General features: G+C 62.0%; 54 protein-coding genes and 1 tRNA gene (1 of these 55 cut by a window edge). 21 read left to right on the top strand and 34 right to left on the bottom strand.

Annotation, left to right across the window (positions count from 1 at the left end; all coding sequences use genetic code 11):
* Positions 1–102: 102 nt before the first annotated feature.
* Together purB and purD are read right to left on the bottom strand one after the other, a co-directional pair.
* On the bottom strand, positions 103–1,542 hold the full coding sequence (gene purB / locus HMPREF2781_RS09460) for an adenylosuccinate lyase (RefSeq protein ID WP_070446043.1): 1,440 nt from the start codon (positions 1,540–1,542) through the stop codon (positions 103–105).
* A 39-nt stretch (positions 1,543–1,581) separates the two neighbouring features.
* Positions 1,582–2,856 carry a phosphoribosylamine--glycine ligase gene (gene purD / locus HMPREF2781_RS09455; RefSeq protein WP_070645604.1) on the bottom strand — a complete coding sequence of 425 codons (1,275 nt, stop codon included), beginning with the start codon at positions 2,854–2,856 and terminating at the stop codon, positions 1,582–1,584.
* 34 nt (positions 2,857–2,890) lie between these two features.
* Between purD and HMPREF2781_RS09450 the strand changes: the two genes are divergently transcribed.
* Positions 2,891–3,319, top strand: coding sequence for an HIT family protein (locus HMPREF2781_RS09450; protein WP_070645602.1), 429 nt, complete (start codon positions 2,891–2,893; stop codon positions 3,317–3,319).
* Positions 3,320–3,322: 3 nt separating this feature from the next.
* Here HMPREF2781_RS09450 and HMPREF2781_RS09445 read toward each other — a convergent pair whose 3' ends face one another.
* The 3 genes from HMPREF2781_RS09445 to HMPREF2781_RS09435 all read right to left on the bottom strand — a co-directional run bounded on the left by HMPREF2781_RS09445 (position 3,323) and on the right by HMPREF2781_RS09435 (position 6,389).
* Positions 3,323–4,768, bottom strand: a complete 1,446-nt coding sequence (locus tag HMPREF2781_RS09445; protein ID WP_070645600.1) for a sensor histidine kinase — start codon at positions 4,766–4,768, stop codon at positions 3,323–3,325.
* Between the two features lie 11 nt (positions 4,769–4,779).
* Positions 4,780–5,484, bottom strand: coding sequence for a response regulator transcription factor (locus HMPREF2781_RS09440; protein WP_070446030.1), 705 nt, complete (start codon positions 5,482–5,484; stop codon positions 4,780–4,782).
* A 131-nt stretch (positions 5,485–5,615) separates the two neighbouring features.
* Positions 5,616–6,389: a MerR family transcriptional regulator gene (locus tag HMPREF2781_RS09435; protein WP_070645598.1), complete on the bottom strand. Its 774-nt coding sequence runs from the start codon at positions 6,387–6,389 to the stop codon at positions 5,616–5,618.
* Between the two features lie 80 nt (positions 6,390–6,469).
* On the opposite strand from HMPREF2781_RS09435, the gene HMPREF2781_RS09430 reads away from it, so the two are divergent.
* The gene (locus HMPREF2781_RS09430) at positions 6,470–7,759 is read left to right on the top strand and encodes an MFS transporter (protein WP_070645596.1); all 1,290 of its coding nucleotides are present in this window, start codon (positions 6,470–6,472) and stop codon (positions 7,757–7,759) included.
* An 81-nt stretch (positions 7,760–7,840) separates the two neighbouring features.
* Here the strand turns inward: HMPREF2781_RS09430 and HMPREF2781_RS09425 are convergent, their stop codons facing one another.
* The gene (locus HMPREF2781_RS09425) at positions 7,841–9,586 is read right to left on the bottom strand and encodes a pyruvate dehydrogenase (protein WP_070645594.1); all 1,746 of its coding nucleotides are present in this window, start codon (positions 9,584–9,586) and stop codon (positions 7,841–7,843) included.
* Between the two features lie 168 nt (positions 9,587–9,754).
* Here HMPREF2781_RS09425 and HMPREF2781_RS09420 point away from each other — a divergent pair, with 168 nt between their 5' ends.
* Positions 9,755–11,254 (top strand): MFS transporter, encoded by a 1,500-nt coding sequence (locus HMPREF2781_RS09420; RefSeq protein ID WP_070645592.1) that lies wholly within the window; start codon positions 9,755–9,757, stop codon positions 11,252–11,254.
* The gene (locus HMPREF2781_RS09415; protein WP_070446013.1) at positions 11,241–11,768 is read left to right on the top strand and encodes a TetR/AcrR family transcriptional regulator; all 528 of its coding nucleotides are present in this window, start codon (positions 11,241–11,243) and stop codon (positions 11,766–11,768) included. The genes HMPREF2781_RS09420 and HMPREF2781_RS09415 overlap by 14 nt, the downstream gene beginning before the upstream one ends.
* 39 nt (positions 11,769–11,807) lie before the next feature.
* Here the strand turns inward: HMPREF2781_RS09415 and HMPREF2781_RS09410 are convergent.
* Positions 11,808–11,880: transfer RNA gene (locus HMPREF2781_RS09410), tRNA-Thr, on the bottom strand.
* A gap of 185 nt (positions 11,881–12,065) precedes the next feature.
* Here HMPREF2781_RS09410 and HMPREF2781_RS09405 point away from each other — a divergent pair.
* Genes HMPREF2781_RS09405 through otsB form a run of 5 tightly spaced genes read left to right on the top strand, consistent with a single transcriptional unit; the run spans position 12,066 to position 16,872 of the window.
* Positions 12,066–13,742 (top strand): threonine/serine exporter ThrE, encoded by a 1,677-nt coding sequence (locus HMPREF2781_RS09405; RefSeq protein WP_070446073.1) that lies wholly within the window; start codon positions 12,066–12,068, stop codon positions 13,740–13,742.
* Between the two features lie 50 nt (positions 13,743–13,792).
* The gene (locus tag HMPREF2781_RS09400) at positions 13,793–14,152 is read left to right on the top strand and encodes a hypothetical protein (protein ID WP_070446010.1); all 360 of its coding nucleotides are present in this window, start codon (positions 13,793–13,795) and stop codon (positions 14,150–14,152) included.
* A 2-nt stretch (positions 14,153–14,154) separates the two neighbouring features.
* Positions 14,155–15,576, top strand: coding sequence for an alpha,alpha-trehalose-phosphate synthase (UDP-forming) (locus HMPREF2781_RS09395; RefSeq protein ID WP_070446007.1), 1,422 nt, complete (start codon positions 14,155–14,157; stop codon positions 15,574–15,576).
* On the top strand, positions 15,573–16,097 hold the full coding sequence (locus HMPREF2781_RS09390; RefSeq protein ID WP_070446002.1) for a hypothetical protein: 525 nt from the start codon (positions 15,573–15,575) through the stop codon (positions 16,095–16,097). Before HMPREF2781_RS09395 ends, HMPREF2781_RS09390 begins: the two co-directional genes overlap by 4 nt.
* A gap of 31 nt (positions 16,098–16,128) precedes the next feature.
* The gene (gene otsB, locus HMPREF2781_RS09385; RefSeq protein ID WP_070645590.1) at positions 16,129–16,872 is read left to right on the top strand and encodes a trehalose-phosphatase; all 744 of its coding nucleotides are present in this window, start codon (positions 16,129–16,131) and stop codon (positions 16,870–16,872) included.
* Here otsB and HMPREF2781_RS09380 read toward each other — a convergent pair.
* A complete protein-coding gene (locus HMPREF2781_RS09380; RefSeq protein ID WP_070445994.1) occupies positions 16,869–17,954 on the bottom strand; it encodes a LacI family DNA-binding transcriptional regulator in 1,086 nt (361 codons plus the stop codon). The genes otsB and HMPREF2781_RS09380 overlap by 4 nt on opposite strands.
* Before the next feature lie 72 nt (positions 17,955–18,026).
* Here HMPREF2781_RS09380 and HMPREF2781_RS09375 point away from each other — a divergent pair, with 72 nt between their 5' ends.
* Genes HMPREF2781_RS09375 through HMPREF2781_RS09360 form a run of 4 tightly spaced genes read left to right on the top strand, consistent with a single transcriptional unit; the run spans position 18,027 to position 21,615 of the window.
* Complete coding sequence (locus HMPREF2781_RS09375; RefSeq protein WP_070645588.1) at positions 18,027–19,124, top strand: metal ABC transporter solute-binding protein, Zn/Mn family; 1,098 nt, start codon at positions 18,027–18,029, stop codon at positions 19,122–19,124.
* A complete protein-coding gene (locus HMPREF2781_RS09370) occupies positions 19,125–19,826 on the top strand; it encodes a metal ABC transporter ATP-binding protein (protein ID WP_070645586.1) in 702 nt (233 codons plus the stop codon).
* Positions 19,804–20,766, top strand: a complete 963-nt coding sequence (locus tag HMPREF2781_RS09365; protein WP_210386027.1) for a metal ABC transporter permease — start codon at positions 19,804–19,806, stop codon at positions 20,764–20,766. Before HMPREF2781_RS09370 ends, HMPREF2781_RS09365 begins: the two co-directional genes overlap by 23 nt.
* 9 nt (positions 20,767–20,775) lie before the next feature.
* A complete protein-coding gene (locus HMPREF2781_RS09360) occupies positions 20,776–21,615 on the top strand; it encodes a CE1 family esterase (RefSeq protein ID WP_070445983.1) in 840 nt (279 codons plus the stop codon).
* Positions 21,616–22,235: 620 nt separating this feature from the next.
* Here HMPREF2781_RS09360 and HMPREF2781_RS09355 read toward each other — a convergent pair.
* The 7 genes from HMPREF2781_RS09355 to HMPREF2781_RS09325 are packed head-to-tail and all read right to left on the bottom strand — an operon-like array spanning position 22,236 to position 27,891.
* Positions 22,236–22,886: an AAA family ATPase gene (locus tag HMPREF2781_RS09355; RefSeq protein ID WP_010188886.1), complete on the bottom strand. Its 651-nt coding sequence runs from the start codon at positions 22,884–22,886 to the stop codon at positions 22,236–22,238.
* Complete coding sequence (locus HMPREF2781_RS09350; RefSeq protein ID WP_010188884.1) at positions 22,883–23,617, bottom strand: AAA family ATPase; 735 nt, start codon at positions 23,615–23,617, stop codon at positions 22,883–22,885. Before HMPREF2781_RS09350 ends, HMPREF2781_RS09355 begins: the two co-directional genes overlap by 4 nt.
* Positions 23,618–23,635: 18 nt before the next feature.
* On the bottom strand, positions 23,636–24,586 hold the full coding sequence (gene rlmB / locus HMPREF2781_RS09345; protein ID WP_070445974.1) for a 23S rRNA (guanosine(2251)-2'-O)-methyltransferase RlmB: 951 nt from the start codon (positions 24,584–24,586) through the stop codon (positions 23,636–23,638).
* A gap of 59 nt (positions 24,587–24,645) precedes the next feature.
* On the bottom strand, positions 24,646–26,052 hold the full coding sequence (gene cysS / locus HMPREF2781_RS09340; protein ID WP_070645582.1) for a cysteine--tRNA ligase: 1,407 nt from the start codon (positions 26,050–26,052) through the stop codon (positions 24,646–24,648).
* A gap of 46 nt (positions 26,053–26,098) precedes the next feature.
* On the bottom strand, positions 26,099–26,581 hold the full coding sequence (gene ispF, locus HMPREF2781_RS09335; RefSeq protein ID WP_070645580.1) for a 2-C-methyl-D-erythritol 2,4-cyclodiphosphate synthase: 483 nt from the start codon (positions 26,579–26,581) through the stop codon (positions 26,099–26,101).
* Complete coding sequence (gene ispD / locus HMPREF2781_RS09330; protein ID WP_070645578.1) at positions 26,574–27,335, bottom strand: 2-C-methyl-D-erythritol 4-phosphate cytidylyltransferase; 762 nt, start codon at positions 27,333–27,335, stop codon at positions 26,574–26,576. Before ispD ends, ispF begins: the two co-directional genes overlap by 8 nt.
* Complete coding sequence (locus HMPREF2781_RS09325) at positions 27,307–27,891, bottom strand: CarD family transcriptional regulator (RefSeq protein ID WP_010188874.1); 585 nt, start codon at positions 27,889–27,891, stop codon at positions 27,307–27,309. Before HMPREF2781_RS09325 ends, ispD begins: the two co-directional genes overlap by 29 nt.
* A gap of 288 nt (positions 27,892–28,179) precedes the next feature.
* On the opposite strand from HMPREF2781_RS09325, the gene HMPREF2781_RS09320 reads away from it, so the two are divergent.
* The gene (locus HMPREF2781_RS09320) at positions 28,180–28,755 is read left to right on the top strand and encodes a hypothetical protein (protein ID WP_070645576.1); all 576 of its coding nucleotides are present in this window, start codon (positions 28,180–28,182) and stop codon (positions 28,753–28,755) included.
* Here HMPREF2781_RS09320 and HMPREF2781_RS12430 read toward each other — a convergent pair.
* A complete protein-coding gene (locus tag HMPREF2781_RS12430) occupies positions 28,737–28,940 on the bottom strand; it encodes a hypothetical protein (protein ID WP_141750584.1) in 204 nt (67 codons plus the stop codon). The genes HMPREF2781_RS09320 and HMPREF2781_RS12430 overlap by 19 nt on opposite strands.
* A gap of 22 nt (positions 28,941–28,962) precedes the next feature.
* Between HMPREF2781_RS12430 and radA the strand changes: the two genes are divergently transcribed.
* Positions 28,963–30,345: a DNA repair protein RadA gene (gene radA, locus HMPREF2781_RS09315; RefSeq protein ID WP_070645574.1), complete on the top strand. Its 1,383-nt coding sequence runs from the start codon at positions 28,963–28,965 to the stop codon at positions 30,343–30,345.
* Here the strand turns inward: radA and HMPREF2781_RS09310 are convergent.
* Positions 30,332–31,072 (bottom strand): hypothetical protein, encoded by a 741-nt coding sequence (locus HMPREF2781_RS09310; protein ID WP_070645572.1) that lies wholly within the window; start codon positions 31,070–31,072, stop codon positions 30,332–30,334. The genes radA and HMPREF2781_RS09310 overlap by 14 nt on opposite strands.
* A gap of 107 nt (positions 31,073–31,179) precedes the next feature.
* Positions 31,180–31,803, bottom strand: coding sequence for a carbonic anhydrase (locus HMPREF2781_RS09305; RefSeq protein WP_070445954.1), 624 nt, complete (start codon positions 31,801–31,803; stop codon positions 31,180–31,182).
* Positions 31,804–31,844: 41 nt separating this feature from the next.
* Between HMPREF2781_RS09305 and HMPREF2781_RS09300 the strand changes: the two genes are divergently transcribed.
* A complete protein-coding gene (locus tag HMPREF2781_RS09300) occupies positions 31,845–32,705 on the top strand; it encodes an HhH-GPD family protein (protein ID WP_070645570.1) in 861 nt (286 codons plus the stop codon).
* Here the strand turns inward: HMPREF2781_RS09300 and HMPREF2781_RS09295 are convergent.
* The 3 genes from HMPREF2781_RS09295 to HMPREF2781_RS09290 form a co-directional block, all read right to left on the bottom strand.
* On the bottom strand, positions 32,671–33,987 hold the full coding sequence (locus HMPREF2781_RS09295) for a threonine/serine exporter family protein (protein WP_070645568.1): 1,317 nt from the start codon (positions 33,985–33,987) through the stop codon (positions 32,671–32,673). The genes HMPREF2781_RS09300 and HMPREF2781_RS09295 overlap by 35 nt on opposite strands.
* Complete coding sequence (locus tag HMPREF2781_RS12270) at positions 33,987–34,157, bottom strand: DUF4236 domain-containing protein (RefSeq protein WP_010188861.1); 171 nt, start codon at positions 34,155–34,157, stop codon at positions 33,987–33,989. Before HMPREF2781_RS12270 ends, HMPREF2781_RS09295 begins: the two co-directional genes overlap by 1 nt.
* Before the next feature lie 173 nt (positions 34,158–34,330).
* On the bottom strand, positions 34,331–35,164 hold the full coding sequence (locus tag HMPREF2781_RS09290; RefSeq protein WP_070445939.1) for a DUF1266 domain-containing protein: 834 nt from the start codon (positions 35,162–35,164) through the stop codon (positions 34,331–34,333).
* 133 nt (positions 35,165–35,297) lie between these two features.
* Between HMPREF2781_RS09290 and HMPREF2781_RS09285 the strand changes: the two genes are divergently transcribed.
* The 3 genes from HMPREF2781_RS09285 to HMPREF2781_RS09275 all read left to right on the top strand — a co-directional run bounded on the left by HMPREF2781_RS09285 (position 35,298) and on the right by HMPREF2781_RS09275 (position 37,692).
* Complete coding sequence (locus HMPREF2781_RS09285; RefSeq protein ID WP_070645566.1) at positions 35,298–35,858, top strand: hypothetical protein; 561 nt, start codon at positions 35,298–35,300, stop codon at positions 35,856–35,858.
* On the top strand, positions 35,858–36,721 hold the full coding sequence (locus HMPREF2781_RS09280) for a hypothetical protein (RefSeq protein WP_070645564.1): 864 nt from the start codon (positions 35,858–35,860) through the stop codon (positions 36,719–36,721). Before HMPREF2781_RS09285 ends, HMPREF2781_RS09280 begins: the two co-directional genes overlap by 1 nt.
* Before the next feature lie 80 nt (positions 36,722–36,801).
* The gene (locus tag HMPREF2781_RS09275) at positions 36,802–37,692 is read left to right on the top strand and encodes a cation diffusion facilitator family transporter (protein ID WP_070645562.1); all 891 of its coding nucleotides are present in this window, start codon (positions 36,802–36,804) and stop codon (positions 37,690–37,692) included.
* 126 nt (positions 37,693–37,818) lie between these two features.
* Here HMPREF2781_RS09275 and HMPREF2781_RS09270 read toward each other — a convergent pair whose 3' ends face one another.
* A complete protein-coding gene (locus HMPREF2781_RS09270; protein ID WP_070645561.1) occupies positions 37,819–40,596 on the bottom strand; it encodes an ATP-dependent Clp protease ATP-binding subunit in 2,778 nt (925 codons plus the stop codon).
* 255 nt (positions 40,597–40,851) lie between these two features.
* Here HMPREF2781_RS09270 and HMPREF2781_RS09265 point away from each other — a divergent pair, with 255 nt between their 5' ends.
* A complete protein-coding gene (locus HMPREF2781_RS09265) occupies positions 40,852–42,108 on the top strand; it encodes a serine/threonine protein kinase (protein WP_070645558.1) in 1,257 nt (418 codons plus the stop codon).
* Here HMPREF2781_RS09265 and HMPREF2781_RS09260 read toward each other — a convergent pair.
* From HMPREF2781_RS09260 to lysS, 4 genes are all read right to left on the bottom strand, one after another.
* Positions 42,105–43,505 (bottom strand): MDR family MFS transporter, encoded by a 1,401-nt coding sequence (locus HMPREF2781_RS09260; RefSeq protein ID WP_070645556.1) that lies wholly within the window; start codon positions 43,503–43,505, stop codon positions 42,105–42,107. The two genes, HMPREF2781_RS09265 and HMPREF2781_RS09260, sit on opposite strands and share 4 nt — an antisense overlap.
* Before the next feature lie 184 nt (positions 43,506–43,689).
* Positions 43,690–44,634, bottom strand: coding sequence for a hypothetical protein (locus tag HMPREF2781_RS09255; protein ID WP_070645621.1), 945 nt, complete (start codon positions 44,632–44,634; stop codon positions 43,690–43,692).
* 31 nt (positions 44,635–44,665) lie between these two features.
* Positions 44,666–45,625: a hypothetical protein gene (locus HMPREF2781_RS09250; RefSeq protein WP_141750583.1), complete on the bottom strand. Its 960-nt coding sequence runs from the start codon at positions 45,623–45,625 to the stop codon at positions 44,666–44,668.
* Positions 45,626–45,768: 143 nt separating this feature from the next.
* Positions 45,769–47,343 (bottom strand): lysine--tRNA ligase, encoded by a 1,575-nt coding sequence (gene lysS / locus HMPREF2781_RS09245; RefSeq protein ID WP_070445913.1) that lies wholly within the window; start codon positions 47,341–47,343, stop codon positions 45,769–45,771.
* Between the two features lie 187 nt (positions 47,344–47,530).
* Between lysS and HMPREF2781_RS09240 the strand changes: the two genes are divergently transcribed.
* Positions 47,531–49,630, top strand: coding sequence for a PhoX family protein (locus tag HMPREF2781_RS09240; RefSeq protein WP_070645551.1), 2,100 nt, complete (start codon positions 47,531–47,533; stop codon positions 49,628–49,630).
* A 48-nt stretch (positions 49,631–49,678) separates the two neighbouring features.
* Here the strand turns inward: HMPREF2781_RS09240 and HMPREF2781_RS09235 are convergent, their stop codons facing one another.
* The 8 genes in view from HMPREF2781_RS09235 to folP are tightly spaced (at most 39 nt apart) and all read right to left on the bottom strand, a layout consistent with a single transcriptional unit that may run on beyond the window.
* On the bottom strand, positions 49,679–50,626 hold the full coding sequence (locus HMPREF2781_RS09235; protein WP_070645550.1) for a 2-dehydropantoate 2-reductase: 948 nt from the start codon (positions 50,624–50,626) through the stop codon (positions 49,679–49,681).
* A 39-nt stretch (positions 50,627–50,665) separates the two neighbouring features.
* Positions 50,666–51,397, bottom strand: coding sequence for a pantoate--beta-alanine ligase (locus tag HMPREF2781_RS09230; protein ID WP_070645616.1), 732 nt, complete (start codon positions 51,395–51,397; stop codon positions 50,666–50,668).
* A gap of 23 nt (positions 51,398–51,420) precedes the next feature.
* Positions 51,421–52,098, bottom strand: coding sequence for a Rossmann-fold NAD(P)-binding domain-containing protein (locus HMPREF2781_RS09225; protein WP_083308556.1), 678 nt, complete (start codon positions 52,096–52,098; stop codon positions 51,421–51,423).
* Positions 52,099–53,316: a DUF6779 domain-containing protein gene (locus HMPREF2781_RS09220; RefSeq protein WP_070645548.1), complete on the bottom strand. Its 1,218-nt coding sequence runs from the start codon at positions 53,314–53,316 to the stop codon at positions 52,099–52,101.
* 5 nt (positions 53,317–53,321) lie between these two features.
* The gene (locus HMPREF2781_RS09215) at positions 53,322–53,795 is read right to left on the bottom strand and encodes a DUF3180 domain-containing protein (protein ID WP_070645546.1); all 474 of its coding nucleotides are present in this window, start codon (positions 53,793–53,795) and stop codon (positions 53,322–53,324) included.
* A complete protein-coding gene (folK, locus tag HMPREF2781_RS09210; RefSeq protein ID WP_070645544.1) occupies positions 53,795–54,268 on the bottom strand; it encodes a 2-amino-4-hydroxy-6-hydroxymethyldihydropteridine diphosphokinase in 474 nt (157 codons plus the stop codon). The genes HMPREF2781_RS09215 and folK overlap by 1 nt, the downstream gene beginning before the upstream one ends.
* Positions 54,268–54,639 (bottom strand): dihydroneopterin aldolase, encoded by a 372-nt coding sequence (gene folB / locus HMPREF2781_RS09205; protein ID WP_070445894.1) that lies wholly within the window; start codon positions 54,637–54,639, stop codon positions 54,268–54,270. The genes folK and folB overlap by 1 nt, the downstream gene beginning before the upstream one ends.
* Before the next feature lie 3 nt (positions 54,640–54,642).
* Positions 54,643–55,174, bottom strand: the 3' portion of a protein-coding gene (gene folP, locus HMPREF2781_RS09200; protein ID WP_070445890.1) for a dihydropteroate synthase. Its footprint extends 398 nt past the window's final position; the window shows 532 of its 930 coding nt (coding positions 399–930); its start codon lies beyond the right edge, outside the window; it ends in the stop codon at positions 54,643–54,645.

Here is a 55,174-nt window from a genome sequence, read left to right as displayed (position 1 = left end):
TTTCGTAAATAGAGCCTCAAAAACTCACGTTTGAGAGGGCTTGTCTGCGAAAACGTACCGCGCCGGGTCGTCCCTTCACAGGGGATCCCCCGGCCGCGTGAGCTAGAGGATTTCGCCCGGGGTGTAGGCCGCGGCCTGCGGGTGCTGGTCAGCAATCGCCTTGATGCGGCCCAGAATCTGGCTCACCTGCGACTCGGCAGCACCGATGAAGGCGTGCTTATCCGACAGCGCGGCCTCGAGAGCGGCGGCATCGAGCGGCAGGCGCTCGTCGGCAGCCAGGCGCTCAATCAGGTCCTGCTCCCCGCCATTCTCGCGCATGTTGAGTGCTACAGCGACGGCGTTTTCCTTGATGACCTCGTGCGCGGTCTCACGGCCCACGCCTGCGCGCACCGCCGCCATGAGGATGCGGGTGGTGGCGAGGAAGGGCAGGTAGCGCTCTAGCTCACGGTCGATCATCGCCGGGAAAGCACCGAATTCTGCCAGCACGGTGAGGAAGGTTTCGAACATGCCGTCAATGGCAAAGAAAGCATCCGGCAAGGCAACGCGGCGCACCACCGAGCAGAAGACGTCGCCCTCGTTCCACTGCTGGCCGGACAGGTCCGCCACCATCGTCAGGTAGCCGCGCAGAATGACCTGGAAACCGCCGACGCGCTCGCAGGAGCGGGCATTCATCTTGTGCGGCATCGCAGAGGACCCAACCTGGCCCTCCTTGAAGCCTTCAGTCACGGTTTCGTTGCCGGCCATGAGGCGGATGGTCGTCGCCAGTGAGGAGGGCGCAGCACCAAGCTCCACCAGCGCGGAAACAGCATCGAAGTCGAGGGAGCGCGGGTAAACCTGGCCCACCGAGTTGAATACGCGAGAGAAGCCCAGGTGATCCGCAATGCGCGTTTCTAGCGCCGCGAGCTTGTCCTCGGATCCGCCCATGAGGTCAAGCATGTCCTGCGAGGTGCCCATCGGGCCCTTGATGCCGCGCAGCGGGTAACGGCTCAGCAGAGACTCCACGCGCTCGATGCCGAGCAGCAATTCGTCGGCAGCCGAGGCGAAACGCTTGCCCAGGGTCGTCGCCTGGGCGGCGACGTTGTGCGAACGGCCGGCCATCACCAGCGTCTGGTACTGTGCGGCGCGCTCACCGATGCGGGAGACCACCGCGATGGCTTTATCGCGGGTCAGCTCCAAAGAACGCAGAATCTGCAGCTGTTCCACGTTCTCCGTCAGATCACGCGAGGTCATTCCCTTGTGAATGTGCTCGCAGCCGGCCAGGGCGTTGAACTCTTCGATGCGAGCTTTAACGTCGTGGCGCGTGACGCGCTCACGCTCCGCGATGGAGGCGAGGTCGACGTTCTCAACCTGCGCCTCGTAAGCGGCGATAGCCGCAGCTGGGATGTCGACGCCGAGATCCTTCTGCGCCTTCATCACCGCAATCCACAGCTGGCGCTCCAGGATGATCTTGTGTTCTGGGGACCAGATTTCAGCCATCTCGGGGGAGGCGTATCGAGCGGACAGGACGTTGGAAATGTTCTTCTTTTCAGCCACGTCGCTCATTATTCCACGCCTCGCCCCAAAGGAGGCATTATCAGCGGATTAGATGCTGATCTGGCTCTTCTCCGCTGGCAGTGCGATGTCTGTGCGGAAGAAGCTGCCCTCCAGCTCGATGCCGCCGAGAATCTCGTAGGCGGCAGCACGGGCATCGGCGAGGGTGGCGCCGCGACCGAGGACGTTGAGGACGCGCCCACCGTTGGAGACGTAGCCGCCCTCCCCCGCAGTGGTGCCGGCATGGAGGATCCGGGTGGGGTCATCCAGGTCCGGCGAGGTAATCGGATCACCCTTGCGCGGGGAGGCCGGGTAGCCCTCTGCGGCCAGCACCACGGTAACGGCGTAGCCCTCTTCCCACTCCAGCGGCGCAAGTTCCGCCAGCTGTCCGGTGGCGGTGGCGTTCAGGACCTCTCCCAGTGGGGACTTCAGCAGGGCGAGCACCGCCTGTGTCTCCGGGTCTCCGAAGCGGGCATTGAATTCCACCACGGCTGGGCCTTCCTTGCCCCATGCCAGGCCGGCGTAGAGCAAGCCAGAGTAGGGAGTGCCACGCTTGACCATTTCTTTGGCCACGGGAACGCAGACTTCGTCGACGATGCGCTGGACGCCGTCGGCAGGCAGCCACGGCAGCGGCGTATAAGCGCCCATGCCGCCGGTGTTGGGGCCTTCATCGTTGTCATAGGCGCGCTTGTGGTCCTGCGCCGGCAGCAGCGGCACGACGGTCTCACCATCCACGAGGCAGAACAGGGAAACCTCCGGTCCGTCGAGGAAGGACTCGAGCAGCACTGGGTTACCCACGGCGTGAACCGCATCAACGTGCGCGCGGGCCGCGTCGCGGGACTCGGTCACCACGACGCCCTTGCCGCCGGCCAAGCCGTCGTCCTTAACCACGAAGTGCGGGCCGAAACGATCGAGGGCGGCCTCGATGTCCGCATCGCTGGTGCCGGGGGCGAGCTGCTCCGCGCGGGCGGTGCGCACGCCGGCGGCCGCCATGACATCCTTGGCAAAGGCCTTGGAACCCTCGATCTGTGCCGCGCTTGCCGACGGCCCGAAGACCGCAATGCCGCGCTCGCGCAGAGCATCCGCCACGCCTTTCACCAGCGGCACCTCCGGCCCAATGACGACCAGATCCGCGTCAATATCAACCGCCAGCTCCGTCATGCGCGCAGGATCGTCCACTTGGGAATACTCCGGGTGAATGGTGGCCTGCTTGGTATGTGCCGGGGAACCCGGTGCGATGTGCAAATCGGTAACAGAGGGATCAGATTTAAGGCCAGTGAGCAGGGCATGTTCGCGGCCGCCCGAGCCAATAACGAGAATGCGCATGCCGTCTATCTTAACTGGCGGTAGCCTAGGGGCCATGTCTTCCGTATTTACAAAGATCATCGAGGGCGAGCTGCCAGCTCGCTTTGTCTACCGCGACGAGAAATGCGTGGCATTTTTGTCCATCGAGCCGCTGCGTTATGGCCACACCTTGGTCGTGCCAGTCGAGGAGGTCGATAAGTGGACTGACCTCGATTCTCAGACTTGGGCGCACCTCAACGAGATTGCTCTAGAGATCGGTGGCGCCATTAAGACGGCCTTCGACACCCCGCGTACGGGCTACATCATCGCCGGCTTCGACGTTCCCCATACCCACATCCACCTCTTCCCCACCGAGAAGATGGAAGACTACGACTTCGCCAAGGCCTTCGCTGCCGACGCCACCGACCCCGCCGCCATGGACGAGGCCGCCGCGCGCATCCGCCAGCACCTCGGCACGGATGAGGACGGCCGCCGCAGCAACTAGGCGCTAGCTCCCGCTCGTCGGCGCCTTGGGGAGGCGGACGGTAAAGACCGATCCGCTGCCCAGCTCAGAGTCCACAGAGATCGAACCGCCGTGCTGTTCCACGAGGGACTTCACAATGGCCAAGCCCAAGCCCGAGCCACCCGTATCGCGGGTCCGTGAACTATCCGCACGGTAGAAGCGCTCAAAGATATGGGCTGCATCTTCGGGGGAGATGCCCTTGCCGTCATCGGCGACGTCGATAAGCACGTTCTCCTCATCATCCCGCAAAGTCAGCGTCACCGATGCCTCGTCACCACCGTGACGGATACCGTTAGATACCAAGTTGAGCAACACTTGGTGCAGGCGGTCCGCGTCACCGTTGACTATCGGAATCTCGGAGGCTTCATTGTTGACGTTGATCGTGCGGCCAGAAAAGGCCGCGCGTGCCGAAGAGCCCACGGAAAGCACGAGCTCCAGCATGTCTACCTCGCGCATATCGAGGCGCGATCCCTCCGCACGCGTCAGGGCTAGCAAGTCCTCCACCAGCAACGACATCCGCTTAGACTCAGCATCGATCTTGCTGAAGACAAATTCCGGATCTTTAGTCGCCCCCGAACGGTACAGCTCCGTGTAGCCGCGCAGGCTGGTCAGCGGCGTGCGCAGCTCGTGGGAGGCATCGCCGACGAAGCGGCGCATCTGCTGCTCCTTTTCCTGCGCATGGACGACGGAGTTCTGCAACTGTCCCAGCATGACGTTAAGCGCCGCGGCGAGCTGGCCTACCTCGGTATGTAGCGGCCACTCTGGCACGCGCTTGTCCAGGTTGCCGGCCGCGATTTGGGAGGCCGTTTTCTCGACCACGCGCAGCGGCCGCAGCGCCCGGTGGATCAGCCACATACCCACGAGCGCGATAATGAGCATGACCAGCGCCGCGATGATGACCTGGACTATAGCGAGGCCTTTCAGAATGGAGTTTTCCGTCGTCATGTCTTTTGCGACGACCACCACGGAGCCATCCGTCTTGAGCTGCGCCACGGCACGCCATTCGGTTTCGCCTTGAATTGAGCGAACGGTGCTAGGTTCACCACCAACGACCACCGAACGAGCATCCGGCAACGCCGCCGTCGGACGCGTGGTTACCACGGAGCCATCGGGATAATACGCCAGTGCTACATAGTCCGTCGGGGGTCGGCGGCTCCCGTCCTGCGGCGTGTAGAAAGTCGCGTCGAGATTGCTGGCCCAAGAACTCAGGGCATCATTCAGCTCGGTGTCCACGCGGGTGTAGAGCACGTTGCGCATGATCGACGAGACCGCCAAGGAGGACATAGCCAGGCCCAGGCCCGAAACCAGCACCATCAAGACGAGCAGCCACGTGCGCAAGGGCAGCGCTTTAGGGCGCTGCATGCGCCGGCGCAAGGCGCTATTGCGCACCGGCGTGGATCCGGAATCCGGGTTCGCGGTGGATTCGCTCATAGTGAAAAAGCCTACGAGCGCGGTGTGCGCAGCACATAACCAACGCCGCGGACGGTGTGGATGAGCGGTGTATCGCCGGTATCAATCTTGCGGCGCAGGTAGGAGATGTAGGACTCGACCACGTTGCCATCGCCGCCGAAGTCGTAGTGCCAGACGTTATCCAGAATCTTGGACTTGGACAGCACCACCTCGCGGTTCTGCATGAGGTAGCGCAGCAGATTGAACTCGGTGGGCGAAAGCTCCACGATCTCCCCTGCCTTGGTGACCTCGTGGGTGTCATCGTTGAGGGTGAGGTCGGCATAGGTCATGGTGGCGTCACCGTTCTGGTCATCCACCGTGCTGCCGCGGCGCAGGATCACGCGCAGGCGGGTGATGACCTCTTCCAGGCTGAAGGGCTTGGTGACGTAATCATCCGCACCGATGGTCAAGCCGTGGATGCGCTGATCCACGCTGTCCTTGGCGGTGAGGTAGAGGACGGGGCCGTCGAGGCCTTCTGCGCGTAGCTTGCCCAGCAACTCAAAACCGTCCATGCCCGGCATCATGACGTCCATGATGTAGGCGTCGGGATTGATCTCACGCGCAATGCGCAGAGCCTCGTTGCCGGAGTTGGCGCTGTGTACATCGAAGCCCTGAAACTTCAGGGAAACAGTAAGTAGTTCAACGATATTGGGCTCGTCATCGACGACAAGTACCTTGACGTCCTTTGAATCATCCATGGTCCCGCTTTGGTCCTTTCTCCGCTGTTCCTATGACTAGGTGGCGTGGGGGTTTCTCATTCAAAGTGAGAAGTATTGCACTACGCCTTCCCAGGGTACTGAGCGGAGTCTGGACGTGCGCTGTGAACAAATCAGTCCCACACGAGATTACCCAGATCCAGCCCTTCTGCCTGGGCTTGTGCTTCAATCAGCTGACGCAAGTAGCCGGCATTACCGCGATAGGTCTCATCGAAGCGCGGATCCTCGCAGTACATGCGAGCCAAGATCACTTGCTTGGACCTCGACACTGGGTACCACTGAGCAATGAGGTCGCGGTGCTTGTCGACGATTTCCTTCGCCCCCTCGCTGCCCGGTTCAAGCCCTGCGTTCGCGGACTCCTCTAGCTCGGCCGCAAAGTTTTCATGATCCACGGAGAATCCTTCCCAATCCTTCTTCCCCATCGATTCCGCAGCGGCCGCACTCGCCGCCCATTCTTTGCTGTCTCTCCACTTCTCGCGGGCTTCTTCCTGCAGTTGGGGCCATGCATCACCCAGATTGCGCACTTTTTGGCTGGGGCTTAGGTTCTTATCCATTTCGGTCTCCTCAATCAGTCTTTCCACTGCGTACAACATCGCATCGACGTCGGCTCGCCGCTTCTGTAAAGCCTCGTGTTGGCCTCGGAGGCGGGCCAGAGTGGCGGAGGAAGGGGCATCGAGAAGCACTGCGATGTCCTTCAGCTCAATTCCCACGCTGCGATATATCAGGATGTCCATCCCGCGCTGCACGTCATCTTCGGTGTACAGGCGGTGATCACCCCCAGTGCGCCACTGTGGGCTGAGCAGCCCAATGTCATCCCAGTGCCGCAACGTGCGGGTGGTGACTTTGAGGATTTCGGCAACGTCGCCGATGCTGTAGTCATTACGCATGACGTTGAGCCTAAAAGTTGACGTCGCGTTAAGTGCAACTCCTGCCACTCAGCACATATTTTTGCCTACGATAATGAAGCATGACGCAAGCCTCGAAACGCACTGACCGCCTCACCGTGGCTGCTTGGGCCCTGTGGGACTGGGGTTCGGCTGCCTTCAACGCGGTTCTCGTGACGTTTATTTTCTCGGTCTATCTCACCGACTCGGTGGGCCAACACATTGACTCGCAGTTCACCCCGGCGCAGTGGTTGTCGTGGTCTATGACGGTGGCGGGTCTGGTGATTTTTGCGGTCACCCCCGTGATGGGCCAGCGTTCCGACCGGTTGGGCACGCGGCGGCGCGCGCTGGGCTTCTGGTCGCTGCTGACCTTCCTGGTCATGGCCAGCCTGTTTTTCATCCGCAATGATGCGCCCGTGTATTTCTGGCTGGGGCTTGTCGGCTTGGCGGTAGGTTCGGTGACCATCCAATTCGCCGAAGTCAATTACTTTGCCCAGCTCAACCAGGTGGCCACCGAGGACAAGGTGGGCCGGGTATCTGGCCTGGGCTGGTCGGCGGGTTATTTCGGTGGCATCGTGCTGCTGCTCATCTGTTACTTCGGCTTCGTCTCCGGAGAGGGAGGCGGACTTGGGCTATCCACGGAGGGCGGCTGGAATATTCGGCTCGTGGCGCTGCTCGCCGCAGCGTGGTTTGGGTTATCTGCCATTCCCGTGCTGCTGCGCGTGCCGGAGATTGCACCGTCGGGTGAAGCAGCGGGCGGCCTCACAGCGTCGTACCGCGAGCTGTGGCGCACGGTGCACACGCTGTGGCGAGAGGATCGCAACGCCTTTGCCTTCCTCTTCGCTTCTGCCATCTTCCGTGATGGGCTCTCGGCCGTATTCAGCTTCGGAGCGGTGTTGGGCGTATCCGTCTATGGGCTTTCGCCTGGCGACGTCCTCATCTTCGGTGTTGCCGCCAACGTTGCGGCCGCGCTGGGCGCGGTGGCGGGCGGGCTGATCGACGACCACGTGGGCCCCAAAGCCATCATCCTCACCTGCCTGACAATTCTGACGTTGATGGCGGGCATCATGTTCTTCGCGCAAGGCCCGACGGCCTTCTGGATCTGCGGGCTCATCCTGTGCCTGTGCGTGGGACCAGCCCAGGCTTCCGCCCGCGGCTTCTTGGCGCGCGTTGCCCCGCCAGGACGTGAAGGCGAGATGTTTGGCCTCTACGCCACAACCGGGCGTGCCGTAGCGTGGTTGACGCCTTTCCTGTTCGGCGTCTTCGTCTTCCTGATGGGCCAAGGAGACCGGGGAGGCGTGCTCGCCATAGGGCTAGTCCTCCTCGTCGGAGCGCTCGTGCTCATCCCAGTCAAAGACCCCGCGAAAGCATAACGCTTTCGCGGGGTGGAGCCGCAGGGCGTGGGTTCCTTGTGGTGCGTCGGCCCCTTCTAGCGTGAGAGCGAAGCGCTCACGCTAGAAGTCCTGTGGACGCGGAATGTTGCGCAGGTTGGACTTCGCCATGGAGAGCATCTGACCCACGCCGCCACCGAAGACGGTGCGGGTCGCTGCCTTGGAGAAGCCCAGCAGCTGCTCGAAGGTGAGTGTCGGCGGCAGGGAGAGGGCGTTCGGGTCCGTGACGACGTCGATAAGCGCAGGGCCGTCGTAGGCCAAGGCCTCCTTGATAAGGCGCGGCGCGTCCTTCGGATCCTCGATGCGGAAGTGCTTGATGCCTGCGCCTTCCGCGATCTGGGCGAAGTTGACGTGCTCGTGGTCGGTCTCATGCTCCGGCAGGCCTTGGACCAGCATCTCCAGCTTGACCATGCCGAGGGAAGAGTTGTTAAACACGAACATCTTCACCGGCAGGTTGTGCAGCTTCACGGTGAGCAGCTCGCCCATGAGCATAGACAGCCCACCGTCGCCGGAGAAAGTGATGACCTGGCGGTCCGGGTGCGCCGCCTGCGCACCGATGGCCATCGGCAGCGCGTTGGCCATAGTGCCGTGGCGGAAGGAGCCAATCTGCTCGCGCTTGCCGTTCGCAGTGATGTAGCGCGCGCCCCAGACATTGCACATGCCGGTATCGACGGTAAAGATGGCGTCTTCATCGGCCTGCTGGTCAATGAGGTCTGCGATGTACTCCGGGTGGATCGGCGTGTGCTTCTCCACGCCAGAGGTGTAGGCCTCAACGACGTGGTGCAGCTTGTCGTAGTGATTCTTGAGCATCTTGTCGAGGAAGGAGCGGTCCTTCTTCTCATCGACGTGCGGCAGGATGTTCTCAATGGTGGCGGCGACATCACCCGTCACCGGGTACTTAATGCGGGTGCGGCGGCCAATGTGGGAGCCATCGATATCGACCTGGGCCACGTTGGCATCCGGCAGGAAGTCGTTATAGGGGAAGTCCGTGCCCAGCAGGATAAGCAAGTCCGCCTCGTGGGTGGCCTCGTGTGCCGCGCCGTAGCCGAGCAATCCGGACATGCCGACGTCGAAGGGGTTGTCGTACTGGATGTACATCTTGCCGCCCAGGGCGTGACCGATGGGAGCCTTGATCTTCTCGGCCAACGCAAGAACTTGCTCGCGCGCATCCTTGACGCCAGCACCGACGAAGAGAGCGACGGTCTTAGCCTCATTAATGGCCTGGGTCAGCGCAGCGGCCTCTGCCGGGTCCGGGTAGACAACCGGGCGTCCGGAGGAAATAACGGAGGAGGTGAAGGTGTCCTCTTCCGCCTCTTGAGTGGAGACATCGCCCGGAATGACGAGGACGGACACACCCTTGCCGGCCATGGTGCTCTGGATGGCATGGTGCAGGACCACACCTCCCTGCTCAGCGGAGTTGACCATTTCGCAGTAGCCGGAGCACTCCTGGAAGATGGCCTCCGGGTGGGTTTCCTGGAAGAACTTCGAGCCGATCTGGCGGGAAGGAATGTGGCTGGCTAGGGCGAGGACCTTGGCGCCGTTGCGGTGGGCGTCGTAAAGCCCCTGAATAAGGTGCGTATTTCCCGGACCGCAGGAGGCGGCACACACGGCAAGGTTGCCAGTGGTGAGGGAATCTGCCTCAGCGGCGAAAGCCGCGGCCTCCTCATTGCGGACGTGCACCCACTCGATGGAGGATTGACGCACCGCATCCACGATGGGATTGAGGGAATCACCAACGAGGCCATAGATGCGCTTGACCCCTTGGGCTTCCAGAGTTTCCACGAGCTGCGTGGCGTAATTGCGTGCCATGTTGTACCTCTCTAACTTTTATCGCTAACGGCCCCCAGTGTCCCCGCACCGGGCACATTTCGCCACCTTAAAGCTGCCTTCTCACGTAGTAGAGGCTTTGTGACTTCGACAACAAACACGCTTCTTGAGCTTTGAAACTGTAACGGCCGTTCGCTATAGTTTCGCAGCATGACAGATGCACGAACGGAAACCTCGGCAGAGATGCTTCGGACCTCAGCGACCCGCCGATGGACCTTCTTTGGCGTGGTCTCTTTAGGCCTGCTCATGATCGGCTTGGATAACTCAATCCTCTACACAGCCCTGCCGGAGCTCTCCGAGCAGCTCCACGCCACTTCGCTGCAGCAACTATGGATCATCAACGCCTATGCACTCATGCTTGCCGGTCTCCTGCTGGGCACCGGAACTCTGGGCGATAAAATTGGCCACCGCCGCATGTTCGTCATCGGCCTGTGGATTTTCGGCATCGCGTCTCTGACCGCAGCGCTAGCGCCCGGCGCGTGGGAGCTCGTCGCTGCCCGCGCCTTCTTGGGTCTTGGCGCCTCCATCATGATGCCCGCTACCCTGGCTCTGATTCGTCTGACCTTTGAAGATGAGATTGAGCGCAACACGGCCATCGGCATTTGGGGCTCCATTGCCGTCGTTGGCGCGGCCGCAGGCCCCACGGTGGGCGGCTTTTTGCTTGAGCACTTCTGGTGGGGATCGGTCTTTTTGGTCAACGTGCCCATCGTGATCATCGCCCTCATCCTCACTGCCTTCCTCGCCCCACCGAACGTGGCGAACCCAGCGAAGCATTGGGATTTCTTGTCTTCCCTTTACGCACTGATCACGCTGGCCTCCCTAGTGCTCGTCATCAAGTCCGTAGCCAGCTCCCACCTCAACGCCATGCTTATTGGTGGCGCGCTGGCCGCCTGCCTCATAGGCGCTGTCCTCTTTACTCGCCGCCAGCACACACTGGAGGAGCCGCTTCTCACCTTCGATATCTTCCGCTCCCCCATCTTCAGCGGCGGCGTGTTGGCCGCAGCCGGCGCCATGTTTGGCATGGCCGGGCTGGAAATGACCACCACGCAGAAGCTGCAGTTGGTGGACCTCTACTCCCCACTGCACGCTGGGCTCATCATTTCCCTCATCGCGCTGGCCGCGCTGCCGATGTCCGCGCTGGGCGGGGCTAACCTGCACCGCTGGGGCTTCTTGCCCATCATCGCCGGCGGCTTCCTCGCTATGGCAGCGGGCATTGGCTGCGTGGTGTGGGGCGGCACGCACGACGTGTTCCCCGCATACCTGGTTGGCCTGTTCATCACCGGCCTCGGCGCGGGGTTCGTGATGTCGGTATCCTCCACCGCCATCATCGGCGCCGCGCCTGCCTCGCGTTCCGGTATGGCCGCGGGTGTGGAGGAAGTTTCCTATGAATTCGGCACGCTGCTGTCCATTGCGGTCACCGGTTCGGTGCTGCCTATGCTCTATAAGAGCGGGCTGCCAGAGGACATCCGGGACCTAGGCATGGATGCACTCCACGACCCCTCGCTCGCGGAGGCCGCCGGCCCCGCATACACCGATGCTTACTTGGCCACCGCCGCCGGACTTGGCGTAGTCATGCTCATTTTTGCTGCGGTCACCGGCTGGTGCTTCCGCAGCAACCCAACCTCCGGAGGTGCCGATGCCACGCATTAGTAAAAAGGTTGAGGCGCTCGAAAAGGCGCTCGCCATCATCGAGAAGGATGGCGTTCACGCCCTCACCTACGATTCCCTGGCCACTGCCACGGGCATGAGTAAGTCGGGGCTCATCTACCACTTTCCTACCCGGCACGAGCTGCTCATTGATTGCCATAAGCTGTGCGCGGAGCGCTGGGAGGAAGAGCTCATCGGTCTCTCCGGTGGCAAAACGGCGGAGCAGTTGAGTCCTCGCCAGCGCTACCGCGCCACCTTGGAGTCGATGGGCAAGAATGACCCGCTCATTGAATTGCTCATGTCCATCCACTCGCAGTCCCATCCGGACTTCCAAAAGGTGTGGAGGGACGTCGATGGGCGCTGGCTGCCTGATCCTGCCGCGGAGGATGAATCCGTCGTGCTGGCATCAATCATCGCAGACGGCCTGTGGGTGCACGATCACCTCACCGACCGCCCCCTGCCGCCGCAGAGACGCCGCGCGCTTATCGACGTCGCCTTAGGCCACCTCGCCGAATAACCCCCAGAATGAAAAAAGGGCCTTGAAAAGGCCCTTTTGAGCTGGAGACGAGACTTGAACTCGCAACCTACGCATTACAAGTGCGTTGCGCTACCAATTGCGCCACTCCAGCACCGCGGCTCATCCGCTAGGGGAATCGTACCTGAGCCCACCCCATACAGAGAAAGTCAGGGTGCTTGCGCTGCGAAAAAGTGAACGTAAAAGCCGCGAAAAGCACTGGCAGGTGCATAAATCGACGGCAGTTACTAAAGTGCTGACTTACCGAACCCAGAAGTGTTGTTGAGGTCTATCTTTTCCGTGTCTGTTCTTTCTTCCTTGCGCCAGCGCCTGCTGTACCGTTCGGCCTCCGTCGCCACCATCGACGCTGCAAAGGCCGCACCACCGCCCTCCCCTCTAGCCCCTGTCGATCTCACCGATCCGGCCCAGGTCACAGGCGTCATGGAAATCGCCGCACGCGTTGGTGAAATCCTCATTGCGGCGGGCTCAGCCAATACCGACGTGCAAGCGCAGATTCACCTCGTCGCTTCCTCCTATGGTCTGCACTACTGCCACGTGTCGATTCTGATGAACACCATCACCATCCACACCTCCATCGGCACCGGACCGGAGCGGCACAACCTCCATGTCTTCCGCGTGGCACCGAGCATCGCCGTGGACTTCACTAAACTCTCCGCCGTCGACCGGCTCATCCGCTCCATCCACTCCGGTGCTACCCCGCCGGCAATGGCGGAGAAAATCCTGGATGACATCGACGCGATGAAGAACCCTTATTCCAAGACCACCATCGTCAGCGCGTGGGGTGCCATGGGTGGATTCATCGCCGTGATGCTGGGCGGCGACCTTCTCGTCGGGGTTGTCACCTTCCTCATTTCGGCACTCATTATGGGCACGAACATGTTCCTGGCGGACTATCGCTTGCCGCCCTTTTATCAGAACCTCGTCGGCGGCCTACTCGCCGTTGTCCCCGCGGCCATCCTCTACAACATCTTCGCGGGATTTGGCATCCAGATGCTACCTTCCCAAATCATCGGTTCCGGAATCATCATCCTGGTGGCGGGCCTGACCTTGGTGCAGTGTTTGGTGGACGGGATCACCCGCGCGCCCGTGACCTCATCCGCCAAGTTCTTTGAGGCGCTCATGTCCACCGGCGCCATCATCGCCGGCGTCGGTCTAGGTATCCAGGTGGCTTCGTGGTTGGGCTTCAGCCTGCCGCCACTGGCGACACTCGCCCCGCCCGTCTATCACCAGATCCCCCTTCTGGTGCTGTGCGGTGGAATCGGTTCTGCCGCCTTCGCACTAGCGCTGGGAGCGTCGTGGTCCGAGGTCACCATCTCCGGGCTCACCGCAGCCGCCGGTATGATTTTCTACTATTTCCTCGTCGTCTTATTAGGCGTTGGAGCTGTCGTCGCCTCTGGCATTTCGGCCGTGGCGGTCGGCCTCGCCGGTGGTCTCCTCTCCCGCCGCTACATGATGCCGCCGCTCATCACCATGATCGTGGGCTATACCCCCATGCTGCCGGGTCTGACTTTGTACCGCGGCATGTACGCCATGCTCAACGAACAGCTCATTACCGGCCTGACCAACCTGGCCAGCGCCCTCGCCATTTCCGGTGCACTAGCCGCTGGCGTGGTCTTCGGCGAGCGAGTGGCCCGCCGCCTGCGCCGCCCGCAATACTTCCGGCCTTATAACTCGATCAAGCGCTTGGGCACGTTCTCCTTCTCGCGTGCCACCCGCTTGGCCCAGCGCGCCCGCATTCCGCGCGTTCCCCTATCGCCCTTCGCTCCGCGTCACAACCTGCCAGCCCCACCGCCGCAGTTCGGCCCCAAACCGCCGACGCCTGCACAGCAGGCGCGCTTCCAGCAGGGCGATGCCGTCACGGACATGTGGCCCGTCACCACGCAATTTCCAGCGCAGCGCCCCACCTACACAGTGCCCGGCAAAGATGACCCGAGCGCCCCAACGGACTCGCAATAGCGTAGAATAGCCGGTCTGAAAGCTTTCACACTTCATCCCAGGAGGACTCCGTGCCACCAAAGGTCACAGATACTCAGCCCGCCGCTGATCAGACTCATGCAGTAGAGGAAGAGACCGCCCGCGCCGCGCGTCGCGTCGTCGCCACCTATGCGGAGGATTTCCTCGACGGCGTGACCCTCATGTCGATGCTGGGCGTCGAACCAGAAGGCTTAGTCCACCGCAAGGTTTTGGCTGAGCAAGCCGATGCCGCTCCGAAGAAGAGCAGCAAGAAGGCAACCAAGAAGGCCTCCAAGAAGTCCACCAAGAAGACGACAAAGAAGGCTACGAAGAAAGCCACCAAGAAGGCCACTAAGAAGTCGAGCAAAAAAGCTACCAAGAAGGCAACTAAAAAGGCCACGAAGAAGGCCTAGTTATGTCCGGGCGCAGCAATAGCTTCGTAGTCGTGGCCAACCGGCTGCCGGTGGACCTCGAAACCGCCGCCGACGGCACCCGTGAGTGGAAGGCCTCCCCGGGCGGCCTCGTCACCGCGCTCTCCCCTGTCCTAGAAGAGCACCAGGGCTGCTGGGTGGGCTGGCCGGGCGTGGCCGACGAAGCCCCCGAGCCTTTCACCACCGACAACGGCGTTCTGCTTCACCCGGTACGCCTCACGAATGAGGATTTTGAGGCCTTTTACGAGGGTTTTTCCAACGCCACCCTGTGGCCGCTCTATCACGATCTCATCGTCACCCCCATCTATAACCGCGATTGGTGGGACACCTACCGCGAGGTCAACCTGCGCTTTGCCAACGAGGTAGCGGCCGTCGCTGCGGAGAATGCCACGGTATGGGTGCAGGACTATCAGCTGCAGCTGGTGCCTGGCATCCTGCGCCAACTGCGCCCCGATCTCACTATCGGTTTCTTCCTCCACATCCCCTTCCCTTCCCCGGATCTCTTCCGCCAGTTGCCGTGGCGTGAGGAGTTGGTGCGGGGGCTTCTCGACGCCAACCTGATCGGCTTCCACCTCGAATCCAACGCCCGCAACTTCGTGGAGCTGGCTCGCACCCAGGGCCTCACAGTAGAAGGTGAGGTCAGCACCCGCGAGGTGACCGCCCGCATCGTGACGAATAGCGGTCATTCCGTCGGGGTCGGCGCCTTTCCCATCTCCATTGCAGCGAGTGAGTTCGCTGAGGGTGGCGATGCAGAGGACGTCGTCCAGCTCCGCGCTGAGTTGGGCAACCCCGCACACGTCATTTTGGGGGTCGACCGCTTGGATTACACGAAGGGCATCCTGCAGCGCCTCACTGCCTTCGAGGAACTCCTCGAGACCGGGGCGCTGGACCCGGACGAGGTGACCTTCGTCCAACTAGCTACTCCCTCGCGCGAGCGCATCGATCACTACCGCGCCACGCGCTCGAAGGTGGAGGAAGCCGTGGGCCGCATCAATGGACGCTTTGGGCGCTTAGGAGCACCCGTGGTGCATTACCAGCACAGCTCAGTCCCGAAAGACGTACTGCGGCGCTACTACCGGCTCGCAGACATCATGCTGGTCACACCATTCAAGGACGGTATGAATCTGGTGGCCAAGGAATACGTGGCTTCCCACAGCGATGGCTCCGGCGCGCTCGTGCTCTCCGAATTCGCGGGCGCTGCAGCAGAGCTTACCCAAGCCAACCTGTGCAATCCCTTCGACATCGAGTCCATCAAACGCGCTCTACTCTCTGCGGTCAAGGCACTGGAGGAATCTCCTGATACCATGCGCGAGCGCATGATTGCGATGAACGAGCAGGTGCGTCAGCACGATATCGCACTGTGGTCGCAGTCCTTCCTCGGCGCACTGAACCAGGAGGAAGCATGATGCGGCGCCGGCCCGCCGCAGCGCTCACCGCTGTGCTCGGCACGGCGCTGCTCACGCTTGGTCTGAGCGGGTGTGGCTCCGCCGAGGAGGAGCCTGCGCCGCGCGGCGATGAGCGCATCCTGGACAAGGATTGGCAGGTCATTAACCTCTATACATCTCCGGATGCTCCTTCCTCCCTGCCCGCCGATACTGCACACGTGCCGCACATGAGCTTCGGTGAACACACCGCTGTGGGCTCGACCGGCTGTGTTTCCTTCACTGCCGAGGTTTCCTTCCACAAGGATGACAAGGCCTCCACCATCTGGGAGGGCGACGTGATGCGGGTGGAGAAAGCCACTTATGAGAGCCCGCCGCGCAGTGCTGACTGCGAGGGCTCGATACAGTGGGCCGATTCACTCATGCGCAACCTCATTGCTGAGGGCCATGAATTCGATTTCGGGCTTAACCCGAACAACCAGCTGGTGTTGACGCTGCGCACTGACAAGGTGGACTCACCGATCATCCGGATGGCCTCGCTGTAGCCTTGAAGTTTTCGGCGCTAGGGTGGGAAGCATGATTGATGCTCTCGCCTCCGCAGAACACCTCGCGGTTGTTTCCGATTTTGATGGCACCTTAGCGGGCTTCGCACGCAACGCGTATGATGTAAAGCCGGAGCAGCGCTCGCTCGACGCCCTGGCCACCTTAGCGGAGCTCCCGAACACCACCGCCGCGGTGCTCTCCGGCCGGCACCTCGAGGGCCTAAAACAGGTATGCCCGCTGCGCGAACCGGTACTTTTGGGCGGTTCGCATGGCGCCGAGTCCTCGTGGGAGGATTCCGCCCTCGCTCCGGAGATGGAAGCTCACCTGGCGAAGAAAGAAGCAGAGCTCAGAGAAATCATCGCGCGCCACCCCGGCGCGGAACTGGAGGTCAAACCCTTCCAGCGCGTGCTGCACCTGCGGACACTAGAATTGCAGGATCCTGACGCGGCGGCCGCGGCGTATGCAGAAGGCGAGGCTCTCAGCGCCGATGGTTTCCCCAAGACAGCGGGCAAGTGCGTCGTCGAGTTTTCTGCTACACAGGCCACGAAAGGCACGTGGCTTGAGAAGCTTCGCCAGCGCGTCGGCGCCACGGCAGTGGTCTTCTTGGGGGATGACACCACCGATGAAGACGGCTTCGCCCTGCTCAACCAACCGCCGGACCTCGGCGTCAAGGTCGGTGAGGGCGCAACGCAAGCGGCGCTGCGCGTGCCCGATATCGCGGCGGTGACGGAGTTCCTCGAAGAACTCGCCGCCGCCCGCGCGCAGCACAGCGCTTAAGCCCCAGCCGGGGCCACGGTCCGCCCGGGATGGAAGGTGGTCTCCAACAACGCGCGCGGCACCTCTCCGCGCCCATCGATGAGGCTGGCCAGCATGCGCCCCGCCGCCGCCCCCTTTTCCTTGTTCGGCTGCACGACGGTGCTCAGGCCCAGCGCCAAGGCGGGCGCAATGCCGTCGAAGCCGGTAACAGAAAGCTGCTCGGGAACCGCGATTCCATGATCGCGTGCATAAGCGATTACGCCAAGCGCCATCGAGTCCGTCGTACACAACACCGCGGTGAGATCCGGGTGCCTAGTCAGCAATTCCTCTGCGGCCGCATAAGCGGTGCGTGGATCATTGATGTGGCGCGTCACCACGGGGATGCCTGCAGGATCGAGTCCCGCGTCTGCAAAGACATCGAGCGCACCCAATACACGTGAGCGTTGCACGTGCATATCCGCCGCAGCTAGCTGCGCAGCCGTCACTTCACCATCGAGGCGCTCGCGGTATAGGCGGATGGCAAGGATGCCGATGCGGGTATGGGAGGCGTCGACAAGCGCCTGCGCCGCCGGGGCAATCGCGGCGCGGTCATCGATACCCACGAAGGGCAAGCCCGAATCCGTGGGCTGGTCACACACCACCACCGGCAAGCCGCGGCGTTGCACCGCTTCAAGGTAAGCATCACCCGCCGCCACGGAATAGACCACAAATCCATCAACCGCCGCCGACCCTACAAGCTGCGCTGCCTGGGCGTCATTGGGAGCACCGACGGTATCTGGACCGGCCGGGATGAGAGTCAACGTCGTGCTCGCCCCTGCCGAGGCCTCCGCCATACCGGCGAGGAAATCTACCGAGGCCATGTCCTCGAAGGCATAGGACAGGTGCTCAGTAAGCAGGACGCCCAGCGACCCCTGGCGGCGTGTGCGCAGGCTGCGCGCGGTGGGATCCGGGCCTGTGTAGCCACGCTCAGCCGCCGCGGTGAGGATGCGCTCCCGGGTGGCGGGGGCCAGCTGGTCTGGGCGGTTATACGCGTTGGACACCGTGGTGGGCGAAACCCCGAGTTCGGCGGCCAGGGAGGCCAGCGTCGTACTGCGTTTGGACATGACGGTAAGGTTACCCGTTTTCAACTCATTATCATTTGACAACAATTTTCACTAAAGCGTAGAAATAGGGACATGACCACTTCCCTCCCACGCCGTGCTTTCCGACGTCCCACCGCTCTCCTCTTCGCAGCCACCCTGGGCGCCGCCTCGCTGAGCGCCTGTTCTTCCAGCGGCGATAACGCCGATGGCGGCTCGGATGCCGGTTCCGATAAGGAGACCATTCAGGTCGTCGCCTCGACCTCCATCTGGGCTGATGTGGCCCAGGCGGTCGTCAACACCGCGCAGACCGACGTCAATATCGACGTCCACGCCATCGTGAGCGGCAACAGCGTGGACCCACACCACTTCGAACCCACCGCCGCGGATATCGCCCGCGCCGACGAGGCCGACGTCATCATCGCCGGTGGCGGCGGCTACGACGCCTGGCTCTACCAGGCCGTCAAGAACCAAGACCAGATCATTCACGCCCTGCCGCTTACTGCGCATGACCATGGCGATCACGATCATGGAGAACATGAGCATGGCGAGGAACACGACCACGCGCATGATGAGCATGGTCATGACGACCATGACCATGGAGAAGGTCATGACCATGACCACGCTCACGAAGGCGAAACCGTGACCATGGACGAGGCCAAGAAGATTGCCGCCGAGCACCCCGAGCAGGTCACCAACATCGATGGCAACGAGCACGTGTGGTACGACTCCGCCGCCATCGAGAAGGTGGCGACGGAGGTCGCCACGCTCGTTAACGAGGCCAACCCAGAAGCCAAGGCGACCGCCGACCCACTCGTGGAACGTGTGGAAGGACTGAAGGCACGCATCGAGAAGCTCCCGCAGCGCAACTACGCGCAGACCGAGCCCATCGCGGACTACATCTTCAAGTACACCGATAGCACCGACGCCACCCCGGAGGGCTACCGCAAGGCCACCGTCGCTGAGGGCGAGCCCACCGCCGCCGACCTGGCCCGCTTCCTCGAGGACATCAAGCAGGACAAGATCGACCTGCTCATCTTCAACCCGCAGACCGAAACTGACATGACCAAGCGCATCCGCGCCGCCGCCGAGGATAAGAACATCCCGGTGGTAGAGATTGGTGAAACCCCACCAGAAGACACCAACTTCCTTGACTACTACGAGGAAGTCGTCAACGCACTCGAGGCTGTGTAAGTGCTCATTTCTTTCGAGGATGCCGCAGTAGAACCACTGTGGTCGGACATGAACCTCGCCGTAGATCGCGGCGAGTTCATCGCCGTTTTGGGCCCCAACGGCGTGGGCAAGTCCACGCTGCTGGGAACAATCTTGGGTACCCGCCAGCTCACCGCGGGCAGCGTCGACGTCAACTGCCGCGTGGGCTTTATCCCACAGCAAAGAATGTTCCCCCAGGACCTGCCCCTGCGCGCCCGGGATCTCGTGTCGCTCTCCCTCGCCCATGGCGTGCTCCGGAAGCGACGGCCTGCTCGGGGGCGTGTCGACGAACTCCTCGCCGAAGTCGGTGCCACCGGCATCGCTGACCGCCGCGTGGGCCAGCTCTCCGGTGGACAGCAACAGCTCATCCGCCAAGCCCAGGCCCTAGCCAACGACCCAGAGCTCATCCTCGCGGACGAGCCGCTGTTGTCTTTGGATCCAGCGCGGCAGCAGGCGACCGTCGAGAAGCTCAATGCGTGGCGCCACGAGCGCGGCACCTCCGTACTCTTCGTTACCCATGGCATAAACCCGGTGCTGGGCGTGGTGGATAAAGTGCTCTACCTCGCGCCCAATGGCCACACGTTCGGTTCAGTCGATGAGGTCATGCGCTCCGAGGTCCTCTCGGAACTGTATGGCTCCTCCGTGACTGTTCTCAACGTCGATGGGAGGCTCATCGTTGTCTAAATTCATCGAAGATACCCAGTACCTGCTGGGCGTTGATTTTGTGCAATCCTCGCTCATCGCCTGCGCGCTGCTCGGAATCCTTTCCGGAGTGATGACCTCACTTATCGTCCTGCGCCACATGTCCTTCTCTGTGCACGCCACCTCTGAGCTCGCGCTCATGGGCGCGGCCGCAGCGTTGCTGTTCGGTCTCAACATCGGCTTCGGTGCGATTGCCGGTGCTATCGTGGCCGCCATCATCCTGGCGGTGCTGGGACTGAAAGGCCAACAAGACAGCGCTATCGGCGTGGTCATGAGTTTCGGCCTGGGTCTCTCGGTGCTTTTCTTACACCTCTACCCCGGCAACGCCAAGACCGCAATGACGCTGCTGATGGGACAGATCGTCGGTGTCTCCTCCGCGTCGGTGTGGCTGCTCGCCGCAACCACCGCCATCATCGTCGCCGTGGTGGCGTTCTTCTGGCGCCCCCTGCTTTTCGCTTCCGCGGACCCCGTCATGGCCCAAGCCGCCGGCGTGCCGGTGAAGTCTCTAGCGGTGTGTTTCGCCATCCTCGTGGGCCTGACGGCCGCGCAATCCGTGCAGATTGTCGGTTCCCTGCTCGTCATGGCGCTGCTCATCACGCCGGGTGCTGCGGCGGTACAGATTACCTCCTCCCCACTGCGCGCGGTGATGTGGTCCACCATCTTCGCGGAGGTCTCCGCCGTGGGCGGCCTGGTCCTCTCCCTGGCGCCGGGCCTGCCCGTCTCGGTCTTCGTCACGAGCATCTCTTTTGTTATTTACCTGGTCTGCCGCGGCATCGGCTGGGCTCGCAGCCGCAAGGCCGTCCGCGACGACGTCGCCGCCCGCCGCGCCTCCCAGGAACACTTCCGCGCCGCCACCGATCGCGCCGACGCCGAGACACACCACACCTCGACGCACGATGAGCACTGCGCGCATCAGGATTAGGCTAGATGCGTGACTTTGGAACGCCGTAGCCTCGAATTACAAGACCGCACCCGCACGTACCTCGTGTACCGCCCGAATGATGACGTCGAGCGCCAGAGAGACCTCCTCCTGTTCTTCCACGGCTCCCTGCAATCCGCGAACGTCATCCGCCGCTTCACTAACGGCACGTTCGATGACCTCGCCACCCGCCACGGCATGCTTGCGGTCTACCCCACCGGCGTGGAACAGCACTTTAACGATGCCCGCGCCACCCTGCCCGTCGCCGCGCGCGAGCTGGGCATCGATGACGTCGCCTTCACGCGCGCCATCCTCGACGAGCTGCGCGCGGAGCAGGAGATTGGCCGCGTGTTCCTCTGCGGCTTCTCCAACGGCGGGCAGATGGTTATCCGCTTGCTCTTCGACGCCCCCGGGCTTGCCGATGCCGCCTGCGTCTTCGCCTCCACTCTCGGCGCCGGCGCCAACCATGCGCCCACCAATCCGGACTCGGCGTACCAACCCACCCCGGTCATGTTCGTCCACGGCACGGGCGACCAGCTCGCGCCCTATACGGGCGGAACGGCGGGCATTGACCCGAAGCGCACCCGCGGTGCCGTCACCGGCGCGCAGGAGAACGCCGCACGCTTCGCGGAGCTCAACCATGCCGCCGGCCCAGAGCGCACCCACCTTTTCCCCGACACCGTTGTCGACCGCTGGGAGCCGGCAGACGCCACCGGCGCGCCGGTCGAGCTCGTGAGCGTCGAGGGCATGGGCCACGTCATCCCGTCGGGCAACGAGCTGGACCCACGCCTGGGTAAAAACACGGATTCCTTCATCGCTGCCGAGCTCGTGGAGGAATTCTTCGGGCTCTAGACTGCACGTGCGCCCCATCGTGTCTCACTCCACTCAGCCCCAACCTCGGGTCGAGGCCGTTCGTAGGTGAGCGTCGAGAAGCAATAATTGTGGATTACCGACCAGTGCTTTGGCGATTCCTAGACGCTATTTCATACCGAGCGAAGCATGCTCGCAGGAAACACTGTGGTGCAATGAAAGGCCTACAAGGGATAAAAGATCCTTCAGTTCATCATTCAGTGAACCTTGTTGTAGTGGTCGGCAATGTCGTTGACGATCGCATAGAGGTCGCGTTCCATCGCGTAGGTTTTCTTTTCTCGCGTACTGACTAATCACACTTGCGACCCGTTGTTATCTAGAGAATTATTACGTCTCAGCGTGATGTTGCACACGTCTGTGCATGTATGTACTCTCGATGTCACGGTTTGCTGGCGAAGATTCTTCAAGTTACCCGCAGCTGAATCTGTACAAGGTGAAAACGGCAGGCAAAGGACCGAGTCGTCCTCGTCTCTAAGCCGTGGAACCCCAATCCTCCAGAACCTTGTATTCGGCACACGCACGCAATCTGAATGTTCAAGATGTGAAGTACTGGCCAGCAACCAAGAAGTAAAGATCGCCATCCAGCTTTCTCGGCCCTGAATCTAGCATCCGGAGGCGTAGAGAAACTCACGCAACGACTGAAACGCCAGCGTCTGTGTCACGTCGCGCAGCTCAAGGAAGAACCCATCTTCTGTAATTTCAACAATCCGCGCACCGGGGATGGCTGCCACAATCGGCGAGTGCGTCACCACGATGAACTGCGCACCCGCCTCCGCGGCGCGATGGATTTCCGCCATGAGCGTCATCTGCCGCACGAGCGAAAGCCCAGATTCCGGCTCGTCGAGGATGTAGAGCCCGCGCCCATCAAAGGAACGCTGCACGACGTCCATGACGGACTCGCCATGCGACATCGCGGTCGAACCAACGTTGTAGTGCGCCTCCGCTCGCAGGAAGTAGCCGTCCTTGGGCGCGGTACCTAGCCGCAGGCTCGCCCACCTCCGGAGGGGATTGATGGGACCGGCGGAGCGCTGCACACCCCATATCCCACCGCGCTCAGGAAAGCCGTACTCGAAGGCAATGCCCTCGGCGAGCGTCGACTTTCCTACCCCGTTGTCCCCGGTCAGCACGGTCACCGGCGCACGCAGGTCCAGTCCTTGGCGTCGCAGCGCCACGAAACCAGGAACGGAGGACACCCACTCAGGTCCGTGGCCGCCGTCCAGCGCGGCATAGGCGTCGACATAGAAGTCTCTCATTCGCCCTCCCCAATAAGAAACGCGGCGGTCCCCAATGGATCGGCAAGGAACTCGCGCGCGGCGTGGACAGCTTCCGTCGCTTCGGGAGCGACGGGCGCAATCCCCTTGTCGCCGAACGCGTAGACGGTCGCGCCTTGCATGCTGAGGAAGACTGGCGAGTGCGTCGCGAGGATGACCTGCGCGCCCTGGGCGGCGAGGCGCTCGAGCTGCGTGACAACCTCGACCTGCCGGGGATAGGACAAGCCGTCTTCCGGCTCGTCGAGAATGATCATTCCGTCAGAATGGAAGCGTCTCTCGACGAGGGCGAGCAGACCCTGGCCGTGGCTGAGAAACGGCAGGTCACTGAGCGGATCGGGATTCTCCGGGCTGTGGATCTGGTGGTGATACTCGCTCAAGTTGAGGAAGGTCTCGCCGCGCAAGAAGTACACGTCGCGCGGGTTGTGCGCCCGCGAGCAGATGAGCCACTCGGGATAGTCCTCGTCGCCGGTGGCAAACCGGGCGTGGCGCGAGCCGCCCTCGGGATTGACGCCAAGCCCCACGGCGATGGCCTCGAGCAGCGTGGATTTTCCGGCGCCGTTATCCCCCACGACGACGGTCACGGGCGTAGGCAAACGCAAGGCGCCGCCGGGCAGCGCTGCGATGAGCACGCCCAGGCGGCGCATGTGTTCCGGCACGCCGGGCAGTCCCTCCCCAATAAGCTCCGGGGCGGGACGCACACTCGTGAGGAACATGGCGACGAAAGCGTGAGCCTACTTCTGGGCCGCGCGACGCTGGCGGGCGAACTCGGAAAGCACCGCACCTGCCGCCACGGAGGCGTTGAGGGATTCAACCCAGTCGGTCATGGGGATGGACATGATGGCATCGCAGTTCTCGCGGACGAGGCGCGAAATGCCTTTGCCCTCAGAGCCGATGACGATGACAACGGGGTCGGTGCCACCGTTGTAAGTATCGAGGGTGTGCTCGCCTCCCGCATCCAGGCCAACAACCTGGTAGCCGGCCTTCTGGAAGTCCTGGACCGTGCGGGTCACGTTGGTCACGCGAGCCACCGGCAAGCGCGCGGCGGTGCCGGCGGAGGTACGCCAGGCCACCGCGGTGACGGAGGCGGAGCGACGCTCTGGGATGATGACACCATGGCCGCCGAAGGCCGCGACGGAGCGGATGACTGCGCCGAGATTGCGCGGGTCGGTGATGTTATCGAGGATGACGAACATACCCGGTTCCTGAGCATCGCGGGCCCGATCCATCAGGTCATGAACGTCGGCATACTTGTACGGCGGAATCTGCAGGCCAATGCCCTGGTGCATGCCGTTGCCGGTCATGCGATCCATCTCGTGGCGCTGGACCTCAAGAATCGGGATGTTGCGGGTATTGCACATGGCCACTGCCTCCGACAGGCGGGCATCATTACGCGTGCCCTGCACGATGTAGAGGGAGGTAGCAGGCACCTTGGCGTGCAGGCACTCGATGACCGGGTTGCGGCCAACGACCATCTCCGCGGTCTCCTTCTGGTGGCGGCCCGAATTGCGGCGCTCGCGTTCCAGCTTCGCCTTGTGCTTGGCGTGGTAGACGCGGTCCTCCGCCTTGGGCGTAGGGCCCTTGCCGGCCAGGCCCTTGCGACGCTGACCACCAGAGCCCTTCGTAGCCCCCTTCTTATTGGACTTGCGGGCGCCCGCGCCGCCGCGGCCATGGGTACGTGCCATAATTCTTCTCCTTTGTTGTCCTCGACTTCTGTGCTGTCCTTGGCCTTTGCCAAGGACGGTTAATCCGCCAAGGACCAGGTGGGGCCGTCGGCGGTGTCGGTGATGGTAATACCCGCGGCTGCAAGGCGGTCGCGCACGGCGTCCGCAGTAGCCCAATCCTTTTCTGCGCGGGCGGTGGTGCGACGCTCCAGTTCGGCACGGACGAGCACGTCCAGGGCCGCATCAGCGCCGCTTTCTTCGCCACTATCTTTCCACTGTTCATCAAGTGGATCAAAGCCAAGAACCGCGGCCATGGCGCGCACCGCCCCAGCGAGGCGCTCGGCCTCTTCACGGTTGCCTTCACTGAGCGCCTTATTGCCCGCGCGCACGGTGGTGTGAATTTCCGCCAGCGCCTTCGGCACAGCGATGTCATCATTCATCGCCTCTTCGAAGGCCGGAGTCCACTCGCCCTTCTCTACGTTTTCGAACTTGCCCACGAAGTCCTCGATGCGGCGGTAGCCAGCCGCAGCTTCGGTCAGCGCTGCCTCGGAGTATTCGAGGACCGAACGGTAATGCGCAGAGCCCAGGTAGTAGCGCAGCTCCACCGGGCGGACGATCTCCAGCATGTTGGCAATGGAGAGCACGTTACCCAAGGACTTCGACATCTTCTCACCGGCCATGGTGACCCAGTGGTTGTGCATCCAGTAGTTGGCAAACTTATCGCCCGCCGCATGGGATTGTGCGATCTCATTTTCGTGGTGCGGGAACTGCAGATCCAAGCCACCGCAGTGGATATCGAATTCGCCGCCTAGGTAGTAGGTGGACATGGCCGAGCACTCCAAGTGCCAGCCCGGCCGGCCACGGCCCCACGGGGTGGGCCAGGACGGCTCACCTGGTTTAGCCGCCTTCCACAGCGCGAAGTCCTGGGGACTGCGCTTGCCAGCGTTGTCTGTTTCGCCCTGTTCCATCTCCTCGACACGGTTGCCAGACAACGCTCCGTAGTCCGAGCCTTCCGTGGCATTCCACGCCGCGACGTCAAAGTAGACGGAACCAGCACCGTCTTCGCCAGGCACGGCATAAGCAAAGCCGGCGTCGATAAGCCGCTGCATGTACTCCACCATCTGGGTGACAAAGCCCGTCGCGCGCGGCTCCACGGAAGGGGGCAGAACGCCCAGGGTGTTATAGGCCTTGGTGAACTCACGCTCGTAGGTGGATACCCACTCCCACCAGGGGCGATTATTCTCAGCGGCCTTGGTGAGGATCTTGTCATCGATATCAGTCACGTTGCGCACGAGTGCCACGTCATAGCCTTGTGCGATAAGCCAGCGGCGCAGAATGTCGAAGGCCACGCCGGAGCGCAGGTGGCCGATGTGTGGCTGGGACTGCGGGGTGGCACCACACAGGTAGATCGACGCGTGCCCGGGACGAACCGGCTCGAACTCACGTTGGCTGCGGGTGGCGGTATCAAAAATGCGCAAAGTACTCACCTGGCCTAGTCTAATTGACTCATCCAGCCGGCAAGTTCAGGACTCCTTAGGCGCGCCAGACTACAGCCGTAGCCACGGCAGCGCGGCCCTCCTTGCGCCCGGTGAAGCCAAGGTGATCCGTCGTCGTGGCCGAAACGGATACTGGGGCGCCGAGGATGTCGCTCAGCACGGCCTCGGCTTCCTTCCTCCGCGGGCCCATCTTGGGGCTCTGGCCAACCAATTGTGCGGCAGCGTTGCCAATGATGAAGCCTTCTTTTTCTAGCAGCTCGCGGCACTCGCGCAGCAACTGGGCGCCGGAAACCCCGTCGTACTCCGGCCGGCCCACGCCGACGAAGGAGCCGAGGTCGCCGAGGTTGGAGGCGGAGAGCAAAGCGTCGACAAGCGCGTGGCTCACCACGTCCCCATCGGAATGGCCCTCGCAGCCATCGACGCCTTCAAAAAGCAGACCTGCGATCCAGCAGGGTTTTCCGGGCTCGATCTGGTGGGCATCGGTAGCGATTCCCACGCGGGGGATGATGGGGTTAGTCACTAGGCACCTCGAAGATGGTCGGTTCGACCTCATCCGTCACGGCTTTCGCCAGGACGAGGTCGATGGGGGTGGTGATTTTAAACGCGAAGGTATCTCCCTGCACGGTCTCCACGCGCTCACCATGCCATTCCATGAGGCTGGCGTCGTCCGTGGCGACGAAGTCGGGGTCCTGCGCCCAATAGTCTAGGTTGGCGCGGCGCAGCGCAGCCAGGCTAAAACCCTGCGGCGTCTGCACAGCGCGCAGACGGGAACGGTCCGGTGTAGACAGCACCGCGGTCCCCTCGACTTCTTTGATGGTGTCTGCCACGGGAAGGACCGGGATAACTGCGGTGGCACCGTCGAGCACGCGCTTGGCGACGCGCGCGATCATCCCCGGCGGCGTCAATGCTCGGGCGGCGTCGTGGATCAGCACCACGGCATCTTCATCCGGGATGGCCTGCAAGCCCGCCCAGACGGAATCGGCGCGCTCACCCCCACCGTGGACGATACGTACGGGAACATCAGAATCGATGCGGTCGAGGATACTGGCGGCGTAGCCCTCCATCGCGGGACTGACCAGAACGATGATCTCATCGACGAATTCTGAGGTGATCATGGCCCGGACAGAACGCTCCAGCAAGGTGCGCCCGCGCAGCTCCACGTAGGCCTTCGGGACTTCGGCCCCGAGGCGCGTTCCCTGACCGGCAGCCGCGACGAGAGCAATGACGCGGGCGGTGGAGCGTTGATTAGTCTTCGTCGTCGAAGGAGAGGTCATCGAGATCGACGTCATTGTCAATGTCGGTGGTAATGGACTTGTCCTCCACCAGGCCAGCGGCGCGGTGGCGCTCGATGGTGGCGTTAATCTCCTCCATCATGGTGTCAGCCTTCTTCTCATCAACCGGCTTAGCCAGGGAAAGCTCGCCCACCAAGATCTGACGGGCCTTAGCCAGCATGCGCTTCTCACCAGCGGACAGGCCGCGGTCCTGATCGCGGCGCCACAAGTCACGCACGACCTCTGCCACCTTGTTGATATCACCGGAGGCGAGGCGCTCTTGGTTCGCCTTGTAGCGGCGGGACCAGTTGCCGGCTTCCTCGACGTCTACTTCGCGCAGAACAGAGAAAACCTTCTCGAGTCCTTCCTTGCCCACAACGTCGCGCACGCCCACCATCTCAACGTTCTTGGAAGGGACACGCACCACCAGGTCGGACTGGTTGATTTGGAGAACGAGGTATTCGAGCTCCTCGCCGCCCATCTCCCGCGTTTCAATCGCCGTAATCTTGGCGGCGCCGTGGTGGGGGTAGACGACGACCTCTCCGACCTTAAATTCCATTGCCACTCCTTGTGAAGCCTTTGAGACGATGCCCATCGTGTGCGCTCGGCGTGCTCTCGGTGGGCCGCATATACAGGGAGTCTATTCTAGCACGCTGCTTTCTACCCCTGCTGCCCCGCCCGGGCGCTGCGCACTGGCTGCACTACACCACTATGGCGGCTGATATAAAGCCCGGCTACCCCCGGTCTACCCAAGGGGTTTAGCGGAAACTGTGTGCTTTCCCCCCGGAGGTACTAGGCTAAAGCGTTGATAAGCTTTGTGATCGCAATTCAATGGAGGACACTCACAGTGCAGTCCCTGAAGTCCGCCGCTCGCTGCGGTGCCATCATGTCAGTTACCGCCCTCTCCGCGCTGGCCTTGGCGTCCTGCTCGGCCGGTCATGTTGCGCAGACCGCGGAAAAGGTGATTGCTGTCGACGGTGCATCCGCAAGCTCCGAAGATGGCAAGGTGGCCGTACGTGACGTCACCATTCAGGTTGAGCCGGACACCGGTGAGACCTCCCTGAAGTTCGTTGCCGTGAACCAGGGCTACAAGGTCGATGACGTTACCCTCGAGTCCGTCAGCGTTGACGGCCAGGATGTGCCCCTGGAGGGCGTCGAGCCGCTTCCGCGCGATCATGCTCTCTACGCCGATTCCCAGGAGAACCTGGACCGCCTCCCCAAGGACGGCAAGGATGAGAAGATCACCTACGTGACCACCTCCCTGGAGAATGAGGACTACGCCTTTGGTGGCTCCCGCCCGGTGACCTTCACCTTCAACACCGGCACCATCGAGGTTGATGCCACCGTGTCTGCCTCCCCGCTGCAGTCCGGTAACTATGACCGCGACCCGCAGTCCACCGAGGGCTACGCCGAGAACAAATAAGCCTTTTCTTCATAGATAAACCGCCCCAGCTGCCAAAGTTGTAGCCCGTGATTTAAAGATTCGGGAAAACTTTGGCAGCTGGGGCGGTTTCTTTTTCGTTTTTGCATAGCGTTAAGAGAGAGAAGAAAAGAGCCGTCCTGCGGCACATGGCCTGCACTGTCGTGCAGGCTGACATCGATGTCCACGCGGCTTACTAGAGTGAGGAGCATGGCAAAAAAGGTTCGTCCCGTCCACACGTGTTCTGAGTGTGGCTTCGTCTCCCCCAAGTGGCTTGGCCGCTGCCCCGAGTGCGGATCATGGGGAACGCTACAGGAAACCGCGGCGGCTGAGAGCGGTACTGCTGCCCAGGCTGCGGTGTCTGGGCGCCGTCCCACAGGCCTAACGCCGACGAGCCCGGCAGTACCGATAACCAAGGTGGGTGTGTCAGCAACGAAGGCCATCACTACCGGCATTGGGGAACTTGACCGAGTCTTGGGCCGCGGCATCGTCCCCGGGTCGGTGGTGCTCATGGCGGGTGAACCGGGAGTCGGCAAATCCACTCTCTTGCTCGAGGTTGCTTCCCGCTGGGCGCAGCTAGGGCGCACTGCACTGTATGCCACCGCGGAAGAATCCGCCGGTCAGGTCCGCGCCCGCGCTGAGCGCACCGGAGCTTTGCACGAGACGCTCTACCTTGCGGCTGAGTCGAATCTCGACGTCGTCTTTGGGCACGTGGAGCAGCTCAAACCCAGCCTGCTCATCGTGGACTCCGTCCAAACCATGCACGCCGCCGGAGTCGAAGGCGTGGCTGGCGGCGTGGCCCAGTCGCGCGCGGTGACCGCTGCCCTGACCACGCTGGCCAAAACCACCGGCATCCCCATCCTCCTCGTCGGGCACGTAACCAAAGACGGCAACGTTGCCGGACCGCGCGTGCTTGAGCACCTCGTGGACGTCGTCCTGAATTTTGAAGGTGACCGTCAATCCTCTCTGCGCCTTCTCCGGGGCCTGAAGAACCGTTTTGGTGCTACCGATGAGATGGGGTGCTTCGAGCAGACCGCGTCCGGAATCCGGGAGGTCGCGGATCCTTCTGGCCTCTTCCTCTCCCACCGCGACAGCACCCCGGATGGCTCGGCGGTGACCGTCGCCATGGATGGTGTGCGCCCCATTCTGGCTGAGGTCCAGGCACTCACCGTGGATCCTGTGGCGAAGAACCCGCGGCGCGTGGTGACGGGGCTTGATGCCAACCGCGTTCCCATGGTGCTCGCAGTGCTCCAGGCCCGCGCGGGCGAACGCACTAACGACAAGGATGCCTATGTGGCCACGGTGGGTGGAATGAAAATTCAGGAGCCGGCAACGGACCTTGCCGTAGCCCTTGCCACGTGGTCTTCCCTGCACGAGCGGCCCTTGCCGCCGAAGACCGTGGTCATCGGGGAGGTTGGCCTCGCCGGAGAGGTGCGCCGCGTGCCCAACCTAGACCGTCGCTTGGCGGAAGCCGCCCGCTTGGGTTACCGCCATGCCCTAGTCCCGCCCGGAAAGGTGGAGGTCAGCGGCAGCATGCAGGTGCGTCAAGCAGCAACGCTAAGCGAAGCAATTGCTGCTCTTAAAGCAGATTAAACGGGAGCGCCGGGGAGTAGTTCTCACCGATGACGGAGTGCAAGAAATAAGCACCCGGCTCAGCGTCCTCGCGGTCGGTGCACTTGCCCGGCTCGGAGCGCTTACGGGACCAATCCGCCTGGAAGTAGCGAGTCTCACCGGATTTGAAGGTTTGCTTGCCGGTTTCCACCGAGGCATAGCAATCGGTATCGGCCCACACGCGCTCGTTAGAGCCCATCTTGTAGACCTCGAAGCGCAGCTGTTCCTCATCCAGATCAATGGAGCAATCTGCCGTTGTCGGGTTAAAGACCTCCAAGTAGAAGGTCGGCATCTTATCGGCTGGAACACTGTCCTCGTTGGTCTTGGCCAGCACCTTGAGGTCTTGGAGGGAACACGTCGTCTTGGTGGGATCAACGGTCAACTCGTCGGGCTTCGCCTCAGAGGATGGCGCTTCCTTGTCCTGCTCACCTTCCTTCGGCTCAGCCGATTCCGAGGCTTCAGCGGAGCCCTCGGCCGCAGTGGACTCGGTTGTCTCCACCGCCGAGGTTGCTTCCTCCGACGGGGCCAAGGTATCCGAAGCCGCTGCTTGCTGTGATTCCGCTCCCGGTTCCTCCGAACCGCTAAAGAGCGCGGTGGCAGCCCAAATAAGAACGATCACGAGTACCAAGATCGCCACGAGCGCAGCAACGCGACGGCGAACATAGATCTCTCGCGGCAGCTGCTTCGGGGTACGGGATGGCTCAGTCACAGCTCTTAGTTTAAGGGGACTAGAGCCCAACCCGGGCCAGCCCGGGGCCGCGTGTCTTGAGCAGCGGCTTCTATGTGCTCACCCGAGGAACCGGGTGAGCACACGGGTTATTCAACGCCGTGTAGGACGACGGTCTCCACGCTGGAATCCTCCAGGAGGTAGCGCAGGCCGACGATGCCGAGCGTGCCGGCGTCGAGAAGCTGGCGCGCAGCCGGCACGTCAGAAATGATCTGGGACACCGTCTGTGCGGTATTCTCGCGTTCGAAATCGGCCCGCTCCTCACGGCCATCGCGCTTGGCCACCATCGAGGCGGCAGCCACGCGCTCAATGATCGGACGCTGCAGGCCCGTCGGCAGATCGCCGCCCGCCAGGAAGTCTGAGGCTGCACCCACCGCGCCGCAGGACTGATGGCCCATGACCACGAGCAGGTTGGCCTTGAGGTTTTCCAGGGCGTAGTCCAGCGAGGCCATCACCGCGCTGTCCAGGATGTGACCGGCGGTGCGGATGACGAAGGCATCGCCGAAACCAATGTTGAACACGTGCTCAATGGGCGCGCGGGAATCGGAACAGGCCAGCACGATCACGCGCGGGTCCTGGCCTTGGGTCAGGCCAGCGCGCAGCTTCGCGTCTTGATTTACGTCGATGAGGTTACCCGTCACCAGTCGGTGGTTACCTTCCTGGAGGGCTTCCCACACCTTCTGCGGGTCTTGAGGGACATCTACTAAAGGCATGTTTCTTAGTCTAGACCCCGCCGCCCTACACTGAGGTGCCTATGGATACCCAAGCTGTCGTGGAATGGTTCGATGCTCATGAGCGCCCCCTGCCGTGGCGCCGGCCGGGTACCTCGGCGTGGGGTGTGCTCTTAAGCGAGGTCATGAGCCAACAAACCCCCGTCGCACGCGTAGCCCCGCAGTGGGAGGAGTGGATGCGCCGCTGGCCTACCCCACAGGACCTTGCGGCGGCCTCCAAGGCGGATGTCCTGCGCGCGTGGGGCAAGCTGGGCTACCCGCGCCGCGCACTGCGCTTATGGGAGTGCGCGAAGAAGATTGGTGAGGGGGAGGTCCCGGGAGACGTCGACAAGCTCTTGGCGTTGCCGGGAATTGGTGAGTACACCGCCCGTGCGGTGGCCTGTTTCCATTTTGGCCACAACGTTCCGGTGGTGGATACCAACGTCCGCCGCATCTACGCCCGCGCCGAGGAGGGGCGCTTCCTCGCCCCGACGCCCGCGAAACGCGAATTAGCACAGGTAGAAGCCTTGCTTCCGGAAGAGAACGGCCCGCGTTTTTCGGCCGCTCTCATGGAACTCGGTGCCTTGGTGTGCACGGCCAAGAACCCGGACTGTGCCGCCTGCCCTATTAAGGCCTCGTGCGCCTGGCAGCTCGCGGGCTGCCCAGAACCTAGTGCGGAGGAGACCGCGCGGGCTAAGAAACGCGTGCAAAAGTTCACCGGCACGGACCGACAGGTGCGGGGGCTGCTTCTCGACGTCCTGCGCGGCTCGCCCCACCCAGTTACCCAGGCCGACCTTGATGCGGTATGGCCGGACGCGGCGCAGCGCTCGCGGGCGCAGGCCTCGCTGCTCAAGGACGGGTTGATGGATGTCAACGACGAGGGTTTGTTCCACCTGCCGCACTAGGCACGTGTGAGAAGTCGATGAGGTGGCCGAAGGTCCAATCGCGGTCGGTCAACAAGCGGGCGAGGATAAGCCCGCAACCGATGGCCGCCACGGCCATCGAGGCGGTGGCGAAGTTGCTCAACGCTTGGTCCATGTTGCCCACGTTGAGGTGATAGACGGTGCGGAACATGGAGGTGCCCGGGATCATGATGACGGACGCCGGCACCGTCGTGGTGATGCGCGGCAGGTGTGCGCGTGTGGAGGCCACCGCGCCCAAGAGCCCGACGATGAGACCGCCGGCGAAAGCGCCGACGTAGACCGTGGCCCCGACCGCGATGAGGAGCAGGCGTACGAGGTTGGCCACCGTTCCCACCGCGGCCGCCACGAGCACCATCCGGCGCGAGGAGTTAAAAAGGAACGCGAATCCGGAAATGCCCAGGAAGCTGGCCGCCGCGGCGGCGAGGTACCACACGGGCGCATAGTCCGGGATTCCCGGTTCCGGGGTCAGCTCCGTGGTCCAGCTGATCAACGCCACGGTAAAGGTGGCGGCGGTGATCACTGTCAGTGCGTAGGTTAGTCGGGATAGCCCAGCCTCGAAGTCGAAGCGCGCGAGGTCAATGAGCGCGGAGAACAACGGGAAGCCGGGAATGAGGAAAAGTACGGCGGCCACATAGCCCGAGGAAAACTCTGACGGGTCCGCCACCCCGGCGGCGGCTACGGCCTCGGTGGTGAAGAAGTACACGAGGCTAGCCACCGTTCCGGCCGCCACGATGCAGCCCAGCTGATGAACGTGCTTGCCGTGTAGGACCGCGCGGGTGAGCTGACCACAAAAAGCGGCGAGGGCCACCAGCAGAATCGCAAGCGGTGTGAAGAAGTTCAGGACCGCAAAAGAGGCGCACGCAATGGACGCCGCCGCGGCTAGGAGCCAGCGGTTCCACCGCTTGACCACCGTCGACTCGATGGAATCAAGCATCTCTGTAAGATCTTCGGCCGTAATGCCCGCGTACAGCTTGTGGTGGGTAAGGTCCTCCAGCGCCTCAATGCGGGAGGCGTCAACTGCCGGCGAATGCTGCTGGGCCACCACGGTGCGAAACTCGCGGCCGCGGTGAAACGTGCACGTTATCTGGGTGACGCCAACGTTGGCGTCGAGCCGATCAAAGCCGAGCGCGCGGGCGGCACGTTTCATGCCGCGCAGCACGCGGTAGCCGGACGTTCCCGCGCCCATGAGCATCATGCCTAGGCGCAGGACGACGTCCGCCTCGTACCCCATGCGGACATAGTCGCTGTTGGGGTGAGAAGTCATTAGCGCCAGCGTCCCCGGAAATTCAGTCCGCCGGGCAGGTTGACCCACATGCCGCCGCGGGAGTTAAAGGTCACGGGGCCGACCTTCGTCGACATCGACGCACCGGAACCGGAAACGTTAATCCAGCTATTCTTTCCGGTCTTCTTGCGCTTGCGAAAATAGATTCCCATGCGCGCTAGCTTAGCGCAGCGAAGCCGCTGCGCACCGGCGACAGAGCGATTACCCTTACGGCACGAATCTGATCTCTCCTCGCGCACTCGTGGCGGCCCTCGCGCTCGCGGCTACCGCACTGGCACCCGCAGTGGCATCGGCGGCGCCCACCAACTGCCAGGCTCCCTAAGCCCTAGTGCAGACCGTCCAGGGATGAAAATGGCTCCTCTGCCTCGATGTCATGCAGGGGCACGCGTACCCAAGGCGAATCACTGTGTGCGAGCAACTCGGTGAGCCGTTGCGATTGATCCTTCATCGCAGCGGCGACGTCGGGCTCACCGTCACTTGCCCAGATCATTCGACCCCACCAGAAGCTTGCGGCTACGTCAGCCCACGACACGAAGTAGCGCTGCAGGGCCGCCACGGCCTTATCTGAAATCTGAAGGAACTCTTCTGGAGAGATCCAACCCAGCTCCGTTGCCGGACCACCAACGTTGTGAATTCGGATTATGTCCCATGCGCGAGTCGTGGCGGGCAATGCCGGAGCTGCTGCTTTGGCAAAGCCCTCCGAACGCAACATCCTTACGAGGTAGCGGAACTTATGTTCTCCACGACGCGGATCCGCGCCTTGGGCAACAAAGAAGTCTTTAAGGAACTCGACCTTTTCCTCCACTTCCGCATCTAGCTCGCGCTCGGGGACGTCCTTCACGGCGTATGCGAGCGGTAAAATAAAGTCATTTTCCACGTGCTGACTGCCTTCGAGCAACACGTCAATAGCCTGGTGCGCTTCCTGTGCACCAGTGACCCCCCAGTTTTGCTCGAGAGATGCTTTGTAGTACTTGGCCGTCCTTGCATTGATGTCCTCAACCCCTAGCGGAGTCGCAAACGCCTTATTGCTCTTGTATATCATTCCCCAAGAGTGGCGGCGCACTTCATCTTTGCTCGGCGCCGGTTCCGGCCACGGGAACTTTGTAAGGCGGTAGATCCAAGTATCATCAAACTTTGCTGGCGTGAACGTTGAGCTCATATCTTCACAAAGTACCGAGGTTCCCAACGTGGATCCGTGGCGCCCCCTCCGTCACCCCTATGTTGGGGAGTGACGGACGCCATATCGCAGCACACACAGTCATCATTTTTGATGTGTTGTTAGTCTCGTGTGCATGACAGGACCCCAAATTGCATTGACAGACCGGCCAGATCTCGGCGCCGCGCTTAAACGTGCTGGTGATTCCGAGATTGTGCACACTGCCGCCGCAGCCGTTGTGGAAGGCCTTGGTGTCGACGAGATTGTCTTGGAAGCCGCCCCCACGAAAGCAAGCGGGGTGGATGGTGCCGCGTTTGTCACCAACCGTAGGATCCTCGTGACCGCCGATAAGAAGGATCCATCTCATTTTGAGTTCCTTGAACTGGACAGCCTCGGCAACGTCACAGTTCTGCCCTACAAGGGTGGCTGGACCGTCGTGGCTCAGCTCTACAGCACCTACAAAGTGTGGAGCGGGTTCACGGAGAAGGCCGCGCGTCGCGTGCAGTTTGCCACCCAGTGGGCCCTGACCGCAGGCCGGGAGGCACGAACGGAGGCCTCGCGCGCGGTGTCTTCGGAAGAACTTTTTAAGCGATGGAAAGAAAACAAGCACCGTCTCAATCGCAACAGCGTGGAAGAGCGCGTTGCGTCGATGCACTCCCTGTATTCCGACATTGATTCACGGTGGTGGACTGAATAATGAGCAGACTTGCATACCCGGGTTCGCCCGACCACTTTAACGGGGCAGAAGACACCTCACACATCGAAGCAGGCCAGATAATTGCGGATAATGGCTATCGCCATTTCATCAAGCACGGCTCACCACTAGACGCCGGCACGTCTCCGAAGAGCGCCTCGGGCACCGCCTCACCCTCGTCGAACCCCACCGCGGGAACCACAGGCACCCACTCCAATGACTCAAAGCAGGGTCTCAGCGTTAAGAAGCAGCTGTTGCTCCTCCCGCTCGTGATCGCGGTCATCGTGGTGGTAGCGATTGGCTACGTTGCACTTAAAGACGCGCTCTTTGGTGATAAATCAGAGGATTCGGCTGCTCCCGAACAACCGGCCGCTGAGGCACCTGCCGATTCTGGGGCTTCCAACGGTGGCGCTACCGGCGCGACCGGTGGAGCAACCACTGGCGACACTCAAAGTGGCCTCACCCCTGCTGACCAAGCACCCGAGCCGATTACTGACTTCGTGGAGGCTTGCACGGATTATGAAGTGGTGTTCAGCTACTACGGCGCGGATAACTCCCCTGCCCCAGAAGCAATGGGCACCAACTGCTCCGTGGATACGACGAAAGCACCTGAGGTTGGTTACGTGGTCTTCACCGATGACCCTGCCGCCACCGCCGCCGTTCGTGACGGCAAGCCCGTCCTAGACGGCATTGAGATTCCGGCAGAATCAACGCGTGGCTCCACATTCAAAGCACAGCGAGTCGAGTCCCTCATCACTGTTCAGGAAATCCTCCCAGATGATAAGGGAATCGTTGAGTACATGATCAAAAATAATGACCCTGAGGTGGCAAAGAAAGCTCTGGTAGACCTCGGCGTGGCCAAGTAGAGCTAGAACGCGCACTTCTACCCGCCGCCTTCTGTTTTCATTTTATTGTCAATAAGAGTCGGTGGTGATAAGCTGAGTGCATGGCACACGAGCACCACGACCACGATCACTCCGGCACACCGCTACGCGCACTCCTCATAGCGCTGAGCATTACCGGCACCGTCTTCTTCGCGGAGCTGATCGGCGGCTGGTTGGCGGGCTCAATGGCGCTGATGGCCGATGCGATGCACATGCTTTCCGACGCCGCCGGGCTCATCATTGCGGTGATTGCGGTGTTGATTGGGCGTCGACAAGCATCAGCCCAGGCCACATACGGCTACCGGCGAGTGGAGGTGCTTGCGGCGCTGGCAAATGCGGTGATGGTGCTGGCGATCTCGGTGTGGATTGTCGTCGAAGCGGTGCGCCGCCTACAGAACCCGGCCGAGGTGCAGGGCGAGGCAATGCTGATCATCGCGGGCATCGGTCTCGTGGCGAATGCACTGTCGGCGTGGGTGCTCCACCGGCACCGCGAATCCTCAATTAACGTGGAGGGCGCGTTCTTGCACGTGCTGGTGGATTTGCTCGGCTCGGTCGCCGTGATTGTGGCGGGCATCGTGGTGCTGACCACGGGGTTTGTGGCGGCGGACGTGATCGCCTCCCTCGTGATCGCGGCGATGGTGCTGCCGCGCGCCTGGCAGCTCATGCGGTTGTCGGCGAGCGTGCTGCTCGAGCAGGTTCCGGCGGGCTTCGACGCCAGCGTGATCGAGCCCGCGCTGCGGCAGGTCGAGGGCGTTGCCGATATCCATGACCTGCACCTGTGGAGCCTGGATGGTGTAAACGTGCTCACGACCGTGCACATCGTGCGCGACGGCACCGTCGACACCGGCCCACTGTTGGATGCCGCCCAGCAGGCTCTGCGTGAACACGGCATCGAGCACTCCACCATCCAGATCGAACACCCGGAGCACGAATCCCACGAGACCGTGTGCTGATTCCTTTTTATTAGTCGGTGGGATAGCCCACCCACCGGTCACACAAAGAAAGCCCCGATCCGCACGAAGTTCACATGCGGTTCGGGGCTATTCCTTATGGACCCAGTGTGGGTCCCGAGTCAGTGCTTAGAGCGGCTGGCCAGCACCGGCACCTGCCGGCGGCGGGTTGCCGTCATCACCATCATCGTTGTGGGATTCCTCAGCGGAGTCGCTACCTGACTCGTCGAGGACGTCCGGGGTGACAGTGTCGGGGCCATCGGAGTCTGGGCCGTGAGTTTCGGCGTCGATTTCGGTGGCCAGTTCCTCATCGGCCTCACGCACGGCGGTCTCCTCGAGATCCTTGTCGAAGGTGTCCTCCGGCAGAGGGCGCGGACGCGGGGTGAAGGTGAAGGTGGCAGAAGAGTTGTCCTTGGACTCGCCGTCCCAGCCTTCAACGTCCACGGTGATGATTTCACCGGCGCCGATTTCGCCAAAGAGGATCTTCTCGGAGAGCTGATCCTCAATCTCGCGCTGGATGGTGCGGCGCAACGGGCGAGCACCCAAGACTGGATCGAAGCCACGCTTGGCCAACAGATCCTTGGCCTTCTGGGTGAGCTCGATGCCCATGTCACGCTCGGCAAGCTGCTTCTCCACGCGGGCGATGAGCAGCTCGACCATTTCGACGATCTGCTCCTGCGTGAGCTGGTGGAAGACCACAATCTCATCAATACGGTTCAGGAACTCGGGGCGGAAGTGCTTCTTCAGCTCGTCGTTGACCTTGTTCTTCATGCGCTCGTACTGCGCATCGGCGTCATTCTCCGAAGAGCCGGTGAAGCCCAGTCCCACGGCCTTCGAGATGTCCTGGGTACCCAGGTTGGAGGTGAAAATGAGCACCGTGTTCTTGAAGTCCACCACGCGGCCCTGACCATCGGTCAGGCGGCCATCCTCCAACACCTGCAGAAGGGTGTTGTAGATCTCCTTGTGGGCCTTCTCGATCTCATCGAAGAGCACCACGGAGAAAGGCTTACGGCGAACCTTCTCGGTCAGCTGGCCGCCCTCTTCGTAACCAACGTAACCCGGAGGGGCACCGAAGAGGCGGGACGCGGTGAAGCGATCGTGGAACTCACCCATATCGATCTGGATGAGGTCATCATCCGAACCGAAGAGGAAGTTAGCCAAGGACTTCGACAGCTCCGTCTTACCCACACCGGACGGGCCAGCGAAGATGAAGGAACCAGAAGGACGACGCGGGTCCTTCAGGCCAGCACGGGTGCGGCGGATGGCTCGGGAGACGGCCTTGACGGCATCGTCCTGGCCAATGATGCGCTTGTGCAGCTCCTCTTCCATGTTGAGGAGGCGGTTGGATTCCTTCTCAGTAAGCTTGAGAACCGGAATACCGGTCCAGTGAGCGAGGACCTCTGCGATCTGCTCCTCACCAACCTCGGCGATTTCCTCCAAGTCACCGGAGCGCCACTGCTTCTCCTTCTCCGCACGCTCTTCACCGAGCTTGCGCTCCTTATCGCGCAAACCAGCGGCCTTTTCAAAGTCCTGCGCGTCAATCGCCGCTTCCTTTTCCTTGCGGACCTCGGCGATGCGGTCATCGACTTCACGCAGACCTTCCGGAGCGGTCATGCGCTTAATACGCATGCGGGCGCCGGCCTCATCGAGGAGGTCGACAGCCTTATCCGGCAGGAAGCGGTCATTGATGTAGCGGTCAGACAGGGAGGCCGCTGCCTTCAGCGCCTCATCGGTGTAGGAGACACGGTGATGTGCCTCGTACTTATCGCGCAGACCCTTGAGGATGAGGATGGTGTCATCGAGAGAAGGCTCGTCCACCTTGACCGGCTGGAAGCGGCGCTCGAGAGCAGCATCCTTCTCAATGTGCTTGCGGTACTCATCCAAGGTGGTGGCACCAATAGTCTGCAGTTCGCCGCGAGCCAGCTTCGGCTTCAACAGCGAAGCGGCATCGATAGCGCCCTCGGCGGCACCGGCGCCGACCAGGGTGTGGATCTCATCGATGAAGAGGATGATGTCACCGCGCTGGTTAATCTCCTTGAGCACCTTCTTCAGGCGTTCCTCGAAGTCACCGCGGTAGCGCGAACCGGCCACCAGGGAGCCCAGGTCCAGCGAGTAGAGCTGCTTATCCTTAAGGGTCTCCGGGACCTTGCCGTTAACGATATCGAGGGCCAGACCTTCGACCACGGCGGTCTTACCCACGCCGGGCTCACCGATGAGCACCGGGTTATTCTTCGTGCGGCGGGACAGCACCTGCATAATGCGTTCGATCTCAGAATCGCGGCCCACTACCGGGTCCAGCTTGCCATCGCGCGCCGCCTGGGTGAGGTTGCGGCCGAACTGGTCCAGCACCAGGGAGTTGGAACGCTCACCGGAGCCGCCTGGGCCGCCACGTCCACCCTGGCCAGCGCCGGCACCGGCGCCCACCGGACCTGCACCACCCTGGGACTGGTTGCCCTCTCCCTCGTTGCCCTCATAGCCGGAGAGCAGCTGGATAACCTGCTGGCGAACACGCGGCAAGTCAGCGCCCAACTTCGTCAGCACCTGGGCTGCTACGCCATCGCCCTCGCGGATGAGACCGAGCAGCAGGAATTCGGTGCCGATGTACTTGTGGCCCATCTGCAGACCCTCACGCAGCGAGAGCTCCAGAACCTTCTTCGCGCGCGGGGTAAAGGGGATGTGGCCGGTGTGCGGCTGAGAACCTTGACCAATAATCTCTTCCACCTCACGGCGGACATCCTCCAGCGAGATGCCCATGGACTCCAAGGCCTTGGCTGCTACGCCCTCGCCTTCGTGGATAAGTCCCAGGAGGATGTGCTCGGTGCCGATGTAATTGTGGTTGAGCATGCGTGCTTCTTCTTGCGCCAAAACGATGACGCGGCGAGCACGGTCAGTAAACCTCTCGAACATTACCTCTTACCTTTCGCTCTAAATGTGTCATCCACTGTAACGCGCGGGGAGGACACTCCATCCACGATTTCCCTCCCCTCTTCCACAAAACCCACATTTCCGCAGGTAAAAGCACTGTACGCCGGTAGCGAACAGGACCTAATGAAGGAGCTTTACCCACTAACCTGCTGTGGAGGCTCAGCCACCTTAGAATGAAGAGGATTCTATATATCTCATCATCGACCCCTCCACGAAGGATTTCCTCTCATCGTGACTATGCTCCCAGAATTTTTCACCACCCAGCACCAGCTGCGCCAAAAGGCAGTCTTGGACCAAGGAGCGGACTCCACGCTCTTCCTCGTGGAAGATCCTTCACATGACGAGCTGCTCGTGGAGATATACAACCCGGAGGACCGCGGTGTGCTCCGCCAGTCCGGCGTCGTGGGGCAACTACAGCACAGCGCCATCGCCCCCATCGTAGGTACGGGAACGATGAACAACGGTCAAGAATTCTTCGTGCGCCGCAGCCTGCCAGGTGAGCAGCTATCGAATTTCACTTCCTCTGGCATCGGCGCGCAGCACCTTTCCCGGGAGGAGGCCATCGCTGTCTTCGCCCCTTTGGCTGACGCCACCGATTTCCTGCTCCAGAAGGGCCGCAATAATTTCGCTCTCCGCGCGCTCAATCCGCGCCGCATCATCCTGACCAATAACCGCTCAAACGCCTTCTTCGCAGCAGTCGGCCCAGCCACGGGCTCCGAGGCCCCCACTGCAACAGCAAAGGAGGCAATCGACCGCCTCGCACAACTCCTCGCCGCCGCCTACCCTTCCTTCCGCGCAGCAGCCGCTTATACCTCGGCAGCCGCCGTCGTTGATTCTCTCCGAAATGCTGGCGCAGGGACCTCAAACGCCAGCATGACCGGCACCAACGCGGCTGGTATGAACAGGTCCGACACGGGTACGCCGCAGTGGCAACCGGAGCAGCAGCACGCTGCCGCCCCGCAGGGAGACTGGGGGACGCAGCCGCAACAACAGGTCCCCGCACCCGCCCCCGCGGAAGCCTCCAGAAAACGCGGGTCGACATCGAAGAACAAGGTCTTTGCTGGCCTCGGCGTGGGCCTTCTCCTCTTGGCCCTGATCGGCGGCCTGCTGTGGTTCTTCTTGGGACGCTCAGCGTGGTCTGAGGCGGAGCAGGCGCTTGTCGACGACCACCCGGGCCTCATCAGCTCCCGCCCCGGCGGGGAAGGTTTCGACGGCGCTACCTGCGAATCCCGCGAGCCGGAGGATGGTCAGGACGCGAAGATCACCTGCGTTGGTGACGGTGTGGGCTACTCCGTGGCGCGGTACGGGGACGTCGCCAAGCGCGATGCAGCTGCCCCAGCACAGGAACTATCCAACGGCCAGTGCACCGTGCACAGCTACGATGTTTCCGAATCCGAGCCAGTGTTCTATATGAGCGCCGAGGACTCCGCTGACGCCGTACTCGTATGGGGTGAGGACGCAGAGGAGCTTCGGCTGAACATGCCGCTGTGCTAATTCACGCGCTTGAGCAGCGGTGCAATCACCGCAATGGCAGTACCGGCTACGCCGGCGAAGAGGAAAGCCCAGTGCGTTCCCTGAGCCGTCGCTGCGGCCGGCCCCATCCCCGCGGCGGCGCCGGCCTGGGTGCCGCGCGTGAGGAAGACAACAAGGAAAGCAGTTCCCATCGCACCAGCCAGTTGCTGGAAGGTGTTCATGATGGCCGAGCCGTGCGAGTAGAGCTTCTCCGGAAGCGAGGACAGCGCGGTGGTCATCAGCGGCGTCATCATCAAACACATGCCGAGGGAGAAAACTACGTGCATGCCCACAACCATCCACACGGCTGAGTTCTCGCCCAAGGTAGCCAAGAGCCACAGGCTAGCCACCATAAACAGCGAGCCGGGAATCATAAGCGGGCGCGGACCATAGGAATCGAAGAGTCGGCCCACAACCGGGGAAAGAAATGCTTGGAGAATACCACCCGGCATCACCGCCAATCCCGTGGCAAAGGCGGTGACACCCAAGGTCGTTTGCAGGTAGATGGGCAAGACCGTGACCATTCCCAGCATGAGCCCAAAGGACAGGAGGAGGATGATCACCGCGAAAGTGAAATTGCGGACGCGGAAAGGACGCAGGTCCATCAAGGCGCGGTCCTCCAGTGCCAAGCGCTGCTGGCGACGGATAAATACGATGAGCGCGATGACGCCGACCACGGTAACGGCGATATCCACCCAGGCGCCGCCCTCCAGCATCTTTTCCATCGAGGACAGACCATAAATCAGCCCGCCAAACGCGAAGGCGGAAAGGACGACGGAGAGGCCATCGAGCGGAGTATCGCGGTTCTCACCCACATTGCGCAATCGCCAGAGCCCGAAGATGAGAATAAGGGCGACGAGCGGCAACATGGCCCAGAAGATGACGTGCCAGGTGAAGCGGTTCAGAATCGCCCCGCCAACTGTAGGCCCCAATGCCGGGGCAACCGAGATAACCACGGAGATGATGCCCATTACAGTGCCGCGGCGCTGCGCTGGGACCAGCGTCATGGCCACGGTCATCAACGTAGGAATCATCAGCGCGGTTCCACCGGCTTGCAAGATGCGGCCCAGGAGCAGAATGACGAAGCTCGGTGCAAGGGCCGCCACCACGGTGCCTACCAGGAAGAACCCTGCAGAAGCGAAGAAAATCTGACGCGTGGTGAGCCTCTCCAGCAGGAAGCCTGTGGTGGGGATAACGACGGCCATGGTGAGCATGAATCCCGTCAACAACCACTGTGCGCTCGTAGCGGGGATGCCATAGTCCGCCATAATGGCTGGTAGTGCGACGGACAGTGAAGTCTCGTTAAGAATCATGACCATCGCCCCCAGCACCAGGATGCTGAGGTTAATTATCACCTTCGAGGGAATGTCAGCGGACATGCAGCCAGCCACACCTTTCGACTTTTCATTTTCTGGCCCTAAGCACTGCTACTAAAGCTGGCAGTACTCAAGCGACAACACGTGAGCGATTTAGTGTATTCCCTAGGCGGCTGGGCATGGCACATGACCCGGAGCCGCAGGGTTCTCCACTCTCCCGCGGCTTGAGGTGTCTGACTGCGATACCTTAGGGCAGGGTTTCCATGTTGCGCGGCGTGATGACCACGACGCTGCCACCGCTGTCCAAGCTGCAGCCCAACAAACGGTTTTCTGGGGTATCCTCCCATAGTTTCGGCGCACCGTAGGCGCAGTGGCCCAGGTCCGTGGTGAGGTGGCCACGGTTTCCGCCCTCGCCTGCCTGCCAGTCATGGTTAGCGTATTCATCCAGCAGCGCCATGGCATCATCACAATTGGTGCCGTCTTCCTGAACGTAGACCAAGCCGGTGTCTTCTCCACGTGTGCCGCTTTCACCGCACACCGTTCCGGTGTTGGCGATGCCATTCGCATCTGGCTTCGCCGGGAAAGTATCGGAGTAGTACTGGCCATCGTCCTTGACGGTGAAGTGGTGCCCGTTCGCCTTGACCACAAACTCGTTGCCACTGAGTGCTTCAAAGGTTCCACCGTCAAAGCTCACGGTCTCGCCCTCGTTGAGCGTTGCAACTTCGGTCGGTGTATAGAACTCAATGGTCCACACCGGGAAGAAGCCGCGGTCGCTGAGGTAGCTCACCGCGTTTGACCTCCAGCTCTGCATGACCGGCCCCGGATAAATTGGCGGATCGGCAAATTCGACCTTGCAGTTCGGGGCATCGGCCTCTTCGTGGATGAGGCAGAGGACGCGCCCATCCGGGCTCTTGACCGCTGGGATGGGGTTCGGAATCGTCGCTAGGTTGCCACCCGCCATAAAGTCCTGCGGATCGCGTTCCTTCAGGCCGCCGGGTTTGTCTTTATCGGGCTTGGCGCTGCTCGACGCCGCGGCCTCGGTAGAGCTACTGGAGGCAGATTCAGAACTGGCGGAGCTGGCTGAGTTCTGTTGAAACTGTGGCTCATCGCCCGCCGGCTCGCTCGTCGAAGAACACGAAGCCGCGGCGCAGGCCATGAGGGAGGCAGAAAGGATAGAGAGAAGCTTCTTCATAACAATCATCGTCCCACGAATTATTGCTGCGCTAGTAGTTATATGTGTATTTCGGAACATCTGGGTGTTCAGCGTCGAGAAGAATGACCCGACCATTACCGGACAAGTCACCGCAGTGCAGACGGCGTGCATCCGGATCTGGCATGTCAATGTACTCCGGTTCTCGATAGGAGCACTTCCAGCCGTCAAGCTCCAGAATTCCGCGAGAATTCTGTTCTTTTATGTCCCACTCGTAGTTGAAGTACTTGTTCACGATGTCCATTGCAGTCGTGCAATTCGTCCCGTCTGTCTGCACAAAGACTTTCTCGCGGCCAAAATTGGTGTCGACCTCGCCGCAGATGGTGCCCACGGGCGCATAACCGTTGGAGTCCGGCTTCAGCGGATAAGTATCCGCCGAAAACTGGCCGCCGTCCTTCACCGTGAAATGATGGTCTTGGACCCGAACGGTGAATTCATCCGCGTTGGGGGCTTCAAAAACCACGCCGTCGATATCGACTTTCTCGCCTTCCTCCAGCTGCTGCGATGGAACCTGGTCCCCGGCATCCACCACGCCCTTGGGGAAGAAACCGGCACCTTCTTTATAGCTGACCATGTTTGCTTCCCATTGCGGGTTCTCGGGGTCGGGCAGGATGGGCGGGTTCTCGAAGCCAACGAAGCACCACGGCCCTTGAGAGCCCTCCGTCAGAGAACACGACACTCTGCCGTCTGGGCTCCTCACTCCCCAGGCAACCGTCGTCTCATACCTGAATCCGGTAGCGCGGAAGTCCTCAGCATCGCGTTCTTTTAGTCTGGAAGATTGAGAATCAAACTCCGGCTCATTATCTGTAGAATCGCTCGCTACCGCAGCACCGGATTCTTCCGAACCGCTCTCAGAGCCGGAGGTATCCACAACTTCGAATCGAGGAGTGTCCTCTATTCCTTCATCGAAGGAACAGGCAACCAATCCAGCGGCCACCATCGGGAGTGTGAGAAGAGAGAAAAACTTTTTCATGCTTTGCATTGTTCCACGCAGGCAGGCTTCACGCTGGGTGTTTCCTTGCTACGACAACTTAAAAGCCCTTAAAACAACAACGCACAAGCCTTCGGCTACGGGGCCGGTGGCTTGTGCGTTGAGGAGGAAAGCTAGCGCGGAGACTAGTGCTCAGGTTTCACGATGGGGAAGAGTACCGTCTCACGGATCCCCAGGCCGGTCAGAGCCATAAGCAGGCGGTCCATGCCCATACCAGCGCCCGCTGTCGGCGGCATGCCCTGCTCCATGGCGGCGAGGAAGTCCTCATCCAAAACCATGGCTTCTTCATCGCCGCCAGCAGCCAAGCGGGCCTGGTCCTCGAAGCGCTCACGCTGGATTACGGGATCCACCAGCTCCGAGTAGCCGGTGGCCAGCTCGAAGCCGCGCACGTAAAGGTCCCACTTCTCCGTCACGCCTGGCTGCGAGCGGTGCTGACGGGTCAGCGGGGAGGTCTCAACCGGGAAGTTCTTCACAAAGATTGGGCCCTCAAGCTGGTCCTCGCAGAGCACCTCCCAGATCTCCTCCACCAGTTTGCCGTGGCCCCAGCCGCCGTTCTTCGGGACGTCGAGCCCGATGACGTCAGCAATCGCCTTGAGCTCCTCGACGGTGGAGTCGATGGTGACCTCCGGCTGGCCGGGGAACTTGCGCTGCAGAGCCTCGTTGAGGGAGGGGTACATTTCAATCTCCGGCCACTCTTCGCCACCGAAGTCATACTCAGTACCATCAGCCAAGGTGACGGTGGTGGAACCGAAGACCGCGCGGGCCACAGACTGGATGGACTCGCGGATAGTGCGGGCACAGTCGTTGTAGTCACCCCACGCCTCGTAGGTCTCCAGCATGGCAAACTCCGGGGAGTGGGAGCGGTCAACGCCCTCGTTACGGAAGTTGCGGTTGATCTCAAAGACGCGGTCGATGCCGCCGACCACAGCGCGCTTCAGGAAGAGCTCCGGAGCGATGCGCAGGTAGAGGTCAATGTCCAGGGCATTGGAGTGGGTCACGAACGGGCGGGCCGCCGCACCACCGTGGAGGGTCTGCAACATCGGGGTTTCGATCTCCACGAAGCCCTCATCTTCCAGGTAGTTGCGCAGCGCACGCATGACCTTCACGCGGGTCATGGCATTCTTGCGGGCCTCCTCGCGCACGATGAGGTCGTTGTAGCGCTGGCGCACGCGAGTTTCCTCGTTCATGTCCGCGAAGGAAACCGGAAGCGGGCGCAGGGACTTCGCCGCCATGGTCCACGTGGAGGCCATAACGGAGAGCTCGCCACGGCGCGAGGAAATGACGCGACCCCGCACGGAGATGAAATCACCCAGGTCAACGTCAGACTTCCACGCGGCGAGGCGCTCCTCCCCTACCTCTGCCAGCGACAGCATGGCCTGCACTTGGGTGCCATCGCCATCTTGCAAGGTGGCAAAGCAAAGCTTGCCGGTATTGCGCATGAAGATAAGGCGGCCGGCGATGGCTACCTCGACGTCAGTCTCCTCACCCGCGCTGAGGTAGGTGACGCCCTCTTCCGCGGCCGGCTCTTCGCCCTCGGCAACGACCTGGAACTGCTGGCGGAGATCCCGCAAGGAGATCGTGCGGTCTACGGTCACCGGATAGGGCTCGGTGCCGGACTCCAACAGTCGGGCGCGCTTCTCGCGGCGAATGCGCAGCTGCTCGGGGACGTCAGTAACTTCAGTATTCTTCTTCTCGCTCACGGTTGTCTAGGGTAGTCGATCCCTATACGCTGGCGCGATCCCGGTTCACAGAGTGTTCATCTAGCGGTTAGACAGGATCAACCGCGCGGTCATCTCAACCGTATTAACTCATGACGTCCGTTGCGACACTTCGTTGCGACATCCCCTTGCGCAACCAACGATTTTCGATTTTTGGAGCATAACTTTCATGGCACTCAACGGCCGTAATCTCTTGGCTAACATGTTCACCTCGTCTCGTTCTTCTCTTACCTGCACCTACAAGTGCGGTAATGCCTGTTTCGGCGAATGCGAGAACACCTCCGATAACCCTTACTTCGGCGACCAGTTCTCCCGCCGTACCGCCTTGCGTGCCGGTGGCTTGGCCGTCGTCGCCGTTGGTGGTTCCTCCGCCCTGGCTGCGTGTGCCGCACCAGACGAAAAGGATGCTGCAGCTGGCGGCGGCTCCTCCGACAAGACCAGCGAGGTCAAGGGCTCTGACATCGAGCTCACCTCCGCCGAGGGCATGCACTTTGAAGCCGTAGAGGCCAATACCAAGGATGAGGTCGTCATCCCGAAGGGCTATGAGCAGTCCGTTCTGATTGCCTGGGGTGACCCGGTCATCGAGGGCGCACCGGAATTCGACGTCAACAACCAGACCGCCGCGGATGCGGAGAAGCAGTTCGGCTTCAACAATGACTTCGCCGGCCTCATCGAGCACCCGGATGACAAGAACCGCATGATCTACATGTGCTCGCATGAGTACACCACCGAGCCGATGATGTTCCCGGACTACGACCCGGAGAACCCCACCGAGGAGCAGGTAAAGATCGGCTGGGCCGGCCACGGCCACACCATCCTCGAGGTCTCCAAGGTGAAGGGCTCCGGCGAACTCAAGCGCGAATTCGGCCCGCTCAACCGCCGCATTACCGCCACCACCCCGTTCACTCTGGTGGGCCCCGCTAAGGGCACCGACCTGGTGAAGACCTCCGCCGACCCGAAGGGTGAGAAGGTCCTGGGTACCCTCAACAACTGCTCCGGTGGCGTGACCCCGTGGAACACCATGCTCTCCGGCGAAGAGAACTTCGACCAGTACTTCGCAGGCGGTGACGTCAAGGACGACAAGGCCGCTGAGTCTCTCAAGCGCTTCGGCATCAAGGAGGGCCCGTCCGACCGTAAGTGGGAGAAGTACGATGACCGCTTCGATGTAACCAAGGAGCCGAACGAGCCGAGCCGCTTTGGCTGGCTCGTGGAGATCAACCCGCTAGATCCGAACTCCACCCCGGTCAAGCACACCGCTGTGGGCCGCTACAAGCACGAGGCCGGCAACATCCACATCACCAAGGATGGCACCGTGGTCTGCTACTCCGGCGATGACTCCCGCTTCGAGTACGTCTACAAGTTCGTCTCCTCCAAGAAGTACAAGGAAGGCGACCTGGAGCACAACATGACCATCCTGGACCACGGCACCCTGTACGTGGCCAAGATGGAAGGAAACTCCCCGGAGAAGGAGATCGACGGCTCCGGTGTCCTGCCGGAGGACGGTGCTTTCGACGGCAGCGGCGAGTGGGTCAAGCTGCTGACCTCCGATACGGAGAACAACAAGTTCGAGTCCCACGTAGACGGTATGTCCGCCGAAGAGGTAGCCATCTTCACCCGTGAGGCCGCCGATAAGGTGGGCGCCACCAAGATGGACCGCCCAGAGGACGTTGAGGTTCACCCGGAGACCGAGAAGATATACATCGCACTGACCAACAACAAGTACCGCGGCGCCACCGGTGAGAACGCCAAGAAGAACAAGGAAGACGCCAAGGAATGGGCTCCGGTCAAGGAGAACAAGAACGGCCTGGTCATGGAGCTCGAGGATGACCACGCTGGCGAGAAGTTCACCTGGAACCTGTTCCTGGTCTGCGGTGACCCGCGTGAGGCCAGCACCTACTTCGGCGGCTTCGACAAGGAGAAGGTCTCCCCGATTTCCTGCCCGGATAACCTGGCCTTCGACAACCACGGCAACCTGTGGATCTCCACTGACGGCAACGCACTGGACTCCAACGACGGCCTTTACGCCGTGACCACCGAGGGCGAAACCCGCGGTGAGCTCAAGTGCTTCCTTACCGTTCCGGCGGGTGCGGAGACCTGTGGCCCTATCGTCGACGATGACCGCGTCATGGTCAACGTCCAGCACCCGGGCGAGGCTGACGACGCCACCTTTGAGAACGCCACCTCCCACTGGCCTGACGGCGGCAAGTCCACCCCGCGTCCGGCCGTGGTTGTGGTGTGGAAGAAGGACGGCAAGATCGGTTCTAAGTAAAGAACCTCCTCGGTGAGTAACGCCACCCACGCTACTCACCTGCTCGTCTTAGGACGAGCGCAGCTGGGCTTCGAGCACATCCTGCGCGAAGTCCCACAACGGGGTCTTTACCCCAGCTTTGGCGCCCATGCGTCGGATAGCTCCGACCTGGGCGTCAAGTTCGTTTGGTAGACCTTCTTTGATGTCGCGCTGCATGGAGGACGTGTTATCCGGGTGCTGCTGGCGGGCAAACTCCATGGTTTGCTCGACCACATTGTCAGGCAGGTCCACGCCAAGTGCACGTCCAACAGACTCGACTTCCCGCATGAAGGCCTCAAGCTGGCCGGGGATTTCCTGGCAAAGGTAGCCAATCGGTTTATCCACCAAGGCGCCCAGAGTGCCGGTAGGGGTAACGAACATGGCTTTCGACCAGACGTCGACAAGCGCTGCGTCGTGGAACTTGCTGGAGGCACCCGCCTCTTTCAGCGCGGCCGCCAGCTCCTCACCCGTACGGCGCAGTGACTCCGGCGCATCAGCACTCAGCGGACCAAAAGCCAAAGCCAAGGGCCCCGGATTGCGCTTGATCTGAGCCGGCCCCAGACGGGTGGCATAAACACGGGCAACCCCAGCAAGGATGTTTTCCTCCCCAAATTCCTCGGCCGCAAGGTACGGAATCTCGACCGAGTTGTGCGTGGTCACCACCGGGATACCCTGCAGGACCTCGCGGTCCTCCGCGCTGCCAAAGGTCTCATTGCCCGGCAGCGCCTTCGACGCGATAATCGCCACGTCCAGCCCACCCAAGACCTCCTTGACCTCAGTAAAGGATTGCGCAGCCGGTACCTTAATAACCTCGGTCGTGGTGGGTTCTGCGTGGGCGTCGATCAGCGTCACGCCCGTCTCCCCCAGCACCCGCAAGGTCTCGCCACGGGCGACGAAGGCGACGTCGTGGCCCGCTGCTTTCAGTTTTCCGCCAAAGTATCCGCCGATGGCGCCGGCTCCCAGAATTCCAATCTTCATGTCTCCAACCTAACTGGTGGAGACCTGCGCCACAGATTTTTATCCGCGCTGTTCTAAATTTCGGAAGCCAATTCCCAACGGCACGCCCGCGTTATCGATGAGCCGCACGCCGCCGATGGTGGCGGCGATAAAGAGGCGGGCATCGCCCTCTGCGGGTGGCTCCCCAAGGTCGCGCCCACGCAGCTCGACGTACTCCGGCTCCACGTTTGCTGCGGCCAACACTTCACGTGCCACGCGGACGACTTCCTCGGCCCCGGACTCCGCCGCGTACGCGCCGGCGGTAAGTGCCGCTGACAATGCGCTGGCTTGCTCGCGTGCTTCGGATGCCACGTCGGCATTGCGCAGGCTCATCACCACACCATCGGGCATGCGCACCGAGGGCACACCCTGCACACGCGCCCCGATGTGAAGGTCCGTAAAGGCCTGCTGGGTGGCCACGAGCAACTCGTAGTCCTTCTCCCCCATGAAAACATCACTGGGGCCAAGCGCACAGGTCAGCGCCACAATGCGGGTCAACTCCGCACTGACGTCTTCCATGCCGTGATCGGGTGCAAGGACCCGCGTGCGCTGGCTCTGCGTGCCATAGCGCCACACCACGTCGACGCCGTCGAGGGCGGTGATGTCAGTGTCGTCGTCAACGGCGACGACAACCACGCTTCCGCGCACGCCCTGTGCTGCCTGCACTAAGGCAAGGTGCCCGGCGTGAATATCGCGGCCCAGCGGTACGAGCACCACGCGCTTGCCCGTCTTGCGGTAGGCGCTGCCCACCATGCGGATGCGCTCAATGTCCTCCACTAGGAGTTGTTCGGCCACGGCGCTTCCTTTCTTACTGCCCACAGTTCCAATTCTTCAATCTTTTCCTGCTCGCCCACAATCCGGGCAACGTCGCGGTAGTTCCGCGCCATGCCGAGCTCCACCGCGGCGGGGTAGGCATCGATAATGTCATCGGCGTCGAGGTCGAAGGAGCTGCCCATAAAATGTTCGATAATCTCCGCTTTTATCGACGCCCACACGGTGAGTGCACGGAGCATTTCCGCGTAGAACAGCCGCGCGGCTCGCTCGGCACGTTGTGCCTCAGGCACCGTTTCTGCGGTCTGGTGAATCTCTGAGAGCAACAATCTAATGACGGTATCCGCCACCTCATCGAGAGCGCCCACCGCGTAGGAGTCGCCCAGGGGAGCTGCGGCAATCGTCAGACACCCGCGCGTTTCCAGCTCATCAAGGGCTTCCACCCCAACCAGCAATGAGGTGTGGATGACGATTTGCTTGGGACGCACGTGCTTTTCGACGTCCCCGACAGCCCCTTCCAGCTCCCTCGCCGTCGCGGCGAGAATCAGCGCATCGAAGCGGTCCAGCTGGGCGGGGTCCTCAAGCTTCTCAATGGTGTGGCCAGCCATCTCCAGACGGAGGGCGAAGTTAATGCCGGCTCGGGAATTACCCCAGACCGCCACCCGCATGCGTGGTGCCTGCATCTACTTCTTGGTGTCCTTGTTCTGCTGTTCCTTCCGGCGCTTGCTGCGCGCCATGAGCTCCGCCACGGAGACCGCGCCCTCACGGTGTTCATCGCTGCGGCGACGGCCACGGGTGCTGGGCTGTGCGCTGTCTGACTCCGGCTTGCGATGGCGGTGGTGCGGCTGTGCGGGGCCAGTATCCTCCTTGACGTGCTGCGCGCCCGCAGCACCCTGGTTCCACTGCACGGCCTGGAAGCTATCGGTTTTAAACTCCGGCGCCTTCGGCTGCGACTGAGTCTGAGGCTTCTGCTGCTGCGGCTTCTGCTCGGTGCGCGCCTGCTGCTTCTCTGCCTTTACCTGCGGCTTTTCGGCCTTCGGCTGGGGCTGCGGCTGCGGCGCCTGCGGCTTCTGCTGTGGTTCACCCATGGGGCGAAACGCCGGGGCACGGTTCTGCGACGGCTGTGGTGCACCGAAGGGAGATGGTGCTGGGCGGGTGCCCTGCTGATCTGCGGGCTGCTCGGCGGGTTTCGCAGCAGGCTGCTGGGCGTTGCCACGAGCATTATCCGCCAGCAGATTATCCAGCGGATTGCTCACCGGGTGGGTTGGCTGCGAACCGAGGCGGCCTGCCACGGCGTCGGCAGACGGCGCGCCACCGGACTTCTGGGTGAAGTTCACGTTGGGTGCATCGCCGCGCTCATCCACTCCTGCGCCGCCGGCCTTGCGCTCCAGCTCCTGGATGCGGCGAGCCTCCGCATACAGGGCGGCGGGCTCGTAGACCCACTCGCGCCCGGAGATCTCCTCGATTTGGGCGCGGATGGCTTCTAGCTCAGAGCGGATCTCCGCCAGGACCTGACTGTTGTCCGTAGTGGAAGCGCCGGAAGCGGTCAAAGTGGATGCAGCATGGGCGCGCTCTACTGCCAGAAGCTCCTTGGCCTCATGGGCCTGGCGGCGGTAGCGCACAACCAGGAAGAAGCCCAGCACCGCAGCCCACAGGGAGGCGAGCAAGGCGATCTTCAGCGCATTCGCCGAACCCGAAATCAGCATGACCAGGCTGGCGATGACCGCCAGAATGACCAAGACGATGAGCCCGATGGAACCAGCATCCGTCTTCGAACCGGTCTCAGAAGACTCCGCCGGCGTTGGTGGCTGAGAGTCCGGCTGCGCAGAAAATTGGGCCGTCGGATAATCGTCCGGGGCCGACTCGTGCTGGGGCTCAGGGGCGTGATGCGGGCTCGTCATGCCCACTAACTTACCGCTTGTGCCCCATCAGTTGGAGGTGGCACCTCGCAGTGTCGCTCCAGCACCACTCCGGCGACACACATCGCGGCACCACCCAGCGCAGAGGTCAGCACCCCAGCCAGGTCACCAGCCGCCGCGACGAGCTCACCCGCACGAGGCACCACGTAAACTGCCATGCCTGCATAGGCCCCGCCCACGATGGCGCCGGTCCACGCCGAGGCTTTGCCGACCAGCAAGAATTGCGCGATGGTCATGGGATTGAGCTGCGAGTTGTCCAGGCCGATGCCGTGCTCGTCCTCCTTGGCGCCGCGGACCTTAAGGGTCAACAGCACGCACACCAGCGCCATGGCCCACAGGGAAATCGACACCGTTGCCGGGATGGCCAGCATGGAGCCATAAAAGCGGGTGGTGAGGATGGCGGCCGCCGCGGCCACGAAAAGGGCCGTGCCGATGAGCGCGCCGATCGACGTCCTCGTCATTACTCCCCCAGTTCCTTCACCGCCGCGACCTCGTCCTCATCGAGGTCGGCGATGAGTTCGCGCACCGGGGTGCCGTTAAGCTGCGCGTGCTCATCCGCGGCCAGCCACGGCACGAGCACAAAGGCGCGCTCGTGGGCATAAGGGTGCGGCAGAGTAAGTTCCGGATCTTCGGAGGTCACGCCGTCTATCTGTACGATGTCCACGTCCAAGGTGCGCGGGCCCCAGTGCCGCACGCGCACACGCTCAGCGGCCTCCTCCAACTTCTGGCCGCGGCGCAGCAGCTCCAGCGGGGTGCAGTCCACGTCCACGATGAGCACCGCGTTGAGAAACTCATCCTGGTCAGTCACGCCCCACGGCGGGGTGGCATAGACCGGAGAGGCGGCGATGGTCTCATCGGCAAACTCATCAAAGACGGTCTGCAGCAGCGCGTGGCGATCCTCCATGTTGGAGCCGATGGACAGCACGGCGCGCATTAGCCTGCCATCCTCTTCCGGGAGCGGCGTGCTACGACGGCGACGTCGGCAAAGGTGCGTGGGATGGGTGCCTTCGGCTTGTGGATGGTCACCTCGATGGCGTGGAGAATCTCGAAGCGCCGCATGGCGGTCTCGGCGACTTCTTCAGCCACCGTCTCGATGAGGTCCCGGGAGGGGCCTTCGACGATGTCTGCGGTGACGTCGGCAAGCTCGGCGTAATTCACCGTGCGGGACAGGTCATCCTCGATGCCCGCGGTGTCCAACCAGCAGGTGACATCCACGATGAAGGGCTGTCCTGTCTTCTTCTCTTCCTCGAAGACTCCGTGGTAGCCAAAGCACTCCAGGCCGGTGAGCTCGATGCGATCCGCCATGTTTTATGCCTTTCCCAAAGAAGTGGACACCACTGTTCCGCCGTCCGCGCCGTTGGCGTAGCTGCCGGAGGCATGCGCGCCACCGGTGTAGGATGCACCCGCGTTCCACGCCGCGGCAACGTCCACGGCATCGCGCGAGACATCCACCTCGTGCACGCGCACGCCCCACGCGCCCATCTGCGCGGAGATGGCGGTCACGGCCGCGGTGGCCGGGTCCGCGAGCAGCGGGCTGGACTCGGCACCGCGATCCTCCCGGATGGCGGCGAGGAAGCGCTTGCGGGAGGCTCCCACCAACAGCGGGAATTCGCCCTGGAGGAACTCCGGCAAGGCCTTGAGCAAAGCCCAGTTATCTTGTGGGGACTTGGCAAAGCCCAGGCCCGGATCCACGACGATATTGTCGTGGCTGACACCTGCTTGCAGGGCGCTATCGGCCAGCTTCGCCAAGGATTCGTGGACATCGCGCACAACATCCCCGCCGTGGTCGGCCACTCCGGCCGCGCTGCCGAATTGGACGGTGCGCCAGTGCATGAGGCAC

The sequence above is a fragment of the Corynebacterium sp. HMSC062A03 genome, assembly GCF_001811145.1.
Taxonomy (GTDB): Bacteria; Actinomycetota; Actinomycetes; order Mycobacteriales; family Mycobacteriaceae; genus Corynebacterium; species Corynebacterium aurimucosum.
This window is presented reverse-complemented; position numbering and strand designations above follow the sequence as displayed.

What these genes read in the sequence shown, in the direction of transcription:
- purB (WP_070446043.1), bottom strand. Translation starts at nt 1,542, where the DNA reads ATGAGCGACGTGGCTGAAAAGAAGAACATTTCCAACGTCCTGTCCGCT.
- purD (WP_070645604.1), bottom strand. Translation starts at nt 2,856, where the DNA reads ATGCGCATTCTCGTTATTGGCTCGGGCGGCCGCGAACATGCCCTGCTC.
- HMPREF2781_RS09450 (WP_070645602.1), top strand. Translation starts at nt 2,891, where the DNA reads ATGTCTTCCGTATTTACAAAGATCATCGAGGGCGAGCTGCCAGCTCGC.
- HMPREF2781_RS09445 (WP_070645600.1), bottom strand. Translation starts at nt 4,768, where the DNA reads ATGAGCGAATCCACCGCGAACCCGGATTCCGGATCCACGCCGGTGCGC.
- HMPREF2781_RS09440 (WP_070446030.1), bottom strand. Translation starts at nt 5,484, where the DNA reads ATGGATGATTCAAAGGACGTCAAGGTACTTGTCGTCGATGACGAGCCC.
- HMPREF2781_RS09435 (WP_070645598.1), bottom strand. Translation starts at nt 6,389, where the DNA reads ATGCGTAATGACTACAGCATCGGCGACGTTGCCGAAATCCTCAAAGTC.
- HMPREF2781_RS09430 (WP_070645596.1), top strand. Translation starts at nt 6,470, where the DNA reads ATGACGCAAGCCTCGAAACGCACTGACCGCCTCACCGTGGCTGCTTGG.
- HMPREF2781_RS09425 (WP_070645594.1), bottom strand. Translation starts at nt 9,586, where the DNA reads ATGGCACGCAATTACGCCACGCAGCTCGTGGAAACTCTGGAAGCCCAA.
- HMPREF2781_RS09420 (WP_070645592.1), top strand. Translation starts at nt 9,755, where the DNA reads ATGACAGATGCACGAACGGAAACCTCGGCAGAGATGCTTCGGACCTCA.
- HMPREF2781_RS09415 (WP_070446013.1), top strand. Translation starts at nt 11,241, where the DNA reads ATGCCACGCATTAGTAAAAAGGTTGAGGCGCTCGAAAAGGCGCTCGCC.
- HMPREF2781_RS09395 (WP_070446007.1), top strand. Translation starts at nt 14,155, where the DNA reads ATGTCCGGGCGCAGCAATAGCTTCGTAGTCGTGGCCAACCGGCTGCCG.
- HMPREF2781_RS09390 (WP_070446002.1), top strand. Translation starts at nt 15,573, where the DNA reads ATGATGCGGCGCCGGCCCGCCGCAGCGCTCACCGCTGTGCTCGGCACG.
- otsB (WP_070645590.1), top strand. Translation starts at nt 16,129, where the DNA reads ATGATTGATGCTCTCGCCTCCGCAGAACACCTCGCGGTTGTTTCCGAT.
- HMPREF2781_RS09380 (WP_070445994.1), bottom strand. Translation starts at nt 17,954, where the DNA reads ATGTCCAAACGCAGTACGACGCTGGCCTCCCTGGCCGCCGAACTCGGG.
- HMPREF2781_RS09375 (WP_070645588.1), top strand. Translation starts at nt 18,027, where the DNA reads ATGACCACTTCCCTCCCACGCCGTGCTTTCCGACGTCCCACCGCTCTC.
- HMPREF2781_RS09365 (WP_210386027.1), top strand. Translation starts at nt 19,804, where the DNA reads ATGGGAGGCTCATCGTTGTCTAAATTCATCGAAGATACCCAGTACCTG.
- HMPREF2781_RS09355 (WP_010188886.1), bottom strand. Translation starts at nt 22,886, where the DNA reads ATGAGAGACTTCTATGTCGACGCCTATGCCGCGCTGGACGGCGGCCAC.
- HMPREF2781_RS09350 (WP_010188884.1), bottom strand. Translation starts at nt 23,617, where the DNA reads ATGTTCCTCACGAGTGTGCGTCCCGCCCCGGAGCTTATTGGGGAGGGA.
- rlmB (WP_070445974.1), bottom strand. Translation starts at nt 24,586, where the DNA reads ATGGCACGTACCCATGGCCGCGGCGGCGCGGGCGCCCGCAAGTCCAAT.
- ispD (WP_070645578.1), bottom strand. Translation starts at nt 27,335, where the DNA reads ATGACCTCTCCTTCGACGACGAAGACTAATCAACGCTCCACCGCCCGC.
- HMPREF2781_RS09325 (WP_010188874.1), bottom strand. Translation starts at nt 27,891, where the DNA reads ATGGAATTTAAGGTCGGAGAGGTCGTCGTCTACCCCCACCACGGCGCC.
- radA (WP_070645574.1), top strand. Translation starts at nt 28,963, where the DNA reads ATGGCAAAAAAGGTTCGTCCCGTCCACACGTGTTCTGAGTGTGGCTTC.
- HMPREF2781_RS09305 (WP_070445954.1), bottom strand. Translation starts at nt 31,803, where the DNA reads ATGCCTTTAGTAGATGTCCCTCAAGACCCGCAGAAGGTGTGGGAAGCC.
- HMPREF2781_RS09300 (WP_070645570.1), top strand. Translation starts at nt 31,845, where the DNA reads ATGGATACCCAAGCTGTCGTGGAATGGTTCGATGCTCATGAGCGCCCC.
- HMPREF2781_RS09295 (WP_070645568.1), bottom strand. Translation starts at nt 33,987, where the DNA reads ATGACTTCTCACCCCAACAGCGACTATGTCCGCATGGGGTACGAGGCG.
- HMPREF2781_RS12270 (WP_010188861.1), bottom strand. Translation starts at nt 34,157, where the DNA reads ATGGGAATCTATTTTCGCAAGCGCAAGAAGACCGGAAAGAATAGCTGG.
- HMPREF2781_RS09290 (WP_070445939.1), bottom strand. Translation starts at nt 35,164, where the DNA reads ATGAGCTCAACGTTCACGCCAGCAAAGTTTGATGATACTTGGATCTAC.
- HMPREF2781_RS09285 (WP_070645566.1), top strand. Translation starts at nt 35,298, where the DNA reads ATGACAGGACCCCAAATTGCATTGACAGACCGGCCAGATCTCGGCGCC.
- HMPREF2781_RS09280 (WP_070645564.1), top strand. Translation starts at nt 35,858, where the DNA reads ATGAGCAGACTTGCATACCCGGGTTCGCCCGACCACTTTAACGGGGCA.
- HMPREF2781_RS09275 (WP_070645562.1), top strand. Translation starts at nt 36,802, where the DNA reads ATGGCACACGAGCACCACGACCACGATCACTCCGGCACACCGCTACGC.
- HMPREF2781_RS09270 (WP_070645561.1), bottom strand. Translation starts at nt 40,596, where the DNA reads ATGTTCGAGAGGTTTACTGACCGTGCTCGCCGCGTCATCGTTTTGGCG.
- HMPREF2781_RS09265 (WP_070645558.1), top strand. Translation starts at nt 40,852, where the DNA reads ATGCTCCCAGAATTTTTCACCACCCAGCACCAGCTGCGCCAAAAGGCA.
- HMPREF2781_RS09260 (WP_070645556.1), bottom strand. Translation starts at nt 43,505, where the DNA reads ATGTCCGCTGACATTCCCTCGAAGGTGATAATTAACCTCAGCATCCTG.
- HMPREF2781_RS09255 (WP_070645621.1), bottom strand. Translation starts at nt 44,634, where the DNA reads ATGAAGAAGCTTCTCTCTATCCTTTCTGCCTCCCTCATGGCCTGCGCC.
- HMPREF2781_RS09250 (WP_141750583.1), bottom strand. Translation starts at nt 45,625, where the DNA reads ATGAAAAAGTTTTTCTCTCTTCTCACACTCCCGATGGTGGCCGCTGGA.
- HMPREF2781_RS09240 (WP_070645551.1), top strand. Translation starts at nt 47,531, where the DNA reads ATGGCACTCAACGGCCGTAATCTCTTGGCTAACATGTTCACCTCGTCT.
- HMPREF2781_RS09235 (WP_070645550.1), bottom strand. Translation starts at nt 50,626, where the DNA reads ATGAAGATTGGAATTCTGGGAGCCGGCGCCATCGGCGGATACTTTGGC.
- HMPREF2781_RS09230 (WP_070645616.1), bottom strand. Translation starts at nt 51,397, where the DNA reads ATGGTGGGCAGCGCCTACCGCAAGACGGGCAAGCGCGTGGTGCTCGTA.
- HMPREF2781_RS09225 (WP_083308556.1), bottom strand. Translation starts at nt 52,098, where the DNA reads ATGCAGGCACCACGCATGCGGGTGGCGGTCTGGGGTAATTCCCGAGCC.
- HMPREF2781_RS09220 (WP_070645548.1), bottom strand. Translation starts at nt 53,316, where the DNA reads ATGACGAGCCCGCATCACGCCCCTGAGCCCCAGCACGAGTCGGCCCCG.
- HMPREF2781_RS09215 (WP_070645546.1), bottom strand. Translation starts at nt 53,795, where the DNA reads ATGACGAGGACGTCGATCGGCGCGCTCATCGGCACGGCCCTTTTCGTG.
- folK (WP_070645544.1), bottom strand. Translation starts at nt 54,268, where the DNA reads ATGCGCGCCGTGCTGTCCATCGGCTCCAACATGGAGGATCGCCACGCG.
- folB (WP_070445894.1), bottom strand. Translation starts at nt 54,639, where the DNA reads ATGGCGGATCGCATCGAGCTCACCGGCCTGGAGTGCTTTGGCTACCAC.